The organism is Nocardioides marmoraquaticus (assembly GCF_054777915.1).
The window spans coordinates 1-55,301 of record NZ_BAAHAA010000006.1 but is presented as its reverse complement, the minus strand read 5'-3'; the positions used below and the strand labels follow the sequence as shown (position 1 = coordinate 55,301).

General features: G+C 74.1%; 53 protein-coding genes, 1 tRNA gene, 1 pseudogene and 1 riboswitch (1 of these 56 running past the window's edge). Of the genes and pseudogenes, 31 read left to right on the top strand and 24 right to left on the bottom strand.

All coding sequences use genetic code 11. The features are described from left to right. Together ACYU8I_RS06245 and ACYU8I_RS06240 are read left to right on the top strand one after the other, a co-directional pair. Window positions 1-826 carry the end of a sensor histidine kinase gene (locus ACYU8I_RS06245; protein ID WP_460838599.1) on the top strand. It extends 962 nt beyond the left edge of the window, so 826 of the gene's 1,788 nt are visible here — the last part of the coding sequence; its start codon lies off the left edge, out of view; it ends in the stop codon at window positions 824-826. Next, entirely contained in the window at window positions 823-1,470 is a 648-nt protein-coding gene (locus ACYU8I_RS06240; RefSeq protein WP_460838597.1) for a response regulator transcription factor, read from the top strand. Before ACYU8I_RS06245 ends, ACYU8I_RS06240 begins: the two co-directional genes overlap by 4 nt. Window positions 1,471-1,479: 9 nt before the next feature. On the opposite strand, the gene ACYU8I_RS06235 is transcribed toward ACYU8I_RS06240, so the two are convergent. Beyond that, the gene (locus ACYU8I_RS06235) at window positions 1,480-2,115 is read right to left on the bottom strand and encodes a response regulator transcription factor (protein WP_460838596.1); all 636 of its coding nucleotides are present in this window, start codon (window positions 2,113-2,115) and stop codon (window positions 1,480-1,482) included. Next, complete coding sequence (locus ACYU8I_RS06230; RefSeq protein ID WP_460838594.1) at window positions 2,103-3,980, bottom strand: ATP-binding protein; 1,878 nt, start codon at window positions 3,978-3,980, stop codon at window positions 2,103-2,105. Before ACYU8I_RS06230 ends, ACYU8I_RS06235 begins: the two co-directional genes overlap by 13 nt. A 107-nt stretch (window positions 3,981-4,087) precedes the next feature. Between ACYU8I_RS06230 and ACYU8I_RS06225 the strand changes: the two genes are divergently transcribed. Continuing rightward, window positions 4,088-4,519 (top strand): hypothetical protein, encoded by a 432-nt coding sequence (locus tag ACYU8I_RS06225; RefSeq protein WP_460838592.1) that lies wholly within the window; start codon window positions 4,088-4,090, stop codon window positions 4,517-4,519. Further along, window positions 4,516-4,758 (top strand): hypothetical protein, encoded by a 243-nt coding sequence (locus tag ACYU8I_RS06220; protein ID WP_460838590.1) that lies wholly within the window; start codon window positions 4,516-4,518, stop codon window positions 4,756-4,758. Before ACYU8I_RS06225 ends, ACYU8I_RS06220 begins: the two co-directional genes overlap by 4 nt. Before the next feature lie 240 nt (window positions 4,759-4,998). On the opposite strand, the gene typA is transcribed toward ACYU8I_RS06220, so the two are convergent. Beyond that, window positions 4,999-6,891, bottom strand: a complete 1,893-nt coding sequence (gene typA, locus ACYU8I_RS06215; RefSeq protein ID WP_460838588.1) for a translational GTPase TypA — start codon at window positions 6,889-6,891, stop codon at window positions 4,999-5,001. 124 nt (window positions 6,892-7,015) lie between these two features. Here typA and ACYU8I_RS06210 point away from each other — a divergent pair, with 124 nt between their 5' ends. Both ACYU8I_RS06210 and ACYU8I_RS06205 read left to right on the top strand, forming a co-directional pair. Continuing rightward, entirely contained in the window at window positions 7,016-7,546 is a 531-nt protein-coding gene (locus ACYU8I_RS06210) for an arsenate reductase/protein-tyrosine-phosphatase family protein (RefSeq protein ID WP_460838586.1), read from the top strand. Window positions 7,547-7,587: 41 nt separating this feature from the next. Then, window positions 7,588-8,604, top strand: a complete 1,017-nt coding sequence (locus ACYU8I_RS06205; protein ID WP_460838584.1) for a hypothetical protein — start codon at window positions 7,588-7,590, stop codon at window positions 8,602-8,604. A 78-nt stretch (window positions 8,605-8,682) separates the two neighbouring features. Here the strand turns inward: ACYU8I_RS06205 and ACYU8I_RS06200 are convergent, their stop codons facing one another. Beyond that, window positions 8,683-9,432 (bottom strand): SDR family oxidoreductase, encoded by a 750-nt coding sequence (locus ACYU8I_RS06200; RefSeq protein WP_460838583.1) that lies wholly within the window; start codon window positions 9,430-9,432, stop codon window positions 8,683-8,685. Between the two features lie 89 nt (window positions 9,433-9,521). On the opposite strand from ACYU8I_RS06200, the gene mshA reads away from it, so the two are divergent. Further along, complete coding sequence (gene mshA, locus ACYU8I_RS06195) at window positions 9,522-10,799, top strand: D-inositol-3-phosphate glycosyltransferase (protein ID WP_460838581.1); 1,278 nt, start codon at window positions 9,522-9,524, stop codon at window positions 10,797-10,799. Beyond that, window positions 10,796-11,359: a type III secretion system chaperone family protein gene (locus ACYU8I_RS06190; RefSeq protein ID WP_460838579.1), complete on the top strand. Its 564-nt coding sequence runs from the start codon at window positions 10,796-10,798 to the stop codon at window positions 11,357-11,359. Before mshA ends, ACYU8I_RS06190 begins: the two co-directional genes overlap by 4 nt. 36 nt (window positions 11,360-11,395) lie before the next feature. Here the strand turns inward: ACYU8I_RS06190 and ACYU8I_RS06185 are convergent, their stop codons facing one another. The 4 genes from ACYU8I_RS06185 to ACYU8I_RS06170 all read right to left on the bottom strand — a co-directional run bounded on the left by ACYU8I_RS06185 (window position 11,396) and on the right by ACYU8I_RS06170 (window position 15,517). Then, complete coding sequence (locus tag ACYU8I_RS06185; RefSeq protein ID WP_460838577.1) at window positions 11,396-12,361, bottom strand: DMT family transporter; 966 nt, start codon at window positions 12,359-12,361, stop codon at window positions 11,396-11,398. Between the two features lie 143 nt (window positions 12,362-12,504). Further along, window positions 12,505-13,602 carry a carboxylate-amine ligase gene (locus ACYU8I_RS06180; RefSeq protein WP_460838575.1) on the bottom strand — a complete coding sequence of 366 codons (1,098 nt, stop codon included), beginning with the start codon at window positions 13,600-13,602 and terminating at the stop codon, window positions 12,505-12,507. Window positions 13,603-13,634: 32 nt separating this feature from the next. Further along, on the bottom strand, window positions 13,635-14,312 hold the full coding sequence (locus ACYU8I_RS06175) for a winged helix-turn-helix domain-containing protein (protein WP_460838573.1): 678 nt from the start codon (window positions 14,310-14,312) through the stop codon (window positions 13,635-13,637). After that, the gene (locus tag ACYU8I_RS06170; protein ID WP_460838571.1) at window positions 14,309-15,517 is read right to left on the bottom strand and encodes a sensor histidine kinase; all 1,209 of its coding nucleotides are present in this window, start codon (window positions 15,515-15,517) and stop codon (window positions 14,309-14,311) included. The genes ACYU8I_RS06175 and ACYU8I_RS06170 overlap by 4 nt, the downstream gene beginning before the upstream one ends. Window positions 15,518-15,651: 134 nt before the next feature. On the opposite strand from ACYU8I_RS06170, the gene phoU reads away from it, so the two are divergent. Then, complete coding sequence (phoU, locus tag ACYU8I_RS06165) at window positions 15,652-16,302, top strand: phosphate signaling complex protein PhoU (protein ID WP_460838569.1); 651 nt, start codon at window positions 15,652-15,654, stop codon at window positions 16,300-16,302. A 159-nt stretch (window positions 16,303-16,461) separates the two neighbouring features. On the opposite strand, the gene ACYU8I_RS06160 is transcribed toward phoU, so the two are convergent. Then, window positions 16,462-17,523, bottom strand: a complete 1,062-nt coding sequence (locus ACYU8I_RS06160; protein ID WP_460838568.1) for an S-adenosylmethionine:tRNA ribosyltransferase-isomerase — start codon at window positions 17,521-17,523, stop codon at window positions 16,462-16,464. After that, window positions 17,520-18,215 carry an SDR family NAD(P)-dependent oxidoreductase gene (locus ACYU8I_RS06155; protein WP_460838566.1) on the bottom strand — a complete coding sequence of 232 codons (696 nt, stop codon included), beginning with the start codon at window positions 18,213-18,215 and terminating at the stop codon, window positions 17,520-17,522. The genes ACYU8I_RS06160 and ACYU8I_RS06155 overlap by 4 nt, the downstream gene beginning before the upstream one ends. Window positions 18,216-18,265: 50 nt before the next feature. Between ACYU8I_RS06155 and soxR the strand changes: the two genes are divergently transcribed. Next, complete coding sequence (gene soxR, locus ACYU8I_RS06150; protein WP_460838563.1) at window positions 18,266-18,739, top strand: redox-sensitive transcriptional activator SoxR; 474 nt, start codon at window positions 18,266-18,268, stop codon at window positions 18,737-18,739. Between the two features lie 213 nt (window positions 18,740-18,952). On the opposite strand, the gene ACYU8I_RS06145 is transcribed toward soxR, so the two are convergent. The 3 genes from ACYU8I_RS06145 to ACYU8I_RS06135 all read right to left on the bottom strand — a co-directional run bounded on the left by ACYU8I_RS06145 (window position 18,953) and on the right by ACYU8I_RS06135 (window position 21,241). Continuing rightward, window positions 18,953-19,696 (bottom strand): phosphoglyceromutase, encoded by a 744-nt coding sequence (locus ACYU8I_RS06145; protein WP_460838561.1) that lies wholly within the window; start codon window positions 19,694-19,696, stop codon window positions 18,953-18,955. Further along, window positions 19,696-20,316: a hypothetical protein gene (locus ACYU8I_RS06140; protein ID WP_460838559.1), complete on the bottom strand. Its 621-nt coding sequence runs from the start codon at window positions 20,314-20,316 to the stop codon at window positions 19,696-19,698. The genes ACYU8I_RS06145 and ACYU8I_RS06140 overlap by 1 nt, the downstream gene beginning before the upstream one ends. A gap of 88 nt (window positions 20,317-20,404) precedes the next feature. Continuing rightward, the gene (locus tag ACYU8I_RS06135; protein WP_460838557.1) at window positions 20,405-21,241 is read right to left on the bottom strand and encodes a UbiA family prenyltransferase; all 837 of its coding nucleotides are present in this window, start codon (window positions 21,239-21,241) and stop codon (window positions 20,405-20,407) included. A 263-nt stretch (window positions 21,242-21,504) separates the two neighbouring features. On the opposite strand from ACYU8I_RS06135, the gene ACYU8I_RS06130 reads away from it, so the two are divergent. Both ACYU8I_RS06130 and ACYU8I_RS06125 read left to right on the top strand, forming a co-directional pair. After that, complete coding sequence (locus ACYU8I_RS06130) at window positions 21,505-21,990, top strand: CarD family transcriptional regulator (RefSeq protein ID WP_460838845.1); 486 nt, start codon at window positions 21,505-21,507, stop codon at window positions 21,988-21,990. A gap of 226 nt (window positions 21,991-22,216) precedes the next feature. Then, window positions 22,217-22,816 (top strand): 2-C-methyl-D-erythritol 4-phosphate cytidylyltransferase, encoded by a 600-nt coding sequence (locus ACYU8I_RS06125; RefSeq protein ID WP_460838555.1) that lies wholly within the window; start codon window positions 22,217-22,219, stop codon window positions 22,814-22,816. Here the strand turns inward: ACYU8I_RS06125 and ACYU8I_RS06120 are convergent. From ACYU8I_RS06120 to ispF, 4 genes are read right to left on the bottom strand one after another with little or no spacing between them, the layout of a single operon-like run. Beyond that, window positions 22,788-23,504 carry an IspD/TarI family cytidylyltransferase gene (locus tag ACYU8I_RS06120; RefSeq protein WP_460838552.1) on the bottom strand — a complete coding sequence of 239 codons (717 nt, stop codon included), beginning with the start codon at window positions 23,502-23,504 and terminating at the stop codon, window positions 22,788-22,790. The genes ACYU8I_RS06125 and ACYU8I_RS06120 overlap by 29 nt on opposite strands. Next, complete coding sequence (locus ACYU8I_RS06115; RefSeq protein WP_460838551.1) at window positions 23,501-24,433, bottom strand: alpha/beta fold hydrolase; 933 nt, start codon at window positions 24,431-24,433, stop codon at window positions 23,501-23,503. The genes ACYU8I_RS06120 and ACYU8I_RS06115 overlap by 4 nt, the downstream gene beginning before the upstream one ends. 6 nt (window positions 24,434-24,439) lie before the next feature. Continuing rightward, window positions 24,440-25,000 carry a YqgE/AlgH family protein gene (locus tag ACYU8I_RS06110; RefSeq protein WP_460838549.1) on the bottom strand — a complete coding sequence of 187 codons (561 nt, stop codon included), beginning with the start codon at window positions 24,998-25,000 and terminating at the stop codon, window positions 24,440-24,442. A gap of 23 nt (window positions 25,001-25,023) precedes the next feature. Further along, complete coding sequence (gene ispF / locus ACYU8I_RS06105) at window positions 25,024-25,515, bottom strand: 2-C-methyl-D-erythritol 2,4-cyclodiphosphate synthase (RefSeq protein ID WP_460838844.1); 492 nt, start codon at window positions 25,513-25,515, stop codon at window positions 25,024-25,026. Window positions 25,516-25,574: 59 nt separating this feature from the next. Here ispF and ACYU8I_RS06100 point away from each other — a divergent pair, with 59 nt between their 5' ends. Further along, window positions 25,575-27,131, top strand: a complete 1,557-nt coding sequence (locus ACYU8I_RS06100; RefSeq protein ID WP_460838547.1) for a molybdopterin-dependent oxidoreductase — start codon at window positions 25,575-25,577, stop codon at window positions 27,129-27,131. Between the two features lie 90 nt (window positions 27,132-27,221). On the opposite strand, the gene ACYU8I_RS06095 is transcribed toward ACYU8I_RS06100, so the two are convergent. Then, window positions 27,222-28,541, bottom strand: coding sequence for a peptidase C39 family protein (locus ACYU8I_RS06095; protein WP_460838545.1), 1,320 nt, complete (start codon window positions 28,539-28,541; stop codon window positions 27,222-27,224). 120 nt (window positions 28,542-28,661) lie between these two features. Between ACYU8I_RS06095 and cysS the strand changes: the two genes are divergently transcribed. The 8 genes from cysS (at window position 28,662) to ACYU8I_RS06055 (ending at window position 39,902) form a co-directional block, all read left to right on the top strand. Next, window positions 28,662-30,044, top strand: coding sequence for a cysteine--tRNA ligase (gene cysS, locus ACYU8I_RS06090; RefSeq protein WP_460838544.1), 1,383 nt, complete (start codon window positions 28,662-28,664; stop codon window positions 30,042-30,044). After that, a complete protein-coding gene (gene rlmB, locus ACYU8I_RS06085; RefSeq protein ID WP_460838543.1) occupies window positions 30,044-31,003 on the top strand; it encodes a 23S rRNA (guanosine(2251)-2'-O)-methyltransferase RlmB in 960 nt (319 codons plus the stop codon). The genes cysS and rlmB overlap by 1 nt, the downstream gene beginning before the upstream one ends. An 8-nt stretch (window positions 31,004-31,011) precedes the next feature. After that, the gene (locus ACYU8I_RS06080) at window positions 31,012-32,646 is read left to right on the top strand and encodes a metallophosphoesterase (RefSeq protein WP_460838540.1); all 1,635 of its coding nucleotides are present in this window, start codon (window positions 31,012-31,014) and stop codon (window positions 32,644-32,646) included. A 29-nt stretch (window positions 32,647-32,675) separates the two neighbouring features. Continuing rightward, the gene (locus tag ACYU8I_RS06075; RefSeq protein WP_460838539.1) at window positions 32,676-33,380 is read left to right on the top strand and encodes a class E sortase; all 705 of its coding nucleotides are present in this window, start codon (window positions 32,676-32,678) and stop codon (window positions 33,378-33,380) included. A 258-nt stretch (window positions 33,381-33,638) separates the two neighbouring features. Beyond that, window positions 33,639-33,711 (top strand) — tRNA-Thr (locus ACYU8I_RS06070). Window positions 33,712-33,946: 235 nt separating this feature from the next. Next, window positions 33,947-35,344: a hemolysin family protein gene (locus ACYU8I_RS06065; RefSeq protein WP_460838537.1), complete on the top strand. Its 1,398-nt coding sequence runs from the start codon at window positions 33,947-33,949 to the stop codon at window positions 35,342-35,344. Then, window positions 35,341-36,357 (top strand): hemolysin family protein, encoded by a 1,017-nt coding sequence (locus ACYU8I_RS06060; protein ID WP_460838536.1) that lies wholly within the window; start codon window positions 35,341-35,343, stop codon window positions 36,355-36,357. Before ACYU8I_RS06065 ends, ACYU8I_RS06060 begins: the two co-directional genes overlap by 4 nt. A 362-nt stretch (window positions 36,358-36,719) precedes the next feature. Then, a complete protein-coding gene (locus ACYU8I_RS06055; protein WP_460838533.1) occupies window positions 36,720-39,902 on the top strand; it encodes a S8 family serine peptidase in 3,183 nt (1,060 codons plus the stop codon). 226 nt (window positions 39,903-40,128) lie between these two features. On the opposite strand, the gene pdxY is transcribed toward ACYU8I_RS06055, so the two are convergent. Both pdxY and ACYU8I_RS06045 read right to left on the bottom strand, forming a co-directional pair. Next, complete coding sequence (gene pdxY / locus ACYU8I_RS06050; protein ID WP_460838531.1) at window positions 40,129-40,980, bottom strand: pyridoxal kinase PdxY; 852 nt, start codon at window positions 40,978-40,980, stop codon at window positions 40,129-40,131. A gap of 17 nt (window positions 40,981-40,997) precedes the next feature. Further along, window positions 40,998-41,690 (bottom strand): uracil-DNA glycosylase, encoded by a 693-nt coding sequence (locus tag ACYU8I_RS06045; protein WP_460838529.1) that lies wholly within the window; start codon window positions 41,688-41,690, stop codon window positions 40,998-41,000. A 174-nt stretch (window positions 41,691-41,864) separates the two neighbouring features. On the opposite strand from ACYU8I_RS06045, the gene ACYU8I_RS06040 reads away from it, so the two are divergent. Beyond that, entirely contained in the window at window positions 41,865-42,629 is a 765-nt protein-coding gene (locus tag ACYU8I_RS06040; protein ID WP_460838527.1) for a potassium channel family protein, read from the top strand. Here ACYU8I_RS06040 and ACYU8I_RS06035 read toward each other — a convergent pair. Both ACYU8I_RS06035 and ACYU8I_RS06030 read right to left on the bottom strand, forming a co-directional pair. Beyond that, entirely contained in the window at window positions 42,626-43,516 is an 891-nt protein-coding gene (locus ACYU8I_RS06035) for an SGNH/GDSL hydrolase family protein (RefSeq protein ID WP_460838524.1), read from the bottom strand. The two genes, ACYU8I_RS06040 and ACYU8I_RS06035, sit on opposite strands and share 4 nt — an antisense overlap. 38 nt (window positions 43,517-43,554) lie before the next feature. After that, complete coding sequence (locus ACYU8I_RS06030; protein ID WP_460838521.1) at window positions 43,555-44,850, bottom strand: alpha/beta fold hydrolase; 1,296 nt, start codon at window positions 44,848-44,850, stop codon at window positions 43,555-43,557. A gap of 145 nt (window positions 44,851-44,995) precedes the next feature. On the opposite strand from ACYU8I_RS06030, the gene ACYU8I_RS06025 reads away from it, so the two are divergent. Next, window positions 44,996-46,567 carry a glutamate synthase-related protein gene (locus ACYU8I_RS06025; RefSeq protein WP_460838520.1) on the top strand — a complete coding sequence of 524 codons (1,572 nt, stop codon included), beginning with the start codon at window positions 44,996-44,998 and terminating at the stop codon, window positions 46,565-46,567. A gap of 150 nt (window positions 46,568-46,717) precedes the next feature. On the opposite strand, the gene ACYU8I_RS06020 is transcribed toward ACYU8I_RS06025, so the two are convergent. Both ACYU8I_RS06020 and ACYU8I_RS06015 read right to left on the bottom strand, forming a co-directional pair. After that, window positions 46,718-48,118 (bottom strand): alpha,alpha-trehalose-phosphate synthase (UDP-forming), encoded by a 1,401-nt coding sequence (locus tag ACYU8I_RS06020; RefSeq protein WP_460838519.1) that lies wholly within the window; start codon window positions 48,116-48,118, stop codon window positions 46,718-46,720. Window positions 48,119-48,169: 51 nt separating this feature from the next. Then, window positions 48,170-49,171, bottom strand: a complete 1,002-nt coding sequence (locus ACYU8I_RS06015) for a Gfo/Idh/MocA family protein (RefSeq protein WP_460838517.1) — start codon at window positions 49,169-49,171, stop codon at window positions 48,170-48,172. Window positions 49,172-49,277: 106 nt separating this feature from the next. Between ACYU8I_RS06015 and ACYU8I_RS06010 the strand changes: the two genes are divergently transcribed. The 8 genes and pseudogenes from ACYU8I_RS06010 to ACYU8I_RS05975 all read left to right on the top strand — a co-directional run bounded on the left by ACYU8I_RS06010 (window position 49,278) and on the right by ACYU8I_RS05975 (window position 54,939). Then, window positions 49,278-49,577 carry a DUF3263 domain-containing protein gene (locus tag ACYU8I_RS06010; RefSeq protein ID WP_460838516.1) on the top strand — a complete coding sequence of 100 codons (300 nt, stop codon included), beginning with the start codon at window positions 49,278-49,280 and terminating at the stop codon, window positions 49,575-49,577. After that, the gene (locus ACYU8I_RS06005; protein WP_460838514.1) at window positions 49,577-50,107 is read left to right on the top strand and encodes a LytR C-terminal domain-containing protein; all 531 of its coding nucleotides are present in this window, start codon (window positions 49,577-49,579) and stop codon (window positions 50,105-50,107) included. The genes ACYU8I_RS06010 and ACYU8I_RS06005 overlap by 1 nt, the downstream gene beginning before the upstream one ends. A gap of 49 nt (window positions 50,108-50,156) precedes the next feature. Continuing rightward, entirely contained in the window at window positions 50,157-51,011 is an 855-nt protein-coding gene (gene otsB, locus ACYU8I_RS06000) for a trehalose-phosphatase (RefSeq protein WP_460838512.1), read from the top strand. A gap of 205 nt (window positions 51,012-51,216) precedes the next feature. Further along, a riboswitch (SAM riboswitch) is annotated at window positions 51,217-51,354 on the top strand. A gap of 100 nt (window positions 51,355-51,454) precedes the next feature. Then, window positions 51,455-52,690, top strand: coding sequence for a threonine synthase (gene thrC, locus ACYU8I_RS05995; protein WP_460838842.1), 1,236 nt, complete (start codon window positions 51,455-51,457; stop codon window positions 52,688-52,690). After that, on the top strand, window positions 52,690-52,965 hold the full coding sequence (locus tag ACYU8I_RS05990) for a MoaD/ThiS family protein (RefSeq protein ID WP_460838510.1): 276 nt from the start codon (window positions 52,690-52,692) through the stop codon (window positions 52,963-52,965). The genes thrC and ACYU8I_RS05990 overlap by 1 nt, the downstream gene beginning before the upstream one ends. 165 nt (window positions 52,966-53,130) lie before the next feature. Continuing rightward, window positions 53,131-53,592, top strand: a complete 462-nt coding sequence (locus ACYU8I_RS05985) for a PPOX class F420-dependent oxidoreductase (RefSeq protein ID WP_460838509.1) — start codon at window positions 53,131-53,133, stop codon at window positions 53,590-53,592. After that, window positions 53,589-54,014: pseudogene (locus ACYU8I_RS05980) on the top strand (OsmC family protein); the annotation flags it as partial. The gene ACYU8I_RS05985 and the pseudogene ACYU8I_RS05980, both read left to right, overlap by 4 nt. A gap of 70 nt (window positions 54,015-54,084) precedes the next feature. Further along, window positions 54,085-54,939 (top strand): ATP-grasp domain-containing protein, encoded by an 855-nt coding sequence (locus ACYU8I_RS05975; RefSeq protein ID WP_460838507.1) that lies wholly within the window; start codon window positions 54,085-54,087, stop codon window positions 54,937-54,939. Window positions 54,940-55,301: the final 362 nt, after the last annotated feature.

Below are 55,301 nucleotides of genomic sequence, written 5' to 3'. Positions count from 1 at the left end.
GGCGGAGGCGAGGGTCGTGCTCGAGGACGTCGTCCCGCCCCCCGGTTGGCACGCCCGGTCCCTCCGGGTCGGCGGCGTGGTCGTCGGCACGATGCTGCTCCGCGCCCCTCGCGACGGAACCGTCGAGCGGCGCCACGAGGACGTCGTCGACCGGCTCGCGCCCACGGTCGCCCTGGTGGTGCGGGCCGTGACGTTGGCCGTCGACGCCGACCACGCCCGCGCGGACACCGAGCGCGAGCGGGAGCGGGAGCGCACCCGGATCCTGCGGGACCTGCACGACGACCTCGGCCCGGTCCTCTCCGGCCTCGCGATGCGCGTCGCGGCCGAGCGCGGGGCGCACGCCGACCTCGGCGTGCTCGACGACGTCGCCGACGCCCTGGCTGGTTGCCAGGCCGAGCTGCGCCGGATCGTCGCTCGGCTGACCCCGTCGGTGCTCGACGACGCCACGCTCGAGCAGGCGCTGCGGGGCCTCGTCGACGCCTTTGGCGCGAGCCGCGGCATCGTCGTCGCCCTCGCGGACGGCGTCCCCGAGGCGCTCGCGGACGACGTGGCCGGAGTCGCGTACCGCGCCGTGGCCGAGGGCGTCACCAACGCCGTGCGACACGGCAGCCCGAGCCGGGTCGACGTGAGCGTGCGGCGGACGTCGTCCGGCTGCGGGTCGTCGGTGGAGATCGTCGTCCGGAACGACGGCCGTGGTGGTCCGGTCGTGCCGGGCACCGGTCTGTCCTCCATCCGCGCACGCGCCGAGGAGATCGGGGGCCGGCTCGAGGTGGTCAGCGGCGCCGCCGGCACGACCATGAGCGTCGTGCTGCCGGAGGCACGATGATCGACGTGGTGCTGGTCGACGACCATCCTGTCGTGCTGGCAGGGATGCGGAGCCTGCTGTCGGGCGACCCCGACATCCGGGTCGTCGCGGTGGCCAGCTCGGCGGCGCAGGCTCGGGCGCTCGAGCCGGAGGCCGCCCCCGACGTCTGCGTGGTCGACCTCAACCTGCCCGACGGCGACGGTGTCGCCCTGGCCGCGCACCTCAAGGAGCGCTGGCCCGGTGCCCGGGCCCTCGTGCTGACCCTCGACGCCGACCCGGCGGCCGTCCTGCGGGCACTCGGCGCGGGGCTCGACGGCTACCTGCTCAAGGACGCCGACCCCGCCGAGCTCCAAGCCGCGGTGCGTGCCGCGTCGCACGGAGCGACGGTGCTGGGTCGCGGCGCCGGTGCGCCGCTCACCGCGGCGGCGCTGGCGGTGCCCGACCAGAGTTCCTCGCTCGCAGCGCTGTCCTCCCGGCAGCGCGAGCTCCTCGAGCTGGTCGCTGCCGACCTCGGCGTGCAGCAGATCGCGGCCCGGCTCTACCTCTCGCCGAAGACGGTGCGCAACCGGCTCACCGACCTCGTCCGCGCCCTCGGTGTCGACTCCCGCGAGGCAGCCGCCGTCCTCGCTCGCGCCCACGGTCTCGGGGCGGACCGGCCTCCGTGACCTGCGCCCTCAGCGGGCGGCGTCGCGACCCAGCCAGGCCAGCACGGCGAGGACCCGCTGGTTGTCGTCGCTGCCGACGGGCAGGGCGAGCTTGGTGAAGATCGAGCGCAGGTGGGCGTCGACGGTACGGCGCGAGACGACGAGGTCGGCGGCGATGCCGGCGTTGGCGCGCCCCGAGGCGAGCCGGGCCAGCACCTCGACCTCGCGCTCGGTCAGGCCGGGCAGCCCGCCGAGACCCTCGCCGAGGCTGGGGTCGAGCACGGTGCCCCCGGACCCGACCTCGGCGAGCTGCTCGAGGAAGCGCCCGGTGTCGAGCACCCGGTCCTTGAGCAGGTAGCCGAAGGAGTCGACGCGCCCGTCGACGAGGGTGGTCGCGGTCCGGGGGTCGACGCCCTGCGTCAGCACCATCACGGCCAGGTCGGGGAAGCGGCGCCGCAGGAACACCGCCGCCCGCGCCCCGTCGTCGGTCTGCTCGGGAGGCATCCGCACGTCGGTGACGACGAGGTCGGGGCGCAGCGCGTTGACCTCCTCGACGAGCCGAGCGGCGTCACCGACCGCGGCGACGACCGCGTGCCCGGCATCCTCGAGCAGCCGTACCAGGCCGTCGCGCAGCAGCACCTGGTCCTCGGCGATCACGATCCGCACGGCAGCACCGCCTCGACCGCGGTGCCGCGCGGACCGTCCGTGCCGGTCGGCCCGTCGCGGACCACCAGGCTGCCGCCGGCGGCCGCGACCCGCTCCGCGAGACCCCTCAGGCCGGACCCGAGCCTCGGGTCGGCACCGCCCTGGCCGTCGTCCTCGACAACGACGCACACCCGGGCGTCGTCGGGGAGCCACACCCTCACGCGCACCCGGCCGGCCTCGGCGTGCTTGAGCGCGTTCGTCACCGCCTCGCCCACCAGGAAGTACGCCGTCGCCTCTGCGCGCGGACCGAAGCGTCGCTCGGGCAGGTCGAGGTCGACGAGGGAGCCGACCGGACGCAGCAGCGCGCGCAGGGCGGGCGGCAGGCCGTGGTCGACCAGGACGTCGGGCAGCCGGCCCCCCGCCAGGGCGCGCACGTCGTCGACCGCGGCGCGCAGCCCCGTCACGGCCTCCTCCGCGAGCAGTGCGGCCGCGGGGTCCTCGAGGGTGCGCGCTCCCAGCTGCAGCTGCAGTGCCAGACCGATCAGCCGGCCCTGCAGCCCGTCGTGCAGGTCGCCTCGTAACCGGCGCCGCTCGTGCGCGGCCGCGTCCTCGGCGCGGCGGGCCTGCTGCGCGAGCCGGGCCTCCAGCAGCGCCGGTCGCACCACGTCGTCGGCGTCACCCAGGGCGCGCAGCCGCCCTCGGGCCGCCTCGTCGCGGGGGAGGGCCACGACGGTCGCCGCACCTGCGACGTCACGGGCCAGCACGACGCCGTCGCCCGGCTCGTGGTCGCCGGCCCCGGGGTAGGCCACCACCAGGTCGGGGTCGCCGGTCACCCGCCGCAGCACGTGGACCAGGGCGCCGCGCTCGTCGTCGTCCCGGCCGACCAGCGCCAGCTCGTGGCGGACCGCCTCTGCCGGGTCGACCACCCGACGGGTCCACCCGTGCAGCCACCACCAGGACAGGCCTGCGACGAGGGCGACGGCGACGCCGGTGGCGACTGCGCCGGCGGTCGGCACCGACGCGGAGCCGCACACCACCGCCGCCACCGTGCCCAGCACAAGGCTGAGCCCCGCGAGCACGCCGTGCAGCGTGGCCAGCACCACCCCGGTCTGCAGCAGCGCACCGTCGTGGGGACCGACCGCACCGAGGCCGAGGCAGCCGCACAGCAGGGTCCCGGCCGAGAAGCCGAGCATGAGCAGGGTCGTGGGCGTCTCCGGCCCCGACGCCCCGAGGGCGGGGCTCAGCAGGCCGAGGGTGACGCACCCGGTGATGACCACGACCGGGACCAGCGAGGCGAGGGCGGCGACGAGCGCGCGGCGGCGTACCTCCCCGCTCGTGCCGCGCACCGCGAGCCACGTCACGACGGGGGCGACCGCGAAGGAGCCGAACCACAGCGCGCTCGCCACCGCGAGCAGCAGCACCGAGCCCGGGGCCAGCGCCAGCGACACCACCGTCAGGGCCGCGCCCACCACCGCCACGACCACGACCATGTGCTCCGGACGACGGTGGCGGCGCCCGACGGCGCGGGCGCTCGCCAGCAGCGGCACCAGCTGGACCAGGGTCAGGGGCAGCGTGTGCCAGCCTGCGGCCAGCGTCTCGACGACCGGCCCCGAGCGCTGCGTCGCCGCCAGGGCCAGCACCGAGGGGTAGGCCACGACGCTCGCCCCGAGGAGCAGCAACGGGGTGCGCAGCGGGCGGCGAGGGGGCACCCGCGCCACGAGCGCGAGCAGCGTGACCCCGGCGAGCGCCATCACCCCGCGCGTGACCGCACCGAGCACGAGCTCGGTGTCGCGCCACGGCAGCCACAGCGAGGCGACGTACGCCGCCAGCCCGCCGGCCAGGAGCAGCGACGGGCCGGGGCTCCGAAGGGCGCGCGGCCGGTGCACCTCGCCATCGTCGGCCGGCGAGGTCGCCTTGGGAATAGGCCATCGTGCCGATGTGGCGCGGCCGCCGGCTACCTAGCGTGCGAGGTCCCCAGTGGACGGAGGCCCACATGACCACCATCGACCCGCCCGACACCGCCAGCGGGCGGCGCGCCCGCTGGGTCCTGCCCGGCGCCGCGACCGCCGCGATCGGCGGACCGCTGGCCCTCGCGGTCACCAACGCCGCCGTCGCCCTGATCCCGGGGTACGCCGACGCAGAGAACACCGCCGAGGTGCTCGCGGTCGCTCGGGAGCACACCGGGCTGATCCAGGCGGGCTCGGTGGTCTCGCTGCTCGCCGCCGCCCTGCTCGTGCCCGGCATCTGGGCCGTTGCCTCGCGGCTCGCCGACCGGACACCCCGCCTGGCGGCCCTCGGGGGCTGGGCGATGGCCACGGGCTACGTCTTCTTCGTGGCGCTGCCCGTGGAGACCCTGGTCGCGGTGTCGGTCGCGAGCGCGGGCGGCGACGCCGCGGCGTACGTCAGGGGGTCGACCAGCACATGACCCCCGCGGCGATCGCGATGTACGCCGTCTTCGGCCTCGGCGCCCTGGGCGGGGGCCTGGTGCTCGGCATCGCCATGCTCCGCCAGCGCGACCTGGTGCCGGCGTGGGCCGGGTGGGCACTCGTGGCCTCCGAGCCGGTCCGCATCCTCGGCCTGGTGCTCGGGTTGCCACCAGGTCCGCCCCTGGCGTCGCTGCTGATCGCGATCGCCTTCTACGGGGTCGTCCGCGGCGCGCGATGACACCGCGGCCCGATCCGGGTCCGGGCGCCGGGGCCTGGTGGGTGCCGTGGTGGCGCCGCGCTGCGGGACCGGGCGGGCGGCCCACCCGGCGCGCCCCTGTCCTCCCGGGTGCCCGGCCGGTCAGGATGCCGTGGCCGGGGTGCACGACCGCGGACGTGCGACGAGGGGGCCGCGACACACGCCGTCCCGGGCGAGCGCCCGATAACGCCGCCCGGGCGACCCCGGGCGGCGTACGACGCGTCAGCCGCGGCGGGCGCGGGCGGCGGACTTGGCGCGGTCGTTGGCGCTCAGGTGCACCTTGCGGATCCGGACGGCGTCGGGGGTGACCTCGACGCACTCGTCCTCGCGGCAGAACTCCAGGCTCTGCTCGAGGGAGAGCTTCTTCGGCGGGATCAGCTTCTCGAAGTTGTCGGAGGTGGCGGACCGGATGTTGGTCTGCTTCTTCTCCTTGGTGATGTTGACGTCCATGTCGTCGGCGCGGGAGTTCTCGCCGACGATCATGCCCTCGTAGACCTCGGTGGTGGGCTCGACGAACATCACGCCGCGCTCCTGCAGGTTGGTCATGGCGTACGCCGTCGCGGCGCCGGAGCGGTCGGCGACCAGGGAGCCGTTGTTGCGGGAGCGGATCTCGCCGGCCCACGGCTCGTAGCGCTCGAAGACCTGGTGGGCGATGCCGGTGCCGCGGGTCTCGGTGAGGAACTCGGTGCGGAAGCCGATCAGGCCGCGGGCGGGGACGAGGAACTCCATCCGGATCCAGCCGGTGCCGTGGTTCGTCATCTGCTCCATGCGGCCCTTGCGCAGCGCGAGCAGCTGCGTGATGGCGCCGAGGTGCTCCTCGGGGGCGTCGATGGTGAGGCGCTCGACCGGCTCGTGGACCTTGCCGTCGACCTCGCGCGTGACCACCTGCGGCTTGCCGACGGTCAGCTCGAAGCCCTCGCGCCGCATCTGCTCGACGAGGATCGCCAGCGCGAGCTCGCCGCGGCCCTGCACCTCCCAGGCGTCGGGCTGCTCGGTCGGGAGCACGCGCAGCGACACGTTGCCGACGAGCTCGGCGTCGAGGCGGTCCTTGACCAGGCGCGCCGTGACCTTCGTGTTCTTGGTCGGGCCGCGACCGGCGAGCGGCGAGGAGTTGGCGCCGATCGTCATCGAGATGGCGGGCTCGTCGACGGTGATGAGGGGGAGCGCGACCGGGTTCTCGGCGTCGGCGAGGGTCTCGCCGATCATGATGTCGGGGATGCCGGCGATGGCGACGATGTCGCCGGGGCCCGCCTGCTCGCCGGGCTTGCGCTCGAGGCCCTCGGTGACGAGCAGCTCGGTGATCTTGACGTTCTTGACCGTGCCGTCGGTGCGCATCCAGGCGACGTTCTGGTTCTTGCGCAGCGTGCCCTCGTGCACCCGCACCAGCGCGATCCGGCCCAGGAACGGGCTGGCGTCGAGGTTGGTGACGTGGGCCTGCAGCGGCGCGTCCTCGGTGTAGCGGGGCGCCGGGATGGTCTCGAGGATGGTCTTGAACAGCGGCTCGAGGTCGGGGGAGTCGGGCACGTCGCCGTTGGCGGGCTGCTCGAGCGAGGCCTTGCCGGCCTTGGCGCTGGCGTAGACGACGGGGAAGTCGAGCGCGTCCTGGCTGTGCGACTCGTCGAGCAGGTCCATGAACAGTTCGTAGGTGTCGTCGACGACCTCGCTGATGCGCGCGTCGGAGCGGTCGGTCTTGTTGACCACCAGCACGACGGGCATGTCGGCGTTGAGCGCCTTGCGCAGCACGAAGCGGGTCTGCGGCAGCGGACCCTCGGAGGCGTCGACCAGCAGCACGATGCCGTCGACCATCGACAGGCCACGCTCGACCTCGCCACCGAAGTCGGCGTGGCCGGGGGTGTCGATGATGTTGATGGTCATCGGCTCGCCGCCGGCGGACGGGCCGGCGTAGTGGATGGCGGTGTTCTTCGCGAGGATGGTGATGCCCTTCTCGCGCTCGAGGTCGCCGGAGTCCATGGCGCGCTCGTCGACGTGGTCGTGCTCGCCGAAGACACCGCCCTGCCACAGCATCTTGTCGACCAGGGTGGTCTTGCCGTGGTCGACGTGGGCCACGATCGCGACGTTGCGCAGGTCGCGGCGCTGGGTGGTGGGCGTGGACATGCGTGAGGACTTCCTGCTCGAGGGGCGCCACCGTCACGGGGCGCGGGAGGCCGCCGGTCGGGACCTCGTCCCACGTCGGCGCGAGCCCAGCCTACCGGCGATCCCCTTCACTACAGTCCGCGGTGTGACCGCACCCCGCATCCTGGTCGTCTGCGTCGGGAACGTCTGCCGCTCCCCGCTCGCCGAGCGGCTGCTGCGGGCCCGGCTCCCCGAGGGGGTCGAGGTCACGTCGGCGGGGACCAACGCGCTCGTCGGTGAGCCCATGGACCGCCAAGCCGCCGCCGAGCTGCGTGAGCGCGGCGGCAGCGACGAGGGCTTCGCCGCGAGGCGACTCACCCGCGCCATGGTCGAGCAGGCCGACCTCGTGCTCACCGCCACCACCGACATCCGCTCCCGGGTGCTCGAGGAGGCACCGGTCGCGCTGCACCGGACCTTCACCCTCAAGGAGCTCGCCGCCCTCCTCGACGACCAGCCCGTCGACGACCTGCGCCCCGCGCTGCGGGCCGCCGCGCAGCGCCGCTCCGAGGTGGCCGCGAGCGACCTCGACGTACCCGACCCCTACCGGCGGGGGACCGAGACCCACGCCGAGGCGGCGCAGCAGGTCGACGACGCCGTACGCCGCATCGCCGCGGCGCTCGCGGGCGCCACCGCCTGACCGTTTCGGGCGCGCGGGCCGCTCGTGCGACATTGGTCTGCGTGCCCGCCCAGCATCTGACCCGCTTCGCCCTGCCCGTGGCCGCCGCGCTGCTGCTCCTCGGCGGCTGCTCGGGCTCGTCCTCCGACAACGACCCCGCACCCTCGGCGGAGGCGTCCGCGCCCCGCGCCGAGCTCGCCGCCGGCACCTGCTGGACCGACGAGCAGCTGCCGCAGGCGCTCGGCGCCGACGGCTTCGCCGACTGGACCGAGCAGTACGCCGACGGCGACGACCGCCTGGCCGAGGCGATGCTCGACGACGCGTCGTTCAACCAGCAGGTCGACTGCGCCGAGCCGCACGCCCTCGAGCTCTACGACATGGTCGCGCTGCCGCCCGCCCTCGACCGCTTGGTCACGTCGTACGCCGACCTCCTCGACCGCACCACGCCGCTGTCCAGGAAGGTCCGTGACGCCGTCAACGGCCGGTGCCTCGCCGGCTCGGTGTGGGGCCAGGCGCAGCGCGCCTCCGACGCGCCGGCCGTGCAGCTCGGCCCCGCGCTGCGGTCGGACGGCGGCCTGCGACTCGCCTGGGACCCCGTGCCCGCCGACCTGTGGACCGACGGCCAGCGCCAGTTCGTCTGCACGCTCGAGCAGGCCTCGCCGGGCGACGTCATGTTCGACGACCTCGCCACCGAGTCCGTGCCGCAGCGCGAGCGGGTCTGCCTCGACATCCCCGGCCGCCAGGTGCCGTGCGGACGCCCGCACCAGGCGGAGGAGATCGGCGAGATGGTCCTCAACACCGCGATCGCCGACGGCGCCATCGACGCTGACCGGGCGAAGCGGCGCGGCGGCGACGGCCCGTACGTCGCCCTCACCGACGCCGAGTACGCCCGCCTCGACAAGGCCTGCACCGCGCTGCTCTCGCGGGTCTCGACGGGCCGTCCCGACCTCGAGGCGCAGTCCTTCCCCGGCGCCGTCGACCAGTGGCCCAACGACGACGGCGTCTACGTCGCCTCCTGCTTCGCGCTCAAGCCCTTCGCCCCGCCGCCGAAGTTCCGCGGGACGGTGTTCGACAAGTAGGCGGGCCGGCCGGCGGGGGGCTTGTCGTTCGAGAAGCACCACCACCCGTCGGCCCCGAGCCGCGCCGCCGGCGGACCGTCACCCCTCCCGGTGCACCTTGTGCTGGGCGGCCTGGGCGCGGGGGCGCACGACGACCTCGTCGATGTCGACGTGGGGCGGCAGGGAGGCGACCCAGCGGACGATCTCGGCGATGTCCTCGGCGACGAGCGGCTCGGCCACGCCGGCGTACGTCGCGTCGCGCTTGGCCTGGTCGCCGCCGAAGCGGACGAGGCCGAACTCCTCGGTGGCGACCATCCCGGGAGCGACCTCGGTGAAGCGCAGCGGCTCGGCGACGTGCTCGAGGCGCAGCGTCTCGACGAGCACCTTGGTGCCGTGCTTGGCGGCGGTGTAGCCGGCGCCGCCCTCGTAGGCGACGCGGCCGGCGGTGGAGCCCATCACGACGGTGAGCCCGCCGCCGTCGGCGCGCAGGGCGGGGAGCAGCGCCTGGAAGGTGCGCAGCACGCCGAGGACGTTGACGTCGTACGTCCGCGCCCAGGTCTCGGGGTCACCGTCCTCGACGCTCGCCATGTCGAAGGCGCCGCCGGCGTTGGCGACGAGCACGTCGAGGGAGGTGACCTGCGCGGCCATCTCGGCCACCGACGAGCTCGAGGTGACGTCGCAGACCACGGCGTGGCCGCCGATCTCCTCCGCGAGCGCCTCGACCCGGTCGGCCCGGCGCGCGGCGCACCACACCTCGAAGCCGTCGGCCGCCAGGGCGCGGGCGGTGGCGGCGCCGATGCCGCTGCTCGCACCGGTGACGAGGGCGGTGGGGGACGCGGAGTCGGGCATGGGGTACCTCCGGGGCAGCGGGTCAGGTCCGCGGGCCATGATAGGGAGCGCACGACCGAAGCGGTCAGGCGCAGTGGAGGAGGTGGCGGGTGGGTCAGCACGCCGTACGCCGCGTGGCGATGGTCAGCCTCCACACCTCCCCCCTCGACCAGCCCGGCACGGGCGACGCGGGGGGCATGAACGTCTACGTCCTCGCGCTCGCCCGCGAGCTCGCGCAGCGCGGCATCGAGGTCGACCTGTTCACCCGCGCCACCAGCAGCGCGCTGCCCCCGGTCGTCGACGTCGAGCCGGGCGTGGCGGTGCACCACGTCGCGGCGGGGCCGTTCGAGGGCCTGACCAAGCACGAGCTCCCGGCGCAGCTGTGCGTGTTCGCCCGCGAGGTGCTGCGCGCCGAGGCCCAGCACCCGCTCGGGCACTACGACGTCGTGCACAGCCACTACTGGCTCTCCGGCCAGGTCGGCGCCCTCGCCCGCGACCGGTGGGGCGTGCCGCTGGTGCACACCATGCACACCATGGCGAAGGTCAAGAACGCCGCCCTCGCCGACGGCGACACCCCCGAGCCCGCCGCCCGCCTGATCGGCGAGGAGCAGGTGGTGGCCGCGGCCGACATGCTCGTGGCCAACACCGACGACGAGGCCAAGCAGCTGCTCGACCTGTACGACGCCGAGCCGTCGCGGGTCGAGGTCGTCCACCCCGGCGTCGACCTCGAGATGTTCACCCCGCGCGACCGCGCCGGGGCCCGGGCCCGCCTCGGCCTGCCCGAGCGGGGCCACCTCGTCACGTTCGTCGGCCGCATCCAGCCGCTGAAGGCGCCGGACGTCATGCTCCGGGCGGTCGCCGACCTGCTGCGCCGCCGGCCCGACCTGCGGCCCGTCGTCCGGGTGGCGGTGGTGGGCGGCCCGTCCGGCTCCGGTCTGGCGCGCCCCGACTCCCTGGTGCGTCTGGCCGACGAGCTCGGCCTCGCCGACGCCGTCGCGTTCGTGCCGCCGGTCGAGCGCGAGGTGCTGGTCGACTGGTACGCCGCCTCGAGCGTGGTGTGCGTGCCGTCGTACAACGAGAGCTTCGGCCTCGTCGCCGTCGAGGCGCAGGCCGTCGGCACCCCCGTCGTCGCCGCCGCCGTCGGCGGGCTGACGACGGCCGTGCGTCACGAGCGCTCGGGCCTGCTGGTCGAGGGTCACGACCCGGCGGCGTGGTCCCGGGCCCTCGAGCGCGTCCTGCTCGAGCCCGACCTGGCCGACCAGCTCGGCGCCGGCGCCGCCGACCACGCCCGCGAGTTCGGCTGGGGGCGCAACGCCGAGCAGATGCTGCGGGTGTACGCCGCCGCCCGCGACGCCATGCGCCAGGACCCGACAGGAGTCGCTCCGTGACCTCAGAGCTGCCCGTGACCCGCCTCGACCCGACCGAGCTCTCGCCCGAGCAGGAGCAGGCGATGGCGACCCTCGTCGGCGTGCTCCAGGAGGCCGAGCTCACCTGGGAGCACGCCGGCCCCACCTCGCTCGCCGTCGAGCTGCCGGGCGAGAAGAAGCTCAAGACGCCGGTGCGCTTCGACGTCGGCCCGCACTCGCTGCAGGTGCACGCGTTCTGCTGCCGCCAGCCCGACGAGAACCACGAGGTCGTCTACCGCTGGCTGCTCGAGCGCAACATGAAGACCTTCGGGGTCTCCTTCGCCCTCGACGGCGTCGGCGACATCTACCTCGACGGCCGGCTGCCGCTCGAGGCCGTCACGCCCTCGTCGGTCGACCGCCTGCTCGGCTCGGTGCTCGAGCACGCCGACGGCTCCTTCAACGTCATCCTCGAGCTCGGCTTCGCCGACTCGATCCGCAAGGAGTGGGTCTGGCGCGTCTCCCACGGCGAGTCCACCCGCAACCTCGAGGCCTTCCGCGGCCCACTCTCCCTCGACGACCTCGGCTCGCCGACGGACGACTGAGTCCCACCAGCCCCAGGAGTGAGCAGAAGTCCCCGGTCAACCGGGGACTTCTGCAGTTGTCGGCCGAGATCTCGGCCCACGACTGCCGAAACAGGCCGACCAGTCAGGCAGCGGCGGCCGGTACGACGCGACGTGGGCGCCGACGGGCGACGGCGACGCCGACGAGGGTGAGCGCGCCGCCGGCGTACGCGAGGGCGGGCGGGGCCTCGCCGAGCAGGAGCAGGCCGAGCACGATGGTGATCGGGGGACGAGGTACGTCGTCACCCCGAGGCTGGAGGCGGACATGTGCCGCAGCGCGAAGGCGTAGGTGCTGAACGCGATCGCGGTCGGGCCGACGCCGAGGAAGACCAGCCAGCCAATCGACGACAGGGGTGCCGCGGCGACGTCGCGGACCAGCTGCCCGGCGAACGGCAGGCAGCACGCGAGCCCGACCGTGCACGCCAGCCACGTCACCTGCACCGCGGGGAGCGCACCGACCAGCGGCTTCTGCAGCACCACGCTCACGGCGTACGACACCGCGCTGACCAGGCAGAGCAGCACGCCGGCCCACTCGGTCGAGGCGCCGTCGCCCGAGGAGCCGACAGCGATGAGCACGACGCCGCCGAAGGCCAGCGCGAGCCCGGCCCCGAGCGTCGCGGTGAAGCGCTCGCCGAGGAACGCCGCGGCCAGCAACGCGATGAGCACGGGGGAGACCTGGATCAGCATCGCGGCGGTGCCGGCGTCGACCCGCAGCTCGCCGGCGTTCAGCGCGACGTTGTAGACGGCGTACCAGAGCACGCCGATGGCCACGACCGGTGGCCACTGTCGCCGGGTCGGCCACGGCAGCCGTCGCGGCAGCACCACGACCGCGAGGCACACCGACGCCACCAGCAGGCGCCCCAGCGAGAGCGCTCCGGGACCGAAGTCGTCGCCGAGGTGCCGGATGGCGACGAACGCCGACGCCCAGAGCACCAGCGTGGTGCCGACGGCGGCCAGGGGGAGCCAGGAGGGCCGATCGCTCACGCGCCGAGGCTAGGCCCGGTCGTCGGGCGGGCGCTCGCGGGTTCCGGACGTCGACGTACGGCGTCGAAGAGCTGGCGGCTTGCCGTCCGAGCGCTCCTGCACCCGGCGTGTCGCGGACCGGAGCTGCCTAGCTGCCGGTCGGTCTACGACCAGGCCGCCTCGGACCGGGCCACCGCGTCGTCGACGACCGCCTCGAGCGTGCCGCCGGCCTCGTACGCCGCCCGCTGCCGGGTCGCGCCGTTGCCGCGCGCGAGCAGGCGCTCCAGGCCGTCGTCGACCAGCGCGGTGTCGCCGGCCGCGGCGAGCGCGGGAGCGCAGTGCCCGACCAGCGACGCGAGCGCATCGCGGGCCGGGACCAGCGAGCGGGTGACCGGATCGACGAGCGTGCCGGCGAGCCCGTGGCGCGCGGCCCGCCAGGTCGCGGCGCGCAGCAGGTCGCCGCGCCAGTGCCGCACCTGGCCGCGGGCGGCGGTGGCCAGGGCCACCAGCGCCCGGGCGAGCGCGGCGACCACGACGGCGTCGTCGGGCTCGGCGCACACGTCGGCCACGCGCACCTCGACGGTCGGCGTGCCGACGCCGAGGCGGGCGTCGAGGTAGACCATCGCCTCGTCGAGCGCCGCGCCCCACTCGACCATGCGCCCGCGCACCTCGTCGTAGGTCGCGACGTCGCCGAACGGCTCGTGCGACCCGTGCGACGGCCACCGCGACCAGACCTGCGAGCGCCAGCTGGCGTGCCCGGTGTCGCGCCCGGCGGCGTACGGCGAGTTGGCGCTGAGGGCCAGCAGCAGCGGCAGCCACGGGGCGATGCCGTCGACGACCCGCACGCCCTCCTCGGGGTCGGCGACGTCGACGTGCACGTGCATCGCGCAGGCGGTGGCGCTGCGGGCGAGCTCGCCGTAGCCGTCACGGATGCGGCGGTAGCGGTCGTCGGGCGCGATCGCGGCCGCCCCGGCCGGGTCGTCGACCAGCACCGGCGTGCCGACGGCGACCGCCACGGCCCCGGCCCGGCGGGCGGCCTCGCCGAGCGCGCGCCGGCCGTCACGGAGGAACGTCGCCAGCTCGCCGAGGTCGCGGGTGGGCGGGGTCTGGGTCTCGACCTGCTCGAGGTAGAGCTCGCCCTCGACCGGTGCGCCACCGTCGTCGGCGAGCGCCAGGGCGTGGCGCTGCCGCGACGTCAGCCGCCGTGTCGCCGGGTCGACGAGGAGCAGCTCCTCCTCGACCCCCACCTGTCGCACGTCCACCGGGCCACTGTGCCCGATCCCGCGCGGGTCGCTCAGAGGTCGAGCTTGTAGCCCAGCCCACGCACGGTGGTGAGCAGCTGGGGGTCGCCCGGGTTGTCCTCGAGCTTGGCGCGCAGCCGCTTGACGTGGACGTCGAGGGTCTTGGTGTCACCGACGTAGTCGGAGCCCCACACGCGGTCGATGAGCTGACCACGGGTGAGCACGCGGCCGGGGTTGCGCAGGAACATCTCGAGCAGCTCGAACTCCTTCAGCGGCAGCCGCACCTCCTCGCCGGCGACGGTGACGATGTGGCGCTCGACGTCCATGCGGACCTGCCCCACCTCGAGCGTCGAGGGGGCGAGGTCGGGCTCGGTGCCCCGGCGGAGCACGGCGCGGATGCGGGCGACGAGCTCGCGGGGCGAGTACGGCTTGGTGACGTAGTCGTCGGCGCCGAGCTCGAGCCCGACCACCTTGTCGACCTCGTCGTCCTTGGCGCTGACCATGATCACGGGGACGTTGGAGCTCTGCCGGATCTGGCGGCACACCTCGGTGCCGGGCAGCCCCGGGAGCATCAGGTCGAGCAGCACGATGTCGGCGCCGGCGCGGTCGAACTCGCTGAGCGCCTCGGGGCCGGTGGCCGCGATGGCGACCTCGAACCCCTCCTTGCGCAGCATGTACGCCAGGGCGTCGCTGTAGCTCTCCTCGTCCTCGACGACTAGCACGCGGGTCACGCGTTCTCCTTCTGCTGGGCGGCGTCGGGCTGCGCCGCCGGGTAGGCCGAGCGCGGGTCGGCCGCGCCGGCGTCCCCGCCCTCGGGCAGCGGCCCGGGCTTGCGGGGAAGGGTGAGGGTGAAGGTCGAGCCCTGGCCCTCGACCGACCAGACGTCGACGTGGCCGCCGTGGGAGGCGGCGACGTGCTTGACGATCGACAGGCCGAGGCCGGTGCCGCCGGTGGAGCGGTGGCGGGCGGGGTCGACGCGGTAGAACCGCTCGAAGATCCGGTCGATCTCGCCGGCGGGGATGCCGATGCCCTGGTCGGTCACGGCCATCTCGACGGCGGTGGGGGTGCCCGACGACGACACCACGACGGTCGAGCCCTCCGGCGAGTAGGCGACGGCGTTGGCGACGAGGTTGCCGAGGGCCACGGCCACCTGCTCGCGGTTGCCGAGCATCACCAGGCCCTGGTCGCCGGAGCGGCGTACGGCGATGCTGCGGGCGCGCGCCTCGGTGGCGCTCTCGTCGATCGCGCGGGCGACGATCTCGTCGACCTCGACGGCGACGGGCTCGACCAGGGGGTCGTCGCCCTGCAGCCGCGACAGCTCGATGATCTGCTGCACCAACCGGGAGAGCCGGTCGCTCTCCTTCTGCATGCGCTCGGCGAAGCGCTGCACGGCCTCGGGGTCGTCGGAGGCGTCGATGACGGCCTCGGCGAGCAGCTTGATGGCGCCCACCGGGGTCTTCAGCTCGTGGCTGACGTTGGCGACGAAGTCGCGGCGGATGAACTCCACCCGGCGCTCGCGGGTGCGGTCCTCGACCAGCGCCAGCACGAGCTGCGAGCTCAGTGGCGCCACGCGGGCGGTGACGTGGCGCGGCGGGAGGCCGGCGCGCTGGATCGTCAGCTCGGTCTCGCGGATCTGGCCGTCGCGGCGCACCTGGCGCACCAGGTCGGCCAGCTCGCGCTCGGTCACCTGCTGGCCGCGCACCAGCCCCATCGCGATGGCCGGGGCGGAGGCCTTGAGCACCGCGTCGCTGCCGTCGACGACGAGCGCGCTCGAGCGCAGCACCGACAGCACGGCGGCGACGCCAGGGGGCAGCGTGGGCTCCGGGGCGGGCGGCGTACGCCGCTGCCGCTCGCTGATGCGGAACGCCAGGACCGTCCCGCCACCCAGCACCGCGCCGAGCAGCGCGAAGAGCAGGGCCTGCAGTGTCGGGTCCACGACTGCCAACTGTACGCAGGGTGTCCGGCCTCGTCCGGCCCGCGACGACTCTTTCCAGAGCCTTTCCGGGGCCGTTCACCACGCGTTCACGGACTGACTTCGTCTCTTCACCCGCGGCTGCCTAAGTTATGCGCATGCGTGAAGCCTTCTCCGAGCAGCTCGACTCCATCCGCGGCGACCTGGTGCAGATGGCCCAGCTCGTCCGCACCGCCCTGACCGAGGGCACCGAGTCGCTGCTCGAGGGCGATGCCGCCAAGGCCGAGAAGGTCATCAGCGCCGACGCCCGCATCGACAGCCTCCGCGAGAAGCTCGAGGAGCGGTCCTTCGAGGTGCTCTCGCTGCAGAACCCCGTCGCCGGCGACCTGCGCATGCTCGTCGCCTCGCTGCGCATGGTCAGCGAGTTCGAGCGGATGGGCGACCTCGCCGTCCACGTCGCCAAGATCGCGCGCCTGCGGGTGCCCGAGGTGGCCGTGCCCGAGGGCGTCGTCCCCACCATCGAGCGCATGGCCGCCGTCGCCGAGGTCATGGTCGCCAAGGTCGAGCACATCATCGAGGCCAACGACATCAGCGCCGCCGAGGAGCTGGAGTTCATCGACCAGGAGATGGACAAGCTGCGCCGCAACTCCTTCCGCGAGCTGCTCGGCTCCGACTGGAAGTACGGCGTCGAGCCCGCCGTCGACATCGCCCTCCTCGGCCGCTACTACGAGCGCATCGCCGACCACGCGGTCTCCATCGCCCGCCGCGTCGTCTTCCTCGTCACCGGCGAGCACCCCCAGTACGCGTGACGCACGCCTCCCGACGGCCCGGCCCCCTTCTGGGGGCCGGGCCGTCGTGCGTCGTCTGCGGGACTTGTCGTCCTTCTCGGTGACTTGTCGGCTGTTGCGGCGGCCGACAAGTCACCGATTTTCCGGCTGGGCGGGTAACCAGGGCGCGCCAGCCGTGGTTCATCCCCGGGACGGCAGCAGCAGGGCGGAGTCGCCGAACTCGTGCCACTGGTAGCGCTCGGCGACGGCGGCGTCGTACGCCGCCTGGGCGAGGTCGGCGCCGGCGACGGCCTCCACGAGCAGCAGGTGGGAGGCCTCGGCGTCGTGCCAGCCGGTGACGAGGCCGTCGACGACCGCGGGCGGGTCGGCGGGGGTGACGATCCGCGACGTCCAGCCCGACGACGCCTCGACGCGGCCGCCGACGACCGCCGACTCGAGCGCCCGGGTCGCGGTGGTGCCGACCGCGACCACCCGGCCCCCGGCGGCCCGGGCGGAGGTGATGGCGCGCGCGGTGGCGGGCGGGACGTCGTACCACTCCGGCTGCGGCCCCTCGCCCGCCTCCTGCGACGAGACACCGGTGTGGAGCGTGATCGGGACGACGCCGACGCCGCGGGCCACGAGCCGGGTCAGCAGCGCGTCGGTGAAGGGCCGTCCGGCGGAGGCCATCTCGGCGCTGCCGGGCACGTGGGCGAAGACGCTCTGGTAGTCGGCGAGCGGGTAGCGGCGGTCGAGGTAGCCGTAGGCGATCGGCCGCCCCACGCGGTCGAGCAGCGACCTCAGGTCGCCGTCGACCCGGGCGCGCCACAGCCGGTTGCCCTCGCCGGTGGGGGAGGAGCCGTCGCGGGGGTACGGCGCCCGCAGCACCAGGTCGAGCGCGCCGACCCGCACGACGGTGCCCGGGCGCGCGTCGAGCACGGCGCGGTCGGCGTCGGGCCACGACCGCAGCTCGACGACCCAGTCGCCGCCGGGCAGGCGGGTGGCGGCGTGCAGCACGACGGGCCGGCCGTCGGCGAGGGCGTCGACCTCGCCGTGGACCGTCGCCGAGTTGTTGACGACGACCAGGTCGCCGGGAGCGAGGTGGTCGGCCAGGTCGCGGAACCGTGCGTGCGCGACACCCTCGTCGCGCGCGACGAGCAGTCGTACGTCGTCGCGCGCCAGGCCGCGCGCCTCGGGCGGCGACATCGCGAAGGCACCCTCTGGGGCCTCGAACCGCACCCGGCTGCGCTCCCTGAGCGCGCTCACGCCGGCACCACCAGGTCGGCCAGGGTGACGCGCCCGGACGCCGGACGCCGGTCGACGAGCCGCAGCAACGGGTCGACGACGGTCTCGGGCAGCGGTCGGTCGCCGATGTCCTCGCCGGGAAACGCGTCGGCGTGCATCGGGGTGCGCATGTCGCCGGGGTCGAGTGCGTAGACGTGCAACCCGGTCTCGGCGGCGGCGGTGAGCACGAGGTGGTCGAGGGCGGCCTTGGAGGCGCCGTACGGTCCCCAGCCCTCGTAGTGGGCGACGCCGGCGTCGCTGCTGATCGCCACCGCGGCCCCCGCGCGCAGGCGCAGGGCGTCGGTGAGGCGCCGCAGCAGGTCGGCGTGGGCCACGGCGTTGGTGACCAGCACGTCGGTCAGCGCCGGCGCGAGGTCGTCGCCGTACGCCGCCAGCGGCCGCATCGGCAGCGGGCCGAGCGTGCTCGCGCCCAGGACGAGGAGGTCGAGGCCGCCGCTCGCGCGGTCGGCCAGAGCGGCCCGGTGGTCGGGGTCGGCGACGTCGCCGGGCACGCGCTCGACGTCGAGCCCGGCGGTCGCCGTGGCGAGGCGGTCGCCGTCACGGGCGTCGGTGACGATGCGCCAGCCGGTGCCGGCCAGGCGTCGTACGAGGGCGAGGCCGAGGCCCGAGGAGCCGCCGGTCACGAGGGCAGTGGGTCGTGTGGGTGTGGTCATGTGACCTACTCTCGGAGTTCAAGCCGACTTGAGGTCAAGGGGTGGTCCGGATGAGGTCGCGCGACCTGCTGGGCATCGGCGAGGTGGCGCGCCGCAGCGGGTACGCCGCCTCGGCGATCCGCTACTACGACGCCGAGGGGCTGATCTCCTCGACCCGTACGCCGGGCGGTCGGCGCGAGTTCGAGCGGCACGTGCTGCGGCGGCTGGCGTTCATCCGTGCGGCCTCGCACGTGGGGCTGACGCTGGAGGAGGTCCGTGCCGAGCTCGACCGGCTTCCCGACGGCCGGCCGCCGGACCGCGCCGACTGGGCGCGGATATCGCGCAGCTGGCGCGGCCGGCTCGACGAGCAGATCGCCGCCCTCGAGCGACTCCGCGACGGCCTCGACGGGTGCATCGGCTGCGGCTGCCTGTCGCTGCGCTCGTGCACGCTCTACAACCCCGACGACACCCTCGCGTCGTCGCCCGACGCCCCCGGCGCCGCCCGCCTCCCCGCCGCCCTGCGACGGCCGCTGCCGGGTCGGTGAGTCACACGAGCCTCAGGAGTGTGCAGAAATCCCCGGTTGACCGGGTACTTCTGCACTGGTCGGCCTCGATCTCGGCCGACCAGTCCCGGACCAGGCCGACCGGTCGGGCTCCGGGCCCGGGGGCGCGACTCCGTGACCTTCTCGGTGACGTCGTGACTGTCGCGGCGACCACGACGTCACCGATGACCCGCCTGGGCGGGTGAGCAGCTGCGCTCAGCGGCCCTGGTTGGCGACGGCGGCAGCAGCGGCGGCGGCAGCCTCGGGGTCGAGGTAGCGGCCGCCCTTCTCGATCGGCTGGTAGGAGTCGTCGAGCTCGTAGACGAGGGGCTGGCCGGTGGGGATGTTGAGACCGACGATGTCGTCGTCGCTGATGCCGTCGAGGTGCTTGACGACGGCGCGGAGACTGTTGCCGTGGGCGGCGACGAGCACGGTGCGGCCGGCGTCGAGGTCGGGGACGATCGCGGACTCCCAGTAGGGGAGCATCCGCGCGATGACGTCCTTGAGGCACTCGGTGGCGGGGAGCTCGTCGCCGAGGTCGGCGTAACGGGCGTCGCCGGCCTGCGACCACTCGTCGTCGGCGTCGATCGGCGGAGGCGGCACGTCGAAGCTGCGGCGCCAGGTCATGAACTGCTCCTCGCCGTACTGCTCGAGGGTCGCCTTCTTGTCCTTGCCCTGCAGCGCGCCGTAGTGGCGCTCGTTGAGCCGCCACGACCGGTGCACCGGGATCCAGTGGCGGTCGGCGGCGTCGAGCGCGAGGTGGGCGGTGGTGATGGCGCGGCGCAGCAGCGAGGTGTGCACCACGTCGGGGAGCAGACCCTCCTCGACGAGCAGCTCGCCCCCGGCGACGGCCTCGGTACGGCCCTTGTCGGTCAGGGCGACGTCGACCCAGCCGGTGAAGAGGTTCTTGGCGTTCCAGTCGCTCTCGCCGTGGCGGAGCAGGATGAGGGTGCGAGCCATCAGTTGTCCTCGTTGGTGGAGTCGGCGCCGGAGCCCTCGCCGTCGCTGGGCTCGTCGGGGTTGGACGACGGTCCGGCGCTCGGGGAGACGTCCTCGGAGGGCGACGTGCCGGGGCTGCTGCTGGGCTCGGACGACGGCGTGCCCTCGGCGGGGGTGACCTCGTCGAAGGGCGGGAGGTCGTTGACGACCGGCACGTCGATCGGGATCTCGGTGCCGTTGTCGAAGACGAAGGTGAGGGCGACGTAGGCGCCGGGGGTCAGCTCGCCGGTGACGAGGACGGCGCCGGTGTCGGAGAGGTCGAGGCCCGCCTGCGGCCCGACCTCGATCGGCTCGAGCAGCTCGACCTGCACGTCGTCGTCGCTGGTGACCGAGTCGAGCGCCACGCCCTCGGAGAGGTCGTCGTTGACGATGTTGGTCGACAGCGTGCCCTGCTGGGCGGTCTCCTCGCCCTCGACGACGACCGTGGTGCCGAGGACACTGATCCGGCCCTCGCTCTGGTTGGGGCCGACGGCCGGCTGGTAGGGCTGGTTCGTCTGCACGCCGAAGCCGCACGCGGTCAACCCGGAGGCGGCGAGCAGCATGGAGGCGGCAGCGGCACGACGGCGGGTGCGGCTCGGCATGGGTGGGTCCTCTCGGCGTCGGTCGAGTGGCTCGCGCGGCGGGAGCGTCGTACGACGCGTACCCCGTGAGCGCCGCGAGCCTATCGGCTCAGAGCGCGATGCCCTGCGTGAGGGCCACGTAGACCATGGCCGCGACGACGACCACCAGCGCGACCGCCGTGGCCCAGAACAGCCGGGGTGCGCCGGTGCGCAGCGCCACCCGCAGCGGGAGGTGCCGGACGCTGCCGCGGTTGTCGGTGACGAGGTCGGGCAGCGCGGTCGCGACGTGCACCAGGACGCCGAGCACGGCGGCGAGCACGGCGAAGGACGTGACGGGGGCCGAGCCCTCGGCCTGGTTGCCCCAGCCGCCCCAGCTGACGAAGGCGGTCAGCATCGCGAAGGTCGCCGCCCAGCCGACCCACGACAGCAGTCCGCGGTGCAGCCAGCGGTGGTGGACGACGCCGACGACGAGCGTGCCGAGCAGCCACAGGCCGGCGACGACGCCGTTCTGCAGCGACAGCGGCACGGCGAGCAGGAAGAGCACGGCGAGGGCGTACGTCGCGTTGCCGGTCGCGACGTGCCCGGCCGCCAGCGGCTTGCCGGGCGCCTGGGTGGCGCGGTCCTCCTCGAGGTCCCACAGGTCGTCGAGCAGGCCGAGGAACAGCTGCACCACCAGGACGGCGGCCGCGCTCGCGGCCCACTCGCGCGGCGGGCGGCCCATGAGCGCGACGAGCAGGCCGACCACGACGGCGACGGCGAGCGCCTGGCGCGGGTGCGCGGCGCGGAGCAGCGAGCGCAGCTGCCCCGGCGTTCGGGCTGCGCTCGGGCTGCTCTTCTCCGATGCCGTGCGGGCGTGTCCGCGCGGCTGCGTCGCGGCGCCGTCGGCAGCCTCGGGCGACGTGGCTGACGACCGCTCTCCGGACCCCGTGGTCGACTGCGTGCTCATGCTCCGATCATGGACCATCGGGCCAGGTCAGACCCAGGGTTCGGGCAATCGGAGGACCCTCGTCGAGAGGGCACGACGTTGCCCCGGGCAACGGGTCGACGGGGGTGCCAGGAGGCGCGCCGAGCGGGCCACCGAGGGCCCCGCGCGGCACACGAAGTGGACCTTTGTCAAGCCCTCAATGTGGGCCTGACCTGCAGAAACAGGCTTCATCCGTGGTCCAGTCGCGTGTTAGACTGGTCACCTCGAAAGGGGAACACATCCATATGACTTTCACTGTCGGCGAAACGGTTGTCTATCCGAATCACGGGGCCGCGGTCATCGAAGACATCGAGATGCGCACGATCAAGGGCGAGGAGCGTCAGTACCTCGTGCTGAGGATCGTCGCCCAGCAGGACCTCGTGGTCCGCGTGCCTGCGTGCAACCTCGACCTGGTCGGCGTCCGTGACGTCGTCGACAAGGACGGGCTCGACCGCGTCTTCGAGGTGCTCCGTGCCGTCGTGCCGGACGAGCCCACCAACTGGTCGCGCCGCTACAAGGCCAACCTGGAGAAGCTGCACAGCGGCGACGTGATGAAGGTGGCCGAGGTCGTCCGCGACCTGTGGCGCCGCGAGCGCGACCGTGGCCTGTCGGCCGGCGAGAAGCGCATGCTCGCCAAGGCCCGCCAGATCCTCGTCTCCGAGCTGGCCCTGGCCGAGCACACCAACGAGGACAAGGCCGAGACCCTCCTCGACGAGGTGCTCGCTTCCTGACGGGTCCTCGTCACCGATCCACCGACCGAACCCCCGGGACGCCGTCCCGGGGGTTCGGTGCGTCACGGGGTGGTCCGGGGGTGGGTCTGTCCGCGCGGGAAGACCCGCGCCGGCTCGCTGAGCCACGAAGTCTGACGCTGAACCACTGTTGCTTGCCGCGCTCAGTGACCAAGTCACTGGCTAACCAGTGACTTTGCGCCAGGAGCCCTGCCCCTAGCCTGACCACGTGAGCGACGACGCGTACGACGAGGTCGAGCCCGCGCTGGGGGTGGTGCCGGTCGAGGGGCGGGGGTCGCTGCCGTTCGCCCTGGTGCACGGGGAGTCGCTGCTCGCCGCGGCGTCGTGGGCGCTGACGACGGCGGGGGCCGAGCTCTACGACCTGTCGGTGGCGTGGGAGCAGGTGCGCGAGGCCGGCCGCGTGCTGGTCGTGCACGACCCGCTGTGCCCGCTGGTGCCGGCGTCGTTCCTCGCCGAGGCGGTCGAGGAGTGCAGGCGTACCGGCGCGGTCGTGGTCGGCTGCCGGCCCGTGACCGACACCGTCAAGCAGGTCGCGGGGGTCGAGGACGACGGCACGCTGCGCCTCGGCGAGACGCTCGACCGGGACGCGCTCGTCGCGGTCGCCTCGCCGGTGGTGCTGCCCGCGACGGTGGTCGAGGCGCTGGCCGAGGAGCCCGACGTGCGCGACCTCCCGGCGCTGGTGACCGTGCTCGCGGCGCGGTTCCCGGTGCGGCAGCTGCCGGCGCCGCCCCTCGGCCGTCGCGTCGCCGACGAGGCCGAGCTCGAGGTGCTGGCCGCGCTCAGCCGGGTGGAGCAGCGTCGGGCCTGAGGGCCAGCAGCTCCTCGGCGAGGGCGAGGTCCTCGGGGAAGGTGACCTTGAGGTTGTCGGGCCCGCTCGGCACCCCGACCAGCTCGAGGTCGTCGAAGAACCCGAAGTGCTCCAGGCACGACGCCGTGTCGGTGCCGGTGAAACCGGTCTCCGCCGCCCGCCGGTACGCCGCCAGCAGCGGCCGGGCGCGGAAGGCCTGCGGCGTCTGCACGGCAGCGACCGCGGCCGCAGGCCGGCCGTCGCGACCGACGATCCCCGCGGGCCGGGTCACCGGGAGCGCGCCGCCGTGCCGCGCTGCCGCGTCGACCACCCGGCGCCACAGCGCGGCGGGGGCGAGGGGGCGGGCGGCGTCGTGCACCGCGACGACCTCGATCTCGCCGGCGTCGACCTCGGCGGCGAGCGGCTGCAGCGCCTGCCACTCGGAGTCGTGGCGGGCGGGGCCGCCCTCGACCAGCCACAGGTCGTGCGGGCCGAGGTGCGGCGACACGGCGTCCTGCACCTCGTCGTGGTCCTCGGGGCGGCAGACCAGCACCACGCGGGTCACGCCCTCGACGTCGAGCACGGTGCGCACCGAGTGCGCGAGCAGGGGCACGCCGAGCACCGGCAGCAGCACCTTGTTGCGCTCGTGGCCGACCCGGGTGCCGGACCCGGCGGCGAGCAGCACCGCCGCGGCGCGGGGGACGCTCACGAGGCCCGGGCCCGGCGCAGGGGCCGCGCCGGGTCGGCGGCCGAGGCGGCGTACGGGCGGACGAGGCGGGCGAGCGTGCCGGAGACCAGCACCTCGCGCTCGAGCGGCAGCATGTGGCCGGCTCCGGGGGCGACGGTCAGCGTGGCGCCCGGGGCGTGCTCGGCGATGCGGCGCGCGTGCGACGGCGGGGTGAGCACGTCCTTGCTGCCGACGAGCACGTGGGTGGGGATGTCGCCCAGGATCTCGAGCACCTCGACCCGGTCGTGCTGCATGAAGTCGCGGTAGAACCCCACCACCGTGTCGCCGGGGCACGAGATCAGGCCCTCGACGGCGAGCGCCGCGTCGGCCAGCCGCATCGGGGTGCCGAAGACGAGGCCACGCATCACCAGCCGCTCGGCGACGGGGGCGCGGCGACGGGCGCGGCGCGACAGCGTGCGCGAGCGCAGGTCGAGCAGTCGCGGGATCTGCGCTCGTACCAGCGGCCCGGCCTCGGGCAGGCCGAGCGTGACGGTGTCGAGGCGACCGCCCGACGTCGAGACCAGTGCCACCCCGACGACCCGGTCGAAGAGGTCGGCCCGCAGCTCCACGAGCGCCATCAGCGCCATGCCGCCGATGGAGTGACCGGCCAGCACGAGCGGACCTGTCGGCGCGAGCTCGTCGACCAGCTCGCCCCAGTCGCGGGCGAGCAGCTCGACGGTCGCCTCGGAGCGGCGTACGGGGTCGGACTCGCCGTGGCCGCGGTGGTCCCACGTCACGATCCGCACCCGGTGGCCGAACTCGGCCATCAGGTCGCGCACCTGGTAGTGCCAGTCGTGCTGGTTGAGCGTCCAGCAGTGGGCGAGGAAGACGGTGACCGGGGCGTCGTCGGGTCCGTACGTCGACACGGCGAGCCGGTGGCCGTCGCTGGTGCGCAGGTCGCTCCGGGTCATCGGGCCTCAGTTCATCGTCGCGTCGGTCGGCAGGGTGGACAGCATCGCCACCTGACCCGGCTGGCGCCGCAGCACCTCGCGCCACAGCGCATCGGGCTCGGCGTGGAACAGGTCGCTGTCGAGGGCGGGCGCGAGGTGCCACGCGCCCTCGTCGATCTCGCCCTCGAGCTGGCCCGCGCCCCAGCCGGCGTACCCGGCGTAGATGCGCAGCCCCGCGAGGTGGCCGACGTACGCGGAGGGCGGCTGGTCGAGGTCGACCACTCCGAGGGTCGGGGTGAGCGGCTGCCAGACCGGAGGCAGGCCGCTGCCCGCCAGCAGGCCCACGGCGACCGCGGCGCTGCCCTCGACCGGGCCGCCGGAGAACAGCACGCGCGGCTCGGAGACGAGGTCGCCCCACCCGGCGAGCACCTCGTCGACGCCGGTCGTGGCCGGGCGGTTGAGCACGACGCCGAGGGCGCCGTCGTCGTGGCTGTCGAGCACGAGCACCAGCGTGCGGGCGAAGTTCGGGTCGGCGAGCGTGGCGGAGGAGATCAGCAGGGTGCCTCGTCCGGGTCTCACGCTGCCCATGGTGGCACCACCGCCGCGTGGCCTCAGCGAGCCCGCACCAGCAGCGCGGTCGCGACGGCGGCCACGCCCTCGCCGCGGCCGGTCAGCCCGAGGCCGTCGGTGGTGGTCGAGCTCAGCGTGACCACGACGCCGTGGCGCTCGCGCAGCAGCGCCTCGGCCTCGGCGCGCCGGGGTGCCAGCCTGGGCCGGTTGCCGACGAGCTGGCAGGCGACGTTGGCGACCTCCCAGCCGGCCTCGCGCACCCGGCGCAGCGCCTCGGCGAGGAGGTCGTGGCCCGACGCGCCGGCCCAGCGGGGGTCGCCCGTGCCGACGTTGCTGCCGAGGTCGCCGAGCCCGGCGGCGGAGTAGAGCGCGTCGCAGCAGGCGTGCAGCACGACGTCGCCGTCCGAGTGGCCCTCCGGCCCCTCGGCCTCGTCGGGCCAGGCGAGGCCCGCCATCCGCATCGGGCGGCCCTCGACCAGCCGGTGGACGTCGGTGCCGATCCCGACGCGCAGCTCCTCGACCATGCGCCGCATCATGCCGTGCCCCGTCCCTGGTCCGCCGGCCCGCTCCCACCGTGCGCGACCATGGAGGAATGACTACCGTCGAGCGCGCCCAAGGCTCCGCGACCCCCGCCGTGCGCGGGCCGCGCGCCACGCGGTGGCTGCTCGCCCTCGCCGGTGTGGTCGCCGCCGCGTGCGGCCTCGCGGTGAGCGAGGGGGTCGCCTGGGCGCTGCGCTCCGAGACCACCCCGGTCGACGCCGTGGCCGCGAGCGTGCGCGACCTGACGCCCGGCCCCGTGGTCGAGCTGGCGCTGCGGCTGCTCGGCGAGGCGGGCAAGCCGGTGCTGCTGACCGGCACGGTGGTCGCGGTCCTCCTGCTCGTGGGGTACGCCGCCAGCTGGTCGCAGCGGGCTCCCGCCGTGCCGGGGGTGGTGCTGCTGGTGCTGGCCGGCACCGGTCTCGCCGCCGTGCTGAGCCGCACGGCGCCCGCGATGGGCGCGGTGCTCTCGGTGCTCGCGGGCCTGGCGACCTGGGCGGTGGTGCTGCGGGTGCTGGGCGCACCGCTGCTGTCGCCCGCCGCCGCGGTGTCGGAGTCGCGCCGCCGGTTCCTCCAGCGGGCCGCTCTCGCCGTCCTGGTGTCCGGCGTGGTCGCGGTGGCGGGGCGTGCCGCGGGCGGGGCGCGCCGCAGCGTCGAGGCCGCCCGCCGGCTGCTGCGGCTCCCGGTCACGCCGGTCGTGGTGCCCGGGGGTGCCTCCCTCGGCGTCGACGGGGTGGCGCCGTGGCGCACGCCGGTCGACGACTTCTACGTCATCCACACCGCCATCGCGCCGCCCGCGATCCGCCCGGAGGAGTGGCGGCTGCGCATCCACGGCATGGTCGAGCGCGAGCTGACCGTCTCCTACGAGGACCTCGTCGCCCGCGGGCTCAGCGAGACGTGGGTGACCCTGACGTGCGTGTCGAACCCCGTCGGCGGCGACCTGGTCGGCAACGCGCGGTGGAGCGGCGTACCCGTGCGCGAGCTGCTGGCCGAGGCCGGCCCGCTGCCCGGTGCCGACGCGGTGCTGCAGACCTCCGCCGACGGCTGGACCTGCGGCACCCCGCTCGCCGCCCTCACCGACGACCGCGACGCGCTGCTGGCCCTCGCGATGGACGGCGAGCCGCTGCCCGTCGAGCACGGCTTCCCGGTGCGGGTGGTGGTGCCCGGGCTCTACGGCTACGTGTCGGCGACCAAGTGGGTGGTCGACCTCGAGGTGTCGCGCTACGACGAGATCTCGGCGTACTGGACCGACCGCGGCTGGGGCGAGAAGGGCCCGATCAAGACCATGTCGCGCATCGACGTGCCGCGCGACGGCGACTCCGTGGCGTCCGGCTCGGTCACCGTCGCCGGCGTCGCCTGGGCCCAGCACACCGGGATCGAGGCGGTCGAGGTGCAGGTCGACGGCGGGCCGTGGCAGCAGGCCCGGCTCGGCCGGGTGCCGTCGGCCGACACCTGGGTCCAGTGGGCGCTCGCGGTCGATGTCGGCCCGGGCGAGCACGAGGTCGTCTGCTGCGCCACCGACACCTCCGGCGAGACCCAGACCGCGGCCGTCGCCGACGTGCTCCCCGACGGCGCCACCGGCTGGCCCTCGGTCCGCTTCGAAGCGGGCTGAGGGGGGCCCGAGCCCGCAAGTTTGCGAGACCCGGACGCACCACGACCGGCCGCCGACCCCGATGGGGGCGACGGCCGGTCGTGGGAGGGGTCAGGGCAGGAGGCGGGTGGCCTGGGGCAGGGGAGAGGTGGGCGTCGTGACGAGGTAGGTCAGGCCACGGGACCTCGACAGCCAGGCCCGCTCGAACTGCGCGCGGTCGTAGGTGCGCGAGACCGAGGCGTTGGTCGGGGCGGCGGGGTCGTTGACCAGCACGTCGCCGGAGGCGGTGAAGCCGCGGACGACCACCAGGTGGCCGGCGGTGCTGCTGATCGGGGCACCGCGCAGCTGGCCGCGGGAGAACGAGACCGACACCACCGGCGGCACGCCCGCGGCGACGAAGCGCTCGACGTCGCGCAGGTCGCGCAGCCGGGTCACGAAGGCGCTGCCCGCGCGGTTGCTGGCGTACGCCGTGTTGAAGGCCCAGTTGCCGGCCCCGTCGTAGCCGTGGTCGAAGACCGAGCGCGCCACGGCGGGCACGACGCGGTCGCCGCGGCTGCGGTCGACCCAGGAGTACGACGCGGCGGCCGGCAGCCTGCCGTAGAACTTCAGCACCATGGCGAGCGCCGTCGGCGAGCACCAGGCCTGGCCGCCGCCGCCCCACTGCGGGTAGCGGCCGCGGTGCACCATCTGGGAGAAGCGCGGGACGGCGAGCGAGCGGGCGCCGTACAGCGGCCGGCTGGTGGCGGGCAGCGGCCCGAGCCGGCTGGCGACGGCCTGAACGCTTCGCAGCACCGGGCTGCTGGAGCTGTTCTGGAGGCGGTGCAGCTCGACGCGCAGCTGGTAGCGGGTCAGCGTGACCCGGCGGGCGGCGCGGACGGTGTCGGTGGCGACCGAGGCGAGGGCGTCGGCCTGGGTGCCGGCGGAGGTGCGGCGGAAGCCGTCGTCGTGGCCGGTCCAGCGCGCGAGCACCTTCCAGCCGCTGGTGGCGGTGCCGGCGGCGACGCGTGCCCTGACCGTGACGAAGGTGCCGACGGGCGTGCGGGCCTCCCACGACGGGATGAGCTCGGTGAAGCCGTGGCCGGGCCGGGTCCACACCGAGGTCCAAGCGGCGGTGCGCCAGGTCTGGCCGGCGTACGACGTGGTGGTCGCGGCCGCGGGGTCGGTGAGGCGCAGCGAGCCGCCGGAGACGCTGAGGCCGCGGCCGACGGCGCCGGCCTCGAGCTGGGCGTCGGTGGTGACCTGGCGGAAGGTGTGGGTGGTCTGGGTGTCGGGGGTGCGCGGCGCGGCGGCCTGGACGAGTGCGTGGGCGGGGGTCGGGGCCGTGCCGGCGGCGAGCGCCAGCGCGACGGCGGGGACGAGCAGGGGGACGAGGCGGATGCGGTGGGCCGAGAGGGTGGTCCGGCCGCGCAGGATCTGGGGAAGACGCGACATGTAAGTCACAGTAGGACTCATCCGTCACATCCGCACCAGAATGGTGCAACTCAGGGCACTTCACGGGAGGTCGATCCGGTCGAGTCGGGCCGGGTCGGGGTCGATCCCTAGGATTGCCCGGTGGCACTCCGGCTCTACGACACCGCGACGCGCTCCGTGCGCGACTTCGTCCCCCGCACCCCGGGACGGGCGTCGGTCTACGTCTGCGGCCTCACCGTGCAGTCCGAGCCCCACGTCGGCCACGTGCGCTCGGCGGTCTCCTTCGACGTGCTGCGCCGCTGGCTGACCGCCAGCGGGCTCGAGGTCGACCTCGTCCGCAACGTCACCGACATCGACGACAAGATCCTCGCGACCGCGGCCGACCAGGGCCGCCCCTGGTACAACCTCGCCTACGAGGTCGCCCGCGAGCTCACCCGCGTCTACGACGCGCTGCGGGTGCTGCCGCCGACCTACGAGCCGCTCGCGACCGGCCACGTGCCGGAGATGCTCGAGCTGATCGGCGAGCTGGTCGAGCGCGGCCACGCCTACGCCGCCGGCGACGGATCGGGCGACGTCTACTTCGACGTGCGCTCCTGGCCGTCGTACGGCGAGCTCACCCGCCAGGCGGTCGACGACATGGAGGCCGCGCCCGACGCCGACCCCCGCGGCAAGCGCGACCCGCGCGACTTCGCGCTGTGGAAGGGCCACAAGGACGGCGAGCCGCTGACCGCGAGCTGGCCGAGCCCGTGGGGCCGCGGCCGCCCGGGGTGGCACATCGAGTGCTCGGCCATGGCCGGCAAGTACCTCGGCGACGCCTTCGACGTCCACGGCGGCGGCGTCGACCTGCGCTTCCCCCACCACGAGAACGAGCAGGCGCAGAGCCGTGCCGCCGGCCGCGACTTCGCGGCGTACTGGCTGCACAACGCCTGGATCACCACCGCCGGCGAGAAGATGAGCAAGTCGCTCGGCAACACGCTGCGGGTGCCGGCCGTGCTCGAGCGGGTGCGCGGCGTCGAGCTGCGCTACTACATGGTCGCGAGCCACTACCGCTCGACGGTGGAGTTCGGCTTCGAGGCGCTCGACGAGGCGGCCGCGGGCTACCAGCGCGTCGAGGGCTTCCTCGAGCGCGTCGGCCCCGGCGAGGCGGGCGAGGTGCCCGAGGCCTTCGCCTCCGCGATGGACGACGACCTGTCGACGCCCGCCGCGGTCGCGGTGCTCCACGAGACCGTACGACGCGGCAACCGCGCGCTCGCCGAGGGCGGCGACGCCGCCGCCGAGGCCGCCGAGGTCCGCGCGATGCTCGGTGTGCTGGGCCTCGAGCCCGAGCCGTCCAAGGCCGGTGCGGGCGACCTGCACGGTGTCGTCGACGCCCTGGTGCAGGGCCTGCTCGAGCAGCGCGCCGAGGCGCGGGCCGCCAAGGACTTCACCACCGCCGACGCCATCCGCGACCGCATCAAGGCCGCCGGCGTCGAGGTCGAGGACACCCCGACCGGACCCACCTGGACGATCGCGGGGCGACGCTGATGGCCGGCAACTCCAAGCGCAAGGGTGCGACCCGCACCTCCTCCAAGGGCAACCCGACCGCGGGGTCGGGCGGCCGGCGCCGCAAGGGCCTCGAGGGCAAGGGGCCGACCCCCAAGGCGGCCGAGCGGCCCAACCACAAGGCCTACAAGGACGCCCGCCGCACCGCCAAGACGCAGCAGGGCCGGCCGCAGCGTCGTACGCCGCGCGGGGGCGACGCCGAGTGGGTGGCCGGGCGCAACAGCGTCGTCGAGCTGCTGCGCGCGGGCGTGCCCGTGACCGGCGTCTACCTCGCCGAGGGTGCCGAGCGCGACGGCCGGCTGCGCGAGATCTTCGCGACCACGGCCGACCAGGGCATCTCGCTGCTCGAGGTGCCGCGCGTCGAGCTCGACCGGCTGACGAGCGGCGCGGTGCACCAGGGCGTCGCGGCGCGGATCCCCGCCTTCGAGTACGCCCACCCCGACGACCTGCTCGACGACGCCGCCGCCAACGACGAGGCGGCCCTCGTGGTCGCGCTCGACTCCGTCACCGACCCCCGCAACCTCGGCGCGGTCGTGCGGTCCGCCGCAGCCTTCGGCGCCCACGGCGTCGTCGTGGCCGAGCGGCGAGCGGCCGGCATGACGGCCTCGGCCTGGAAGACCTCGGCCGGCGCCGCCGCGCGGCTGCCCGTCGCGCAGGCCACCAACCTGGTGCGGCAGCTGAAGGCCTACCAGGAGGCGGGCTGCATGGTGGTCGGTCTGGCCGCCGACGGCGACGTCGACCTGCCCGACCTCGACCTCGCCACGGGGCCGCTCGTGCTCGTGGTCGGCGCCGAGGGCGGCGGGTTGTCCCGGCTGGTGGCCGAGACCTGCGACCAGCTGGTCTCGATCCCGATGGCCGCGTCCGTCGAGTCGCTCAACGCCGGCGTCGCCGCCGGCGTCGCGCTCTACGCCATCTCGCGCGCCCGGGCCGAGGCGGGCTGAGCGTGGGTGTGAGCGCCCCGACCACCCGGCGCCCCCGTCGACGGGTCGTGCTCGAGGCGCTCGCGCTGCTGCTGGTGTGGGCAGCGGTCGCGGTCCCGGTGACGCTCTACGCCTTCACCCACGACGGCCGCGAGAGCGTGGTCGCCGGCCACGACGCCGTGGTCACGCCGACCCTCGACGGCTGGGTGCAGCTCCGCACCGGCCCCTACCTGCCCGACCTGCGGCTGCCCGCCGAGGGCCGGGTCGGCGTCGACGTCGTCATGGGCAAGACCACGGCCGACACCGCCACGGAGGTGGCCGAGCGGTACGCCGCCATCGCCGCGCACCCCGACGCCGAGCAGCGACGCGTCACCGAGGTGGTGCGGGGCCAGGTCGGCGACGCGCTGGTCCGAGGCACCCTCGCGGGCCTGGTGCTGCCGGGGCTCTGGCTGCTGCTGGGCGTCGGCCGGCGCCGCCAGCTGGCCGGCGTGGCCACCCGCACGCCGCGCACCTGGCGCGGGTGGGCGGCGTACGTCGTGGTGCTGGGGCTGGTGATCGTGCTGCTGCCGAAGCCCTGGGAGGAGCGCCCCACACCCGTGCAGGACGACACCTGGCTGTCGCTGGGCGACGCCTACCCCGACCTGCAGGTGCCGACCGAGCTGGCCGGCTGGCAGGTGCAGGGCGGCATGTTCACCACCGGCACGCGGCGGCTGCTGCAGAGCGCGCTCGACACCTACGACCGGTCGACGCGGTTCTACGACGACGTGCTCGAGCGCGTCGACGACGTGGCCGACGACTTCCGCACGCCCGACGACGGCGACACCGTCGCGGTGCTGGTGACCGACCGGCACGACAACATCGGCATGGACGCTGTCGTGCGCCGTGCCGCCGACGCCGCGGGCGCCACCGCCGTCATCACCGGTGGCGACGACACCTCGACCGGCGAGCCGTGGGAGGCCTTCAGCCTCGACTCGCTCGACGCCGCCTTCGAGGGCTACGAGCACCGGTTCAGCATCTCGGGCAACCACGACCACGGCGACTTCGTGGCCGGCTACCTCGCCGAGCGCGGCTGGACCCACCTCGACGGCGAGCCCGTCGACCTCGACGGCGTGCGCGTCACCGGCATCGACGACCCGCGCTCCAGCGGGCTCGGCACCTGGCGCGACGAGAGCGGGCTGTCGTTCACCGAGGTCGAGCAGGCGATCGCCGACGACGTGTGCGCCCGCGACGCCGACGGCGACCGGACGAACCTGCTCGTCGTGCACGACGCCAACCTCGGCCGCGAGGCGCTCGCGCAGGGGTGCGCCGACCTCGTCGTCGCCGGCCACCTGCACGCCCAGGTCGGCCCCGACGCGGTCGAGGGCGCCAACGGCGAGATCGGCTACACCTACACCAACGGCACCACCGGGGGAGCGGCGTACGCCATCGCGATCGGCAGCAAGCTGCGCCGCGACGCCCAGTTCACACTGCTGACCTTCCGCGACGGCCGGCCCGTCGGCCTCCAGCCCGTCGACGTCGACACCCGCGGCCGGATCACGGTGCAGGACTACGTCGAGCTCGACCTCGACGACCCCACCGAGGAGCAGCTCGAGCAGCCCAGCTCGACCCCGTCCCCGCCCGCCCCCGAGGACGCCGCCGGGGACGCCTTCCCCGACGAGCCGTAGGCCGGGGCACCGCGGCGTACGGTGGCGAGATGAGGACGGCAGCGGCCCTGGTGCTCCTGGGGGCGGTCGTCTTCGGCTGCAGCAGCAGCCCGCCCGACCCGGCCTCGACGCCCTCGCGGACCCCGACGGTCCACCTCGGCGAGGACGACGTCAGGCCCGTCACCGAGCCGCCGCCCCGGGTGCGTGGCGACGCCGTGCCCGCCCTCGAGCGGCCGGAGCCGCGACGGTCGTTCGTGTCGGTGCCGCGCCTGGGTCTCGTCGACGTGCCCGTCGTGCGCTACCGCGGCACCCCCGACGACGGGCCCGGCACCGCGATCCAGGACCGCGGGCTGATGGCCTCGCCTCGCGGCAGCGGTGGTCTCGTCGGGCCGGGCGAGGTCGGCAACTTCCTCGTCACCGGCCACCGCACCAGCCTCGGCGCCCCGCTCGGCGACCTGCCGCTGCTCGGACGTGGTGACGTGGTCCGGGTGCGCTCGGGCGCCACCGTCTTCCGCTACCGCGTGACCACGACCCGGCAGACGAGCTTCCGCTCCCCGCGGTCGCTGCGTCAGCAGTCGGCCGCGGTGCCCGGACGCCCCCGCGCCAGCCCCACCCGCCCCTTCCTCACCCTGTCGACCTGCCGGACCCCGGAGGACCACGCCGAGGGCAACTACTGGTCCGACGAGTTCAAGAACCCCGAGCACCGCATCGACAAGGTCGCCGTCCTCGTCTCCACCCGCCCCGCCCGCTCGTGAGGATCCCGCCCCTTCGTGACGCCCGCTCCTCCCTCGCGGGCTCCTCAGGGATCGGGTGACGGGCTGCTCCGCTCCCTGAGGTGCGAGGGCCGCCAGGCCCGAGCCACGAAGGGTGCGGCGCTCTCCGCTCCCTGAGGTGCGAGGGCCGCCAGGCCCGAGCCACGAAGGGTGCGGTGGCCCCGACGAGCTCGACCGGCGAGTGGGCCGCCGGCTGCTGCACCGGCCCTGACTACGATGGCCCCGCGCCGAGAGGCGCGCGCCGGTGTAGCTCAGTTGGTAGAGCGCCTCTCTTGTAAAGAGGATGTCGCGGGTTCGACTCCTGTCACCGGCTCCGAGCGAGCCCGTCACCGTGCTCCGGCTCACGCGCCGAGGCGCGGCGCGCCGGTTCGGGTCGCCTGCCGTGGGGACGTCCGGCATCATGGTCGTTCCGCACCCGTCGAACCAGGAGAGACACCCGCCCCGATGGAGCACGACAGTCCGAGGCCCTCTGGGCCCCTGCTGCTGACCTTTCCGGCTGCCGACCCGGCCGCCGTCCTCGCTGACGCTCCCGCGGCGGTGGTGTCCTGATGTGGGTCCTCGACCTGCTCGTCGGACTCCTCATCGTGCTGGCCATCACGGCCCTGACGGGCTACTTCGTGGCCCAGGAGTTCGGCTACATGTCTGTCGACCGCTCGCGGCTCAACGCCCGCGCGGCCAAGGGTGACGCCGCCGCCGAGCGCGCGCTCGGCATCACCCGTCGTACGTCGTTCATGCTGTCCGGCGCCCAGCTCGGCATCACCGTGACCGCCCTGCTGGTCGGTTACGTCGCCGAGCCGTTCATCGGTCGCGCCATCGAGGAGGCCCTCGGCGGCATCGACGTGCCCGCCTCGGTCGGCCTCGGCATCGGCACGGCCGTGGCGCTGATCGCCTCGACCTTCATCCAGATGCTCTTCGGCGAGCTGTTCCCCAAGAACCTCGCCATCGCGCGGCCGGAGCCCGTCGCCGTGCGCCTCGCGACGTCGACGGCCGTCTACCTCGGCGCCTTCGGCTGGCTCATCAAGGTCTTCGACGCCGCCTCCAACGCGCTGCTGCGGGCCTTCAAGATGGAGCCGGTGCACGACGTCGAGCACGCCGCCACGGCGCGCGACCTCGAGCACATCGTGGCCGACTCGCGCGACAGCGGTGACCTGCCCGAGGAGCTGTCGGTGCTGCTCGACCGCGTGCTCGACTTCCCCGAGGAGGACGTCGAGCACGCCATGGTGCCGCGCTCGCGGGTCGACACCGTCGACCCCGACGACACCGTCGCCGAGCTGTGGCAGGTCATGTCGACCGGCCACTCGCGCTACCCGGTGCTCGACGAGGACGACGAGGTCGTCGGCGTCGTGCACCTGCAGGACGTGCTGGTCGCGGGCCACGACTCCCCACTGACCGCCCGCGAGCTGATGCGCGAGACCGTCATGGTCGCGACGCTGATGGGCCTGCCCGACGCCCTGCGGGCCATGGCGGCCGAGAAGGCGCAGATGGCCATCGTGCTCGACGAGTACGGCGGCTACGACGGCGTGCTCACCGCCGAGGACCTCGCCGAGGAGCTGGTCGGCGAGATCGAGGACGAGCACGACCCGCGCACCGAGGAGGAGGTGCCCGCCGACGACGGCAGCTGGACCATGTCCGGTGACCTGCATGTCGACGAGGTCGAGCGCACCATCGGCCGCGACCTGCCGACCGGCGACTTCGAGACCATCGGCGGCCTCGTGATCGCGGCGTACGGCGGCCTGCCCGAGGTCGGCGACGCCGTCGAGGTCGAGCTGCCGCTCGACCCCTCCACGCTGCTCGACGAGGGCGAGCGGGTGGCCGAGCACCTGCACCTCGAGGTGCTCGAGGTCGAGCGCCACGTCCCCGCCCGCGTGCGGGCGACCCTGCCCGTCCGGACCGACACCTCCGAGCAGCTGCTGGCCGAGCTGCGTGCCGGTGAGGAGACCCGATGACCAGCAACCCCTGGGCCGTCACCGGCGTGACCGTGGCCCTGATCGTGCTCTCGGCGCTCTTCGTGGCCGTCGAGTTCGCCCTGCTGGCCGTCAAGCGCCACCGGCTGCAGGACATGGCCGAGACCAGCCGCTCGGCTCGGGCGGCGCTGCGCAGCTTCGACGAGCTGACCGTGCTGCTGGCCGGCTGCCAGCTCGGCATCACCGCCTGCGCGCTGGGCCTCGGTGCCGTCACCAAGCCCGCCCTCGACTACGCGTTGCGGCCGGTCTTCGCCGACCTCGGCGCCCCGTCGTGGCTGGCCACCGTGGTGGCGTTCACCCTCGCCCTGCTGGTGGTGACCTTCCTGCACCTCGTCATCGGCGAGATGGCGCCGAAGTCCTGGGCGATCGCTCACCCGGAGGCGGCGGCCACGGCACTGGCGATCCCGATGCGGGCGTTCATGTGGCTGTTCCGGCCGGTGCTGGTCTTCCTCAACGCGGCCGCCAACTGGTGCCTGCGCCGCGTCGGCGTCGAGCCGCAGGACAGCCCCCACACGGGCCAGAGCGCGGAGGACCTCGCCCAGCTCGTCGAGCACAGCCTCGACGTCGGCGTGCTCGACGAGCACCGCTCGGCGCAGCTGACCCGGGCCCTCGAGCTGCAGCACCTCACCCTGACCGACCTGCTGCAGCGGGGCCGCAGCGCGACCGCCGTGGAGGCGCACCACGACATGGTCGCGGTGCGCGAGGCCACCAAGGCGTCCGGCCACCTGCGGGTGCTGGTGCGCGACGGCGGCCGGGTGCTCGGTGCCGTGCACGTGCGCGACACCATGACGCAGCCCGACGACCGGCGCGCCGACGCCGTGATGCGGCCGGTGCTGAAGCTCGACGGCGAGACGCCGCTCTCCGACGCGCTCGCCAGCATGCGGCAGAGCCGCAACCACCTCGCGGTCGTCGAGGAGGACGGCAACCCCGTCGGCGTGGTCACCCTCACCGACATCGTCCGTCGGCTGTTCCCGCTGGAGGCCGAGGTCGCCTGAGCCCCACCCGCCCCCGTACGCCGCTGCGGCGTACGGGGGTGGCGGCGTGCCCGGGGAGTGGGCTGAAAGCGCAGACACGCGGAGTCACGTTCTTCGACCACCCGGGCGAAGTGGGGCCAACCGGACGACTCGCGGGACTTGGCTCCGCGTGTTTGCGGGCCCGCGCGTACCGAGAGAGCCCCATCCGCCCGATCTGCCGGTTCGATGCCGTTGCACAACCGTTGGTAACGATTCGGTCTCCCGGGGTTCCGCCGACGGCGCGATCCGGGGTGTGCTGCCCGGGGCCCGTCGCAACCCGGCACGGGCCAGTTGAGAGGAACGACGTGACCAACAGGCTTTCTCGGGGCCTGGCGGGTCTGGCGGTGGTCGCACTGACCTCGTCGAGTCTCGCCCTGACCACCTCCGCGGCACAGGCCGCACCCCCCGGCTCACCGCCGCCCACCCCGCCCGGCGCCGCCGCCGGCCTCGACAAGCAGGACCTCGGCCTGCTCAGCGAGGCCCGTGCCGACGGCGAGAAGCGGGTCACCCTGCTGGTGGCCGCGGAGGACGGCGCCCTCGGTGCCGCGACCAGCCGGCTCGCCGGCCTCGGCGGCAAGGTCGAGACCACCGAGTCCGACCTCGACTACGCCCGCGTCTCGGTGCCGACCTCGCAGGTGACGAAGGCGGCCAAGCTGCCGGGCATCGCGGCGGTCGACCTCGCCGAGGTCATCCCGCTCGACGACCCGCGCCCCGAGGGCACGCAGAACCCCACGCCGTACACGCCGCCGGGCAAGCGGACCCCGAAGGTCAACCCCTACATGCCGATCGGCGAGACCAACGCCGCCCAGCTGACGGCCGAGAAGAAGCGGTGGGACGGCCGCGGCACCACCATCGGCATCGTCGACTCCGGTGTCGACCTCGACCACCCGTCGCTGCAGGAGACCTCGACCGGCGAGCGCAAGATCCTCGACTGGAAGACCTTCACCGACCCCGTCACCGACGGCGACCCGACCTGGCTGAAGATGAGCCAGTCGGTCAGCGGTCGACGCTTCGACTTCAGCGGCGCCACCTACAGGGCCCCGGCCCGGGGCCCGTTCAGGATCGGTGTCTTCGACGAGCGCGACCCCCGCCTGGGCGGCGAGGTCGGCAGCGACGTCAACCGCGACGGCAACCCCGCCGGCAGCAGCGGCACCTTCGCGGTGATCTGGGACCAGAAGACCGACGAGGTCTGGGTCGACACCGACCAGGACCGCGACTTCACCGACGAGACCGCGATGCAGGACTACGCGGAGAACTACGACGTCGGCCACTTCGGTCTCGACAACCCCAACACCGCGATCCGCGAGCAGATGCCGTTCGTCGTGCAGACCGAGGACGACGACTGGCTCAACATCGGCATCGTCAGCGGTGCCCACGGCAGCCACGTCGCCGGCATCACCGCGGCCAACAAGATGTACGACGGCAAGATGTCCGGCGCCGCGCCGGGGGCGAACCTCAAGTCGGCCCGCGTCTGCCTCTTCATCTCCGGCTGCACCAACTACGCCCTCATCGAGGGCATGGCCTGGCTCGCGCAGAGCGACGTCGACGTCATCAACATGTCGATCGGCGGCCTGCCGGCGCTCAACGACGGCAACAACGCCCGCGCGGTGCTCTACAACCGCCTCATCGACACCTACGGCGTGCAGATCTTCATCTCGGCCGGCAACTCCGGCGCGGGCATGAACACGGTCGGCGACCCGTCGGTGGCCACCAAGGTCGTCTCGGTCGGCTCCTCGATCAGCGACGACACGTGGCGCTCCAACTACGGCTCCGACTCCGAGTACGCCGACAACCTGCACGGCTTCTCGTCGCGGGGCCCGCGCGAGGACGGCGGCTTCAAGCCCGACGTCACCGCCCCCGGCGCCGCGGTCTCCACCGTGCCGCTGTGGCAGAACCCGGCGAGCGCCTGCATCGCCTACACCTGCACCCCGGGGTACGCGATGTTCAACGGCACCTCGATGGCCTCGCCGCAGGCCGCCGGTGCGGCGGCGCTGCTCGTCGGCGCCGCCAAGGACCGCGGCCTCGAGGTCAGCCCGGCGCAGCTGCGTCAGGCGATGGGCTCGACCGCCCGGTTCTTCGAGCGCTACGGCGCCTACGAGCAGGGCAACGGCCTGGTCGACACCACCGCCGCGTGGGAGATGCTGCAGGACGACGTCGAGCCCGTCGAGATCACCTCCGAGGTGGCGGTCAACACCGCGCTCTCCGGCTTCCTGGGCAAGCCCGGGGTCGGCACGGGCATCAACGACCGCGAGGGCGTGACGGCCGGTGACAGCTACAGCCGCACGTACACCTTCACGCGCTACTCCGGTCGCAGCGGTTCGGTGAGGTACGACCTCGACTGGGTGGGCAACGACGGCACCTTCTCGGCCCCGGCCTCGGTGTCGCTGCCGCTGGCGCAGCCGACGACGGTGACGGTCAGGGTCGCTCCGGGCAGCACCGGTACGCACTCCGCGGTGCTCAACCTCGACGACACCACCACCCCGGGCGTGGAGTACCAGACGCTCAACACCGTCGTGGCCGCCGAGCGCTTCACCGCGCAGAACTCCTACACCGTCGCCAAGCAGGGCCAGATCGGTCGCAACCAGACCCAGTCCTTCTTCTACGACGTGCCGGAGGGCGCCCCGGCGTTCCGCGTCGACCTCCAGGGCGGCGGCACGACCCAGGGCGCGGGCCAGATCCGCTTCCTGCGCTTCCACCCCTACGGCGTCGGCCTCGACGCCAACGCCACCACCCAGTGCTACAACCCCGACGCTGGCGCCGGCTGCGCCCTGGGCTCGCCCACCAGCCGCACCGTGTCGGAACCGCAGGCCGGTGTCTGGGAGGTCGTGGTCGAGGGTCGCCGCACCAGCGACGCCGCACGTGCGCCGTACCGCCTCACCGCGCAGGTGCTCGGCGCGACGGTCTCGCCCGACCCGCTGGTCATCGACCAGGCGAGCGTGGGTCAGGCCTCGCCCGCCGAGTGGGAGATCACCAGCGAGCTGAGCCCGTTCACGGGCAAGGCCGTGGGCTCGACCCTGGGCAGCGCCGTGGTGGCCGAGCGGAGCATCAGCACCGGTCAGTCGCAGTCGTACGACGTGCAGGTCACCGAGGGCTCCTCCTCGCTGCGCGCCACGATCGGCAACACCAGCGACGCGGGCGCCGACCTCGACCTGACGGTCTACCGCTGCTCCGGCGGCTCCTGCGGCACCGTCGTCGGCCAGTCGGCCGACGGCGACTCCGAGGAGTCGGTGACGATCGCGAGGCCGGCGGCCGGCACCTACCGGGTGGTCGTCGACGGCTACGCCGTGCCGGCCGGCACCACGACGTACGACTACGTCGACGTCTTCGTCAACGAGGCGTTCGGCTCGGTGCAGGTCACCGACGCCGACGCCGAGCGGGCGAGCGGTGCCACCTGGACCGTGCAGGGCTCCGTCACGCCGAGGCAGGCGGCCGGCGCCGGTCGCGGGCTGCTCGGCCAGATCCTCGTCCGCACCTCCGACGGCGTCACCGTCGGCCAGGGCGACGTGGGGGTGAAGCAGGTGTCCTGACGCTCCGTCAGGACGACGCCCGGGGGGCGGTGGCTGCGGCCGCCGCCCCCCGCGGCGCGTCCCGACCGGCCCTCGATGTCAGGATCGGGTCGTTCCCGGCCCCCGCCTGCGACCCGATCCTGGCAGTGACCCGCTGATTACCCGGCCAGCCGGATAATCAGGCCCTCGATGTCAGGATCCGGTCGTTCCCGGCCCCCGCCTGCGACCCGATCCTGACGACGAGGCCTCAGCGGAGCCGGCGGGCCTCGAACCGGGCGGGGGGGTCGGCGATGACGTCCTGGGCGGCCACGAGCTGGATCTCGCGGGTCCCGGCCGCGATGGTGGCCTCGAGGATCCCGAAGATGGTGCTGGTGACGCGCTCGAGGGCCGTGCGCACCGAACCGCTGCGCAGCAGGTGGGCGAGGAACACCGCGGCGGTGACGTCGCCGCAGCCGTTGGGGGCGATGGGCAGCAGCGGGGTGCGCACCGTCCAGGCGCCGTCGTCGTCGACCGCGACGAGGTCGACGCTGCCCTCAGGCGTCTCGTCGACCAGGACGCTGGTGACCAGCACGGTGCGCGGGCCGGCCCGTCGTACGGCGTCGACGGCGTCGAGCAGGGCGGGCACGGTGCGGGTGGTGGTGCCGGCGAGGAAGTCGAGCTCGAAGTGGTTGGGCGTGATCACGTCGGCCTGCGGGACCACGCGGTCGCGCATCAGCTCGGGGACGCCGGGCCGCACGAACATGCCGCGCCCGACGTCGCCCATCACGGGGTCGCAGCAGTAGAGCGTGCCGGGCTTGAGCTCGCGGGCCCGGGCGACGGTGTCGAGCACGACCTCGCCGACCTCCTCGCCGCCCTGGTAGCCGCTGAGCACGGCCGCGACCCGGGCGAGCGCACCGCGCTCCTCGACGCCCCGCACCACCTCGCGCAGGTCGGCGGCCGACAGCAGCGGGCCGCGCCACTCGCCGTACCCGGTGTGGTTGGAGAAGTGGACGGTGTTGACCGCCCACGCCTCGATGCCGAGTCGCTGCAGCGGGAAGATCGCGGCGCTGTTGCCGACGTGGCCGAAGGCCACCGAGGACTGGATGGACAGGAGCTCCATGGGGGCAGTCTCCCGCCTCAGGGCAGTCGCCAGTCCACGGGCGTGCCGCCCTGCTGCTCCAGCAGCCGGTCGACCCGGCTGAAGGGTCGCGAGCCGAGGAAGCCGCGGTGGGCCGACAGCGGGCTCGGGTGGGTCGACTCGACGTACGGCACCGGCGCGAGCGCGCCGCGCAGCGACCGCGCGTCGGAGCCCCACAGCACCGCCGCGAGCGGCTGGCCCGCTCGCGCCCGCTCGCTGAGCACGGCGATGGCGCGGTCGGTGACCGCCTCCCACCCCTTGCCGCGGTGAGAGGCGGGGGCGCCGGGGCTCACGGTGAGGCAGCGGTTGAGCAGCATCACGCCGGCGTCGGCCCACGGGGTCAGGTCGCCGGTGGTCGGCTGCGGCACACCGAGGTCGTCGACGAGCTCGCGGTAGATGTTGACCAGGCTGCGCGGCGGCGCGACCCCCGGGGCGACCGAGAAGCTCAGGCCGACGGCGTGGCCCGGGGTGGGGTAGGGGTCCTGACCGACGACGAGCACCTTGACGTCGCCGAGCGGTCGTCGGAAGGCGCGCAGCACGTGCTCGCCAGCAGGCAGGTAGTCGCGCCCCGCCGCCAGCTCCTCGCGCAGGAACCGGCCCATCGCCTCGATCCGCCCCTCGACCGGCGCCAGTGCCTCGGCCCAGTCGCCCGCCACCAGTCCCCGCTCCACGAGGTCTCCGAGGGTGCTCACCGGCTCACCGTAGGCCCGCGGCTCGGTGGGCCTCGTCGGGCCCCGCCCTCACGGTCACCGTCTCGCCGACGTGGCGGCCCGGGCCTAGCGCCGTTGCCGATGGCCGCGGACGGGCCCCGCGACATGGCCGCGATGTCGCGCTCGGCACCGGCGTCGGCTGCCAGACTCCGGCTCATGAGGCGACCGTCGCTGGAGGGCTGGGACCGCCGGGCGCAGTGGCCGCTGCTGGTGGTCTCGCTGGCCTTCCTCGTCGCCTACGCGTGGCCCATCCTCGATCCCGAGCTCCCGCGTCACGCGCGTCGCCTCTGTGCCTCGGTGGTGTTCTTGTCGTGGCTGGTGCTGGCCGGCGAGTTCGTGCTGCGGCTCGTGCTCGCCGACGACAGGGTCGACTTCCTCAAGCGCCACCCGCTCGACCTCGCCGCCGCCGTGCTGCCCTTCTTCCGGCCGCTGCGGCTGCTGCGGCTGCTGTCGCTGCTCTCGCAGCTCGACCGCGTCGGGCGCGGGTCGCTGCGCGGCCGGGTCGGCTTCTACGTCGGCGCCTCGGTGGTGCTGATCGTCGCCACCGGGTCGCTGGCGGTGCTCGACGCCGAGCGCGGCGGCCCCGGGCCGATCCAGACCTACGGCGACGCCCTGTGGTGGGCCGTCGAGACGGTGTCGACCGTGGGCTACGGCGACATGTACCCCGTGACGACGTCGGGCCGGGTCGTCGCCGGGCTGCTCATGCTCACCGGCATCGGCGTCCTCGGCGTCGTCACCGCCTCGTTCGCCTCCTGGCTGGTGCAGCGGGTCGAGCAGATCGAGGAGCAGGAGCAGGGCGCACCGGCCGGCAGCCGCGAGCTGGCCGAGCTCCACGAGGAGGTACGCCGCCTGCGCGAGGCGGTCGAGCGCGGTGCGCACCGTCCGACGGGCGGCAGCGACGACGCGGCACCGCGCCCCTAGGCGTCCGGCGGCGGGCGCCGCAGGGTGCTGACGACCAGCTCGGCCAGGGCACGCTGCCCGGCCGGCAGCGGGTGCATGGCGGCCGCCCGGCCGTCGTCGCCGGCCCGCCCCTCGACCCACGGCCGGGTGGCGCAGATGTCGTGGCCGAACGAGCGGGCGTAGAAGTCGACGTACTCCACGTCGGCGACGCGGGCCGCGAGCTCCATCTGGGCGACCAGCTCGGCGTTGAGGTCGCGGAAGGTCTGGCGGTCCTCGGGCCGGAACCGGGGCAGCGCGAGGCAGTCGCCGCGTGGCGGGAGCATCCGGGGGTAGCCGACCAGCAGCACGCGGGCCCGCGGTGCCCGCTCCTTGATGTCGACGAGCGCCCCGGTCAGCGTCGAGGCGACCCGGTTGACGATCGACTCGAGGTAGGGCCGCTCGTCGGCGAGGGGGCAGATGCCCGGCGCCTGCCGGCAGCGCGAGGCAATGCGCCCGTAGAGCCGGCCGTCGTTGAAGCCCAGCCCGATCGTCACCAGGTCGGTGTCGGGGGTCAGCGCCGCCAGCTGCGGCGGCACGACCAGGCCGAGACGGGTGCGCTGGCCGGCGTACAGGTCGGCCACCTGCGCACCCGTGCACGACCGGTCCTCGAAGACCGCGACGCGCAGCGTGCGCGCCACCTGGCTGGGGTAGTTGCCGTCGGAGCGCAGGCACCCCGCCGCGAGGTCGGTCACCGGCACGTACGGCGCAGCCGTGAAGGAGTCGCCGAACGCCACGTAGCGGGTGTACGTCGGCTCGCGCTGCGGCGTCGGCGCGAGCCCGGCGACCACGACCGCGATCGCGACGAGCAGCAGCGGCAGCACGATCCGCGCGACGGCGGCGCCGTCGCGGCGTACCGGGGCCCGCACCACCCGCGCGCCGGGTCCTCGCCGGTCCTCGTCGCCCGCGCCTACGCCCGGCGGGCGAGGTTGCGCGACGACGAGGACGAGAAGCGGCGGTCGGGGTTGGACCCGATGGCCCCCCGGTCAGGTGTCGGGTCGGGGGCCTGGTCAGGATTCTGGTCGGCCTGGGTGTCGGGGAGGGCGTCGGACGTGGTGCGGGTCGGCCTGCGCGGGGCGGTCTTCCGGACCGGCTTGCGGGCGGCCTTCTGGGCCTCGGGGGCGGCGCTCCCGGGCGGGGCGTCCTGCGACCACTGCTCGAGCCACTCGTCGAGCACCACCCAGGTGGAGCGACGCGCGGCGCGGCCGGTGAGCATGCCGAGGTGGCCTCCCGGCACGATCTCGAAGCGCACCTCCCGCGACCCCGTGAGCAGCCCGACCAGTGCCTGCACGGCGGCAACCGGAGCGATGCCGTCGGTGTTGCCGGCGAAGACCAGCACGGGCTGGCGGATGGCGCGCACGTCGACCTCGCGCTCGCCGACCTCGACGCTGCCCGAGAGCAGCTGGTTCTTCTTCAGCAGCCGGTGGTAGATCTGGCCGAAGGTGCGGCCGGGGTAGGCGATCATGTTGTCGGTGAAGCGGTCGACCGCCTCGATCTGCGCGAGCCACTCCGCGTCGTCGAGGTTCTGCAGGATCGCGAGCGGCTTGGTCACGACCTTCGTGCCGGACGACAGCTTGAAGGCCCGCTTGACCAACGGCGCGGGGGCGCCGCCGAGCGCGCGGTAGAGCTGGGTGACGACGCCGCCGTCGGTCAGCCGCAGGATGGGGCGCAGCGGCGCCACCATCGGCACCTTGGCGACGTCGAAGGGCGAGCCGAGCACCGTGAGCGACGCGATCGGCAGGTCCTGGCGGTCGGCGGCGACGAGGGTGGCGAAGATGCCGCCGAGGCTCCAGCCGACGAGGTGCACCGGCTTGCCGCCGGCGTGCTCGCTGACGGCCTTGACGGCCTCGGGGATGACTTCGTCGACCCAGTGCTCGACGCCGAGGCCACGGTTCTTGAAGCTGATCCGGCCGTACTCGACGAGGTACGTCGGGCGGCCCTGCTGCACCAGGTGCTCGACGAGCGAGCAGCCGCGGCGCAGGTCGAAGCAGATCGCCGGCGCGGCCAGCGGCGTCACCAGGAGCACGGGGTCGCCGGTCGTGCGCGCGGTCTTGTGCGGGCGGTAGTGGTAGACCTCGCGCAGCGGGCCGTCGTCGATCAGCGTGCGGGGCATCGGGCGCAGATCCGCCAGGCCGCCGTACAGCACCATGTGCGCGACGTTGCTGGCGGCCGAGGCGACCTGGTCCGGCTTCGGGATCAGATCCATGTGCGGAGGTTACCTACGAGTTCGCCCGCCCGTACCGGGTGTGACCGGAGCGACCCGGCCAGGGACGGGCGCGGGCGTGCCCGGGCTCCGGGGTGCTGTGCACGACGGCGTCGGCGGTGCACAGTGACCGCATGAGGCTGACCGCATGAAGAGGGCCCACCTGCTCGGCGCGGCCGGAGCGGCGCTCGGCGCCGTCGCGCTGCGCGACCTGACGCAGAAGCAGCACGCGCTGTTGCGCAACTTCCCGGTGCTCGCCCACGCGCGCTACTGGCTGGAGACCATCGGGCCGGAGCTGCGGCAGTACATCGTCACCTCCAACGACGAGGAACGCCCGTTCAGCCGCGACCAGCGGGCGTGGGTCTACGCCTCGTCGAAGCAGCAGAACAACTACTCCGGGTTCGGCACCGACAACGACGTCGAGCACACCCCGGGCTACGCGATCATCAAGCACCGCACCTTCGCCACGTCGCTGCCGCGCGACCACGCGAGCGGCGGACTGCCCGGGGCCAAGGTGCTCGGCGGGCCCCGGGGCCGCCGGGCGGCCTTCCGGCCCGCGTCGGTCGTCAACGTCTCGGGCATGAGCTTCGGCTCGCTGTCCGGGCCCGCGATCACCGCGCTCAACCGCGGCGCCGCCGAGGCGGGCTGCCTGCACAACACCGGCGAGGGCGGGCTCTCGTCGTACCATCTGCAGGGCGGCGACGTCGTGCTGCAGCTCGGCACCTCCTACTTCGGCTGCCGCGACGAGGAGGGCCGATTCGACCTCGCCCGGCTCAAGGACGTCGTGGCGAGCGGGCCGGTGCGCGCGCTCGAGGTCAAGCTGTCGCAGGGGGCCAAGCCCGGGCTGGGCGGGCTGCTGCCCGCCGGCAAGGTGAGCCGCGAGATCGCCGAGACGCGCGGCATCCCGATGGGCCAGGACTGCGCGAGCCCCGCCCGCCACACCGCCTTCGGCGACGTCGACAGCCTGCTCGACTTCGTCGAGCTGCTCGCCGACGAGACCGGGCTGCCCGTGGGCATCAAGTCGGCGGTCGGCGAGCTGGGGTTCTGGCACGAGCTGGTGGCCCTCATGGCCGACGGCTCGCGGGGCGTCGACTTCGTGACGGTCGACGGCGGCGAGGGCGGCACCGGCGCCTCGCCCCGGGTCTTCGCCGACGCCATCGCGCTGCCCTTCCGGCTCGGCTTCGCCCGGGCGTACGGCGTCTTCGCCGAGGCGGGGCTCACCGACCGGGTCACCTTCGTCGGCTCGGGCAAGCTCGGCCTGCCCGAGAACGCCACCGTCGCCTTCGCCCTCGGTGCCGACCTCGTCAACGTCGGGCGCGAGGCGATGCTGGCCATCGGCTGCATCCAGAGTCAGAAGTGCCACACCGACCACTGCCCGACCGGCGTGGCCACCCAGAACGCCTGGCTCACCCGCGGGCTCGACCCGACCGACAAGGGCGCGCGGGCCGCGCAGTACCTCCGCACGCTGCGCGCCGAGCTGGTCAAGGTCAGCGAGTCCGTCGGCGTCGCCCACCCGTCGCTGATCACCGTCGACGACGTCGACGTGCTGTGCGGCGACTACGAGGCCCGCTCGCTGCGCGAGGTCTACGACTACCGGTCGGGCTGGGGCACCCTCGGTCCCGACCTCACCGCCGGCGTGCTCGACCTGATGGGTGCTGCCTCCGCCACCGCCGCCCACGGCAGCGCCGAGTCACGCTCCGCGGAGGTCGAGCCGGGCTGAGCCGACGGAAGCGGGCTTTTCGAACGAAAAGCACCCGCGCCCCAGGTTTCCGCCCGACCCGCACCTCGACACGCCGGTGCGGGGGAGCGTCTCGGTCGAGGACCGGCCCGGCCCCCCGCTGCTCGAACGAAGAGCACCCGCCAGCGACCCTCAGCCCGGCGCGCCCAGGTCGTCGAGGAACGACCTCGCCCAGTGGGAGACGTCGTTGTCGGTCACCGTGCGGCGCATGGCGCGCATGCGGCGGGTCAGCTCCTTGGGCTCGGCGCTCCGGGCCTGGAGCATCGTCTGCTTCATGCCGTCGATGTCGTAGGGGTTGACCTGGAACGCCTGGCGCAGCTCCTTGGCGGCGCCGGCGAACTCCGAGAGCACCAGGGCGCCGTCGTCGTCGAGGCGGCAGGCGACGTACTCCTTGGCGACGAGGTTCATGCCGTCGCGGAACGGTGTGACGACCATGACGTCGGCCGCGCGGTAGAGCGCCGCCATCTCCTCGCGCGGGAACGACGAGTGCAGGTAGTGGATGACCGGGCGGCCGATGCGCCCGAGGTCGCCGTTGACGCGGCCGACGAGCCGGTCGATGTCGTCGCGGAGCCGGCGGTACTGGTCGACGCGCTCGCGCGACGGCGTCGCGACCTGCACGAAGACGGCCTCCTCGCCGAGCTCGCCCTCGGAGACCAGCTCGCTGAAGGCGCGCAGCCGGGCGTAGATGCCCTTGGTGTAGTCGAGCCGGTCGATGCCGAGGAACACGGTGGTGGGGTGGCCGAGGTCGCGGCGGATCTGCTCGGCGCGGGCGACGACCTCCTCCGAGGCGGCGAGCTCCTCGAAGCCCTCGACGTCGATGGAGATCGGGTACGCCTGCGCCCGCACGGTGCGCCCGTCGGGCAGGTGCACGGTGTCGCGCTGCGTCTTGTGCCCGACCCGCTGACGCACGAGCCGCACGAAGTTGGCGGCGGCGCCCGGCAGCTGGAAGCCGACCAGGTCGGCCCCGAGCAGCCCCTCGAGCACCTGCCGGCGCCACGGCAGCTGCGAGAACAGCTCGGCCGGCGGGAACGGGATGTGCAGGTAGAACCCGATGCGTACGTCGGGTCGCAGCTCGCGGAGCATCGCGGGCACCAGCTGCAGCTGGTAGTCCTGCACCCACACCACGGCACCCTCGGCGGCGACGTCGGCAGCCTTGGCGGCGAAGCGCTCGTTGACCCGGACGTAGGCGTCCCACCACTCGCGGTGGAACGACGGCTTGGCGACGAGGTCGTGGTAGAGCGGCCAGAGCGTGTCGTTGGAGAAGCCCTCGTAGAACTCCTCGACCTCCTGCTCGCTCAGCGCCACCGGCACCAGCTGCAGGCCCTGCTCCTCGAAGGGCTCGAGCTCGTCGTCGCCGGCGTCGCCGGGCCACCCGACCCAGGCGCCGTCGTTGGCCCGCATCACCGGCGCGAGCGCCGAGACCAGGCCGCCGGGGGAAGCCTTCCAGGTGGTCTCGCCGTCGGGCCCGACCACCCGGTCGACCGGCAGCCGGTTGGCCACGACGACGAGGTCAGCGCTGCTCCCGGGAGTCACGCCGCGACAGTACCCAGGTCGTGCCGACCCACAGGCGGTCCGGCGCCGGCCTCAGTCGTACGTCAGCCCGATCTGCCGACGCACGTCGTCGAGCTGGCCCATGATCGCGAGGGTCTGCTCGGGAGGCACGAGGGTGCTGGTGGTGCGGCCCTCCCGCAGGCAGCGGTGCACCTCGACGGCCTCGTGGGCGTAGCCGAGGCCCACGACGGGCTCGGCGGGCTCGAGCTCGACGCGGGCCTCGGGCTCGTCCTCGGGGACCCAGTGCACGTGGGCCGGGTGGTGGTGGTTGGGCCCGATGCGGAAGTGGCCGGTGTCGGTCGCCACGGTCGCGCCGCGCGGGGAGGCGGCGCTCAGCGTGCAGGTGAGCGCGGCGGTGGCGCCGCCGGCGTACCGCCCCGCGATCGCGACGTCGGTGTCGATGCCGCGGTCGTCGAGGGTCGCGGTGGCGACGAGCTGCTCGGGCGCGCCGAGCACGAGGTGCGCGAGCGTCAGCGGGTAGATGCCCATGTCGACCAGCGCGCCCCCGCCCAGTGCGGGGTCGAGCAGCCGGTCGCCGGGGTCGCGTCGTACGACGAAGCCGAGGTCGGCGTGCACCTGGCGCGCGACGCCGTACCGCCCGCTCGCCAACGCCTCGACCAGCGCGCGCACCCGCGGGTGGCAGGCGGTCCACATGGCCTCCATGACGAACAACCCCCGCTCCCGCGCCGCGTCGAAGAGCCGCTGCGACGAGGCGAGGTCGAGCGTGGTCGGCTTCTCCACCAGCACCGCCTTGCCCGCCTCGAGCGCGAGCATCGTGTGCTCCTCGTGGAAGACGTGCGGCGAGGCGACGTAGACGATGTCGACGTCGGGGTCGGCGACCAGGTCCTCGTACGACGCGTGCGCGCGGCCGCCGTGCTCGGCGGCGAAGGCCTCGGCGCGCTCGAGCGAGCGGGACCCGCTGGCGACGAGACGGGCGTCGGGGAGCAGGGCGAGGTCGGCGGCGAAGGAGTGCGCGATCCGGCCGGGGGCGAGGACGCCCCAGCCGACGGTCTCCAGAGCGGGTGCGTCGGGCATGCGGTGACGGTAGCCGCCACGCCGCCCGGAGGAATGACACGGCTGTGATTCCGTGGCCTATGCTCGGCAGTGGTCCTGCCCCGAGATCGACGAGGAGGCGCTCCGCATGTCGGCGAGCCACGCGCACAGCCCCGAGCCCGACGCACCCTCCGGCCTCGGTGAGCGCGATGCCGCGATGCTCGACTTCGAGCGCCAGTGGTGGAAGTACGCCGGCGCCAAGGAGCAGGCGGTGCGCGAGCACTTCTCGATGTCCTCGACGCGCTACTACCAGGTGCTCAACGCGCTGATCGACCGTCCCGAGGCCCTCGAGCACGACCCGCTGCTCGTGCGCCGGCTCCGTCGGCTGCGGGCCACCCGCCAGCGGCAGCGCTCCGCCCGCCGGCTCGGCTTCGACCTCTCGGAGTGATGGTGCGACCCTTCCCCGCCCTGTCCCGCCCGCGCGACGAGCGCGGCCTCGTGCTGTCGACGCGGCTGCTGGCGCTGTCGGTCTCGGCCGTGGCCATGGCCGCGCTGGTCTTCGTCGCCAACGACCCCGACGAGGTCGGTCGCGCCGACGAGGCCACCCCGGTGACCAGCGCGCCGTCGGCCTCCGACGAGCCGTCGGCCAGCCCGTCGGCCAGCCCGAGCGCCTCGGCGCCGGCGAAGCCCAAGCCGATCGACCGCGCCGACACCTACGTCGTGGTCTTCAACAACACCGGCATCACCGGTCTGGCCGGCGGAGCCGCGGGCAAGGCCGAGGCCGGCGGCTGGAACGTCGTCGGCTCCGACAACTGGTACGGCACCGTCGACGGCACCGCCGTCTACTACCCGCCCCGCCTCGAGCGCGCCGCCAAGGCGTTGTCCAAGGACCTCGGCATCCCCAACGTCAAGCCCGCGATCGAGCCGATGCAGTTCGACCGGCTCACCGTGATCCTCACCGACGACTACCGCGGCTGACCCGCCGCCGGGCGCGGGGCCCGGCGGCGTACCTGCGAGGATGCGCGCCATGGAGTTCACCTCCTCCGACGGCGAGCAGCAGTACGCCGCGTGCGTGCGCGCCGCCGACCACCTGCTGGTCGGCCTCGACTTCGACGGGGTCCTCGCGCCGATCGTCGAGGATCCCGAGCAGGCGCACATCCACCCCGACGGCCAGGAGGTGCTGGTCGACCTGGCCGAGCACGTCCGTGCCGTCGCCGTCGTCACGGGCCGCCCGGCCCGCCAGGCGCTCGACCTCGGCGGGCTCGAGTCGGTCGGCAACGCCATCGGCGACCACGGCCGCGAGCTCTTCGTGCTGGGGCAGTACGGCAACGAGCGCTGGACCTCGGTCGAGCGCCGCGTGATCTCGCCGGCACCCCCGCGGGGCCTGGCGACCTTCACCAGCGCGCTGCCGCGCGTGCTGCGTCGCGCCGACGCCGGCGAGGCGTGGATCGAGGAGAAGGGCCTCGCCGTCGCCGTCCACACCCGCCGCCTCGACGACCCGGAGGCGGCGCTGGAGCGGCTGCTGCCGCTGCTGCGCGAGGCCGCCGACGAGCACGGCCTCGACCTCGAGCCGGGTCACCTGGTGGTCGAGGTGCGGGCCCACGGCATGCACAAGGGGGCCGCCGTACGCCGCCTCGTCGAGCAGCTGGAGGCGCGGGCGGTGGTCTTCGTCGGTGACGACCTCGGTGACGTCGAGGCGTTCAAGGCGGTGCGCGCGCTGCGCGACGAGGGCACCACCGGGTTGACCGTGTGCTCGGCCTCGCCCGAGGGACGCACTCCGGAGCTGCTGCTCGAGCTCGCCGACGTCGTGGTCGACGGCCCCGACGGCGTGCTCGACCTGCTGCGCCGCCTCGCGGCCGACGCCGCCTCCGCCCGCGTCTGACCGCGCCGTACGTCGGCTCGGGCGGTCGGTCGGCTCGACTGTCGGGCCTCGTTCTGACTGGATCGGCCCTGATCAAGGCCGATCCAGTCAGAAGTCCCCGGTGAACCGGGGACTTCTCACGTGCGCGATCCCACGTGCCGAGACGACCGTCCACATCCCGGACCCCGATGTGCGGGGGCGAGGAGCGGGCTCCTAGGCTGACCGGAGCTCATCGAGAGGGGCAGAGGGACACGGCCCGCTGAAGCCCCGGCAACCGCCGCACGAGCCTCCGACACCGTCGGTGTCGTGCGGAAGTGGTGCTACATCCGTCCTGCGGCGAGAGCCGCCGCGGGGAAGATGAGAAGGAGGCCTCCTTGAGCACCGTCACCCAGCAGACCACTCCCGACACCGCCGCCGACGACGCGGCCGTCACGGGCGCGGAGGTCCAGCCCGACGCCGAGGGCCTGCGCGAGGGCGCCTTCGGCAACGCGACGTCGCTGGCCTGCCGCGAGTGTGGTCACCAGGTCGAGCTGGGCCCGTTCTACGCGTGTCCGGAGTGCTTCGGTCCCCTCGAGGTGCACTACGCCTTCCCGGCGGTCACCCGCGAGCAGATCGAGGCCGGCCCGCGCAACATCTGGCGCTACAAGGCGCTGCTCCCGGTGCCGGACGACATCGAGACCAGCCCCAACACCGAGCCGGGCTACACCCGGCTGCTGCGGGCCGACAACCTCGGCGAGCAGCTGGGGCTGACCCGGCTGTGGGTCAAGGACGACTCGACCAACCCGACCAACTCCTTCAAGGACCGTGTGGTCGCCTGCGCGCTCAGCGCCGCCCGCGAGCTCAAGGCCGAGGTCTTCGCCTGCCCCTCGACGGGCAACCTCGCCAACGCCGTCGCCGCGGCCGGTGCCCGCGCCGGGATGAAGACCGTGGTCTTCATCCCGAGCGACCTCGAGAAGCCCAAGCAGGTCAACTCGGCCGTCTACACCGACTCCCTGGTCGCGGTGAACGGCAACTACGACGACGTCAACAAGCTGGCCTCCGAGATCGCCGGCGAGGAGGAGGGCTGGGCGTTCGTCAACGTCAACGTGCGCCCCTTCTACGCCGAGGGCTCCAAGACGCTCGGCTACGAGATCGCCGAGCAGCTCGGCTGGCGGCTGCCCGACCAGGTGGTCATCCCGGTCGCGTCGGGCTCGCAGCTGACCAAGGTCGACAAGGCCTTCCAGGAGCTGGCCGCGCTCGGCCTGGTCGAGGACAAGCCCTACAAGATCTACGGCGCCCAGGCGACCGGCTGCTCGCCGGTCTCGGCGGCGTACAAGGACGGCCACGACGTGGTCCGCCCGGTCAAGCCCGACACCATCGCCAAGAGCCTGGCCATCGGCAACCCCGCCGACGGCCCCTACGTGCTCGACGTGTGCCGTCGCACCGGCGGCGCGGTCGAGGACGTCTCCGACGACGAGGTCCGCCAGGGCATCCTGCTGCTGGCCCGCACCGAGGGCGTCTTCACCGAGACCGCCGGCGGCACGACCACGGCCGTGCTCAAGAAGCTCGTCGAGACCGGCCAGCTCGACACCTCGCTCGAGACCGTCATCATCAACACCGGCATGGGCCTGAAGACCCTCGACGCCGTGGCCGACGAGGTCGGGCCCGCCGCCACCATCGACGCGTCGTACGCCGCCTTCACCCGCACGGGCATCGTCTGATGGCCGTCTCGGTGCGGATCCCGACGATCCTGCGCAGCTACACCGGGGGCGAGTCCGAGGTGGGTGCCGAGGGCGCCACCCTGGCCGAGGTGATCGACGACCTCGAGCGCCACCACGCCGGCATCCGGGCGCGGGTGCTCGACGACCAGGGCGGGCTGCGTCGCTTCGTCAACGTGTACGTCGGCAACGAGGACGTCCGCTTCCTCGACGGCCTGGCGAGCCCCACCCCGGACGGCGCGCAGGTCAGCATCATCCCCGCGGTCGCCGGCGGCTGACCGCGCCCGACGGGGCGTGGGCCCGCAGCCACGGGTCGACCAGGGCCGTGGACGGCGTCGCCGCACTCGCGGCGCACGGGTGCACGGGTGCACCGGCGGCCGACCCACCGCTCGAGCCTGGCGGGCGCCGGATTGCCCGTCGTGGCGCCCGGGCACCCTGGTGGCATGCCGCGCAACATCGCCACCGCCGACCACGTCGACCGCGACCAGCTCCTCGAGTTCGTCCGTCCGCTGCACAAGGTCACCCTCGTGACCTTCCGCAAGGACGGCCGTCCGCAGCTCTCGCCGGTGAGCGGCGGCATCGACGAGGAGGGTCGCGTGGTGATCTCGACCTACCCCAAGCGCGCCAAGACCGCCAACCTCAAGCGCGACCCCCGCGCCTCGGTGCTCTTCCACGGCGACGACTGGGACGACGCCTACGTCCAGGTCGACGGCACCGCCGAGGTCATCGACATGCCCGAGGCGGTCGAGCCGCTGGTCGACTACTACCGCTCGATCGCGGGGGAGCACCCCGACTGGGACGAGTACCGCGAGGCGATGGCCACGCAGGGCAAGTCGCTGATCCGCGTCACCATCGAGCGCTGGGGCCCCATCGCCACCGGCGGGTTCCCGCCCGAGCACGCGTGACCGACCACCACTACCGGCTCGCCGCCACCTGGACCGGCAACCGCGGCGCCGGCACCACCGGCTACCGCGACTACGACCGCTCGGTGACGCTCCGGACGTCGGGCAAGCCCGAGCTGCTGGGGTCCGCCGACAAGCCCTTCCGCGGCGACCCGGCGCGGTGGAACCCCGAGGAGCTGCTCCTCGCCGCGCTGTCGCAGTGCCACCTGCTGTCGTACCTGCACGTCGCGGTGACCCACGGCGTCGTCGTGACGGCGTACGACGACGAGGCCCGCGCCACGATGGAGCAGGTCGGCATCGGCGGCCGGTTCACCGAGGTGGTGCTGCACCCCGTCGTGACCGTCGCCGACCCGGCCCACGCCGACCGCGCCTCCGCGATCCACGCCGAGGCCTCGGCGGCCTGCTTCATCGCGAGCTCGGTCGCCTTCCCGGTCCGTCATGAGCCGACGACGCGGGTGGTCGCGCGAGGCTGGGGGCTCGGTAGCGTCGGCGCACGTGACCGACGTGATCCTGGCGACCAGCTCCTCCGTGCCCGACGGCGAGCAGGAGGGCCACCGTCTGGTGACGGCCCTGGACGCCCGCGGCGTGACGGCCCGCTGGGCCGTGTGGGACGACGCCGGTGTGGCCTGGGACGCCGCGCTGGTCGCCGTGCGCTCGACCTGGGACTACGAGGCCCGCCGGCAGGAGTTCCTCTCCTGGGCCCGATCGCTCCCGCGGGTGCTCAACTCGGCCGCGACCTTCGCGTGGAACACCGACAAGGCCTATCTGTGTGACCTGCTCGAGGCCGGCGTCCCGGTGGTGCCGAGCCTGCTGGCGGACGACCCCCCGTCCCTGCGAGAGGCCGTGGGGTCCGTCGGTGGCCCGGCCGTGGTCAAGCCCCGCGTCGCGGCGGGCGGCCGCGGGGTCGTGCTCGTGGGGGCGGTCGATCGCCTCGAGGGGGTCGACCTCGGAACCGGTCCGTGGGTGGTGCAGCCGCTGGTGCCGTCGATCCGCACCGAGGGCGAGCGCGCCGTCTTCGTCCTCGGCGGTGAAGTGGCGGCCCAGGCGCGCAAGACCCCGGGGGGCTCCGAGCGGGAAGAGATCCGGGTCCACCCGCAGTACGGCGGCCGCACCGTCGCCGAGCCGGTCGAGCCGGAGTCGGCCGACCTCGCCCGGGTGGCGATCGCCGTCGCCGAGCAGGTGCTGGGCGACGTGCTCGACTACGCACGAGTCGACCTGATGCGGCTCGACGACGGCCGCCTCGTCGTCAGCGAGCTCGAGCTGACCGAGCCGGGGCTCTACCTGCCGGTGCTCCCGACCAACGCCGAGACCTTCGCCGACGTCGTCGTCGCACACCTCGCGCGCCGCTGACCTGCGGCTCCGTGCGGGCTCGCGGACGGGGGCACCCCCCGATTTGCACGGTCTCCGACGGGGGGTCTAATGTTCCCTCTGTCGCCAGGGAGTGCGGCGGGACGCAAGGCCGAGAGGCCGGGCGGACGGCCCCCCGGGTGATGCGCAGGACCAGCCTCACGAAGCCAGCTCAGTGCCTTTCGGGCCAGAGCTCCTGGCGAGACGCAAGGCGGGTCCGAGCGGCACTGGCAGGGTCCAGATCCCAGTTTGACCGGGGCTGGAGCGGCCGGTAAGTTTTGTCAGGTTGTCCCTGGCGGGGTCGTGAGGCTCGTCTGCTGGGTGTGCGCTTGATCCTTGAGAACTCAACAGTGTGCCAAAAGTCG

What these genes read in the sequence shown, in the direction of transcription:
- ACYU8I_RS06240 (WP_460838597.1), top strand. Translation starts at nt 823, where the DNA reads ATGATCGACGTGGTGCTGGTCGACGACCATCCTGTCGTGCTGGCAGGG.
- ACYU8I_RS06225 (WP_460838592.1), top strand. Translation starts at nt 4,088, where the DNA reads ATGACCACCATCGACCCGCCCGACACCGCCAGCGGGCGGCGCGCCCGC.
- ACYU8I_RS06220 (WP_460838590.1), top strand. Translation starts at nt 4,516, where the DNA reads ATGACCCCCGCGGCGATCGCGATGTACGCCGTCTTCGGCCTCGGCGCC.
- typA (WP_460838588.1), bottom strand. Translation starts at nt 6,891, where the DNA reads ATGTCCACGCCCACCACCCAGCGCCGCGACCTGCGCAACGTCGCGATC.
- ACYU8I_RS06200 (WP_460838583.1), bottom strand. Translation starts at nt 9,432, where the DNA reads ATGCCCGACTCCGCGTCCCCCACCGCCCTCGTCACCGGTGCGAGCAGC.
- phoU (WP_460838569.1), top strand. Translation starts at nt 15,652, where the DNA reads ATGCGTGAAGCCTTCTCCGAGCAGCTCGACTCCATCCGCGGCGACCTG.
- ACYU8I_RS06155 (WP_460838566.1), bottom strand. Translation starts at nt 18,215, where the DNA reads ATGACCACACCCACACGACCCACTGCCCTCGTGACCGGCGGCTCCTCG.
- soxR (WP_460838563.1), top strand. Translation starts at nt 18,266, where the DNA reads ATGAGGTCGCGCGACCTGCTGGGCATCGGCGAGGTGGCGCGCCGCAGC.
- ACYU8I_RS06145 (WP_460838561.1), bottom strand. Translation starts at nt 19,696, where the DNA reads ATGGCTCGCACCCTCATCCTGCTCCGCCACGGCGAGAGCGACTGGAAC.
- ACYU8I_RS06140 (WP_460838559.1), bottom strand. Translation starts at nt 20,316, where the DNA reads ATGCCGAGCCGCACCCGCCGTCGTGCCGCTGCCGCCTCCATGCTGCTC.
- ACYU8I_RS06135 (WP_460838557.1), bottom strand. Translation starts at nt 21,241, where the DNA reads ATGAGCACGCAGTCGACCACGGGGTCCGGAGAGCGGTCGTCAGCCACG.
- ACYU8I_RS06130 (WP_460838845.1), top strand. Translation starts at nt 21,505, where the DNA reads ATGACTTTCACTGTCGGCGAAACGGTTGTCTATCCGAATCACGGGGCC.
- ACYU8I_RS06115 (WP_460838551.1), bottom strand. Translation starts at nt 24,433, where the DNA reads ATGACCCGGAGCGACCTGCGCACCAGCGACGGCCACCGGCTCGCCGTG.
- ACYU8I_RS06110 (WP_460838549.1), bottom strand. Translation starts at nt 25,000, where the DNA reads ATGGGCAGCGTGAGACCCGGACGAGGCACCCTGCTGATCTCCTCCGCC.
- ispF (WP_460838844.1), bottom strand. Translation starts at nt 25,515, where the DNA reads ATGCGGCGCATGGTCGAGGAGCTGCGCGTCGGGATCGGCACCGACGTC.
- ACYU8I_RS06100 (WP_460838547.1), top strand. Translation starts at nt 25,575, where the DNA reads ATGACTACCGTCGAGCGCGCCCAAGGCTCCGCGACCCCCGCCGTGCGC.
- ACYU8I_RS06095 (WP_460838545.1), bottom strand. Translation starts at nt 28,541, where the DNA reads ATGTCGCGTCTTCCCCAGATCCTGCGCGGCCGGACCACCCTCTCGGCC.
- rlmB (WP_460838543.1), top strand. Translation starts at nt 30,044, where the DNA reads ATGGCCGGCAACTCCAAGCGCAAGGGTGCGACCCGCACCTCCTCCAAG.
- ACYU8I_RS06075 (WP_460838539.1), top strand. Translation starts at nt 32,676, where the DNA reads ATGAGGACGGCAGCGGCCCTGGTGCTCCTGGGGGCGGTCGTCTTCGGC.
- ACYU8I_RS06065 (WP_460838537.1), top strand. Translation starts at nt 33,947, where the DNA reads ATGTGGGTCCTCGACCTGCTCGTCGGACTCCTCATCGTGCTGGCCATC.
- ACYU8I_RS06060 (WP_460838536.1), top strand. Translation starts at nt 35,341, where the DNA reads ATGACCAGCAACCCCTGGGCCGTCACCGGCGTGACCGTGGCCCTGATC.
- pdxY (WP_460838531.1), bottom strand. Translation starts at nt 40,980, where the DNA reads ATGGAGCTCCTGTCCATCCAGTCCTCGGTGGCCTTCGGCCACGTCGGC.
- ACYU8I_RS06040 (WP_460838527.1), top strand. Translation starts at nt 41,865, where the DNA reads ATGAGGCGACCGTCGCTGGAGGGCTGGGACCGCCGGGCGCAGTGGCCG.
- ACYU8I_RS06030 (WP_460838521.1), bottom strand. Translation starts at nt 44,850, where the DNA reads ATGGATCTGATCCCGAAGCCGGACCAGGTCGCCTCGGCCGCCAGCAAC.
- ACYU8I_RS06025 (WP_460838520.1), top strand. Translation starts at nt 44,996, where the DNA reads ATGAAGAGGGCCCACCTGCTCGGCGCGGCCGGAGCGGCGCTCGGCGCC.
- ACYU8I_RS06015 (WP_460838517.1), bottom strand. Translation starts at nt 49,171, where the DNA reads ATGCCCGACGCACCCGCTCTGGAGACCGTCGGCTGGGGCGTCCTCGCC.
- ACYU8I_RS06010 (WP_460838516.1), top strand. Translation starts at nt 49,278, where the DNA reads ATGTCGGCGAGCCACGCGCACAGCCCCGAGCCCGACGCACCCTCCGGC.
- ACYU8I_RS06005 (WP_460838514.1), top strand. Translation starts at nt 49,577, where the DNA reads ATGGTGCGACCCTTCCCCGCCCTGTCCCGCCCGCGCGACGAGCGCGGC.
- otsB (WP_460838512.1), top strand. Translation starts at nt 50,157, where the DNA reads ATGGAGTTCACCTCCTCCGACGGCGAGCAGCAGTACGCCGCGTGCGTG.
- ACYU8I_RS05990 (WP_460838510.1), top strand. Translation starts at nt 52,690, where the DNA reads ATGGCCGTCTCGGTGCGGATCCCGACGATCCTGCGCAGCTACACCGGG.
- ACYU8I_RS05985 (WP_460838509.1), top strand. Translation starts at nt 53,131, where the DNA reads ATGCCGCGCAACATCGCCACCGCCGACCACGTCGACCGCGACCAGCTC.